The following is a 56,696-nucleotide window of genomic DNA, read 5'->3' as shown; positions in this document are numbered from 1 at the left end:
GAGCTGACGCCCGAGCAGGCGGAGGCCAACGTCGCCTATCTGCGCTCGATGCTGTCGCAGAAGGGCGCCTGGACCGAGCTCGCCAAAGCGGACGAGGGGAATACGAACTAGACCGGCGGTGCCGTAAATCCGACGGCGATTTTCTGATCGCGGTCCAGCATCTTCACGCCAAATCGGTTGCAGCGAAATCGTCTCCCTCGCAGGACCGATTCAGAAGCGCAACGGTTCTCTCGGGGGGCGATCGCTACTTCGGGAATGCGTCCGGCCTAAAACTTGTCCGCCACCTGAATTCCGGCAGGGCCGAGGATCACGGCGACGAGGACCGGCAGGAAGAAGAGGATCATGGGCACCGTCAGTTTCGGCGGCAGCGCGGCCGCCTTCTTTTCCGCCGCGGTCATGCGCTGGTCGCGGCTTTCCTGCGCCAGCACGCGCAGCGCCTGAGCGATCGGCGTGCCGTAGCGGTCGGCCTGGATCAGCGCCTGCATCACCGCCTTGACCTCCTCGAGGCCTGCGCGCAGGCCGAGATTTTCAAGCGCGATGCGCCGATCGGGCAGGAAGGAGAGTTCTGCCGTCGTCAGCACCAGTTCCTCGGCAAGCGCTGGAGACTGGGCGGCGATCTCGTCGGCGACGCGCCGCATGGCGAGTTCCATCGACACGCCCGATTCGACGCAGATCAGCAGGAGATCGAGCGCATCCGGCCAGGCGCGGCGGATCGAGTGCTGGCGCTTCGAGATCGCATTGGCGATGAAGATATTCGGCGCGTAGAACCCGAGATAGGCGAAGCCGAGCGTGAAACATGTCCTCAGCATGAACGGCTTCTCGGCAAAGTTGCCCAGCACGAAAATATATACGATGGCAACCGCCAGAAACAGGAACGGCAGGCAGAAGCGGGCGAAAAGGAAGGTGTTCAGCGCGTTCTGGGTACGGTAGCCGGCGGTCTTCAGGCGGTTGACGGTGTTTTCGTCCACCAGCGCCCGCCGGAGATTGAGCCGCTCGACGATCTGGCGGACCGAGCTATTGTGCTGCGCCCGGAGGCTTGCCTTGCCGGCGGCCGCTTCGGCGTTCAGCCGGGCGCGCTCGCGGGCGCGGATCTGCTCGCGCTCGGTGGCGACGGACTTCATCCGCTTGGCAAGGTCGCCCCGCTCAAAAAACGGCACGGCGAGCGAGTAGAACGTCGCAAGCACCGCCATCGACACGAGAACCGCGATGAGGATGTTCGGATCGGTGAGTGTCCTTATCCAGCCGTCCATCGCAGCCTCAGATGTCGAAATTGATCATATTGCGCATCACCCAGATGCCGATGCTCATCCAGACGGCCGAAACGCCCATGATGAGATGGCCGCGCGGATCGGTGAAAAGCACCATCATGTAATCCGGCGACGTCAGATAGACGAGCGTTGCCACGATGAAGGGGAGTGCGCCGATGATGCAGGCCGAGGCCTTGGCTTCCATCGACAGGGCCCCCACCTTCGCCTTCATCTTCTTGCGCTCGCGCAGCACCTTGGAGAGGTTGCCGAGCGCCTCGGACAGGTTGCCGCCGGCCTGCGCCTGGATGGCGATGACAATCGCGAAGAAGTTGACCTCGGGCAGCGGAATGCTCTGGATCATGCGGGCGCAGGCTTCCGGCACGTTGAGACCGACCTGCTGGGATTCGACGACGCGGCGGAACTCCGTCTTCACCGGCTCCTGGCCGTCGCTGGCAATCAGCCGCAAGGCGTCGTTCAGCGGCAGGCCGGACTTGATCGAGCGGACCATCACGTCGAGGGCGTTCGGAAACTCGTCGAGGAATTTCTTGCAGCGCCGCTTGATCATCGCCCCGATCAGCCAGCGCGGCAGACCCGCGGCCGTGATCAGAGCGACGCCGACGGCAATCCACAGGCCGGCTCCGGCGATGAGGACGACAACCAGGGCGAACAGGCCGAAGGCCGCGCTGAAGAAGTAGAACTGCGTCGGGGAGATCGACAGGTTGGCCTGCACCAGCCGCTTCTTCATCGACGGGGCGGCGTTGGCCGATTTCTCCTGCTGCTTCTTTTCGAGCTCCTTCAACGAATCCTGCAGGGATTTGCGCCGCTTCGACATCTCGTTGACGCGGTCGCGTGCCGCCTTGATCTTGGCGCGGTCGGTCTCGGCGGCACCGACGCGGCGAAGGCGCCCCTCCGCCTTCTTGTCGTTCTCGATGCGGGAATAGAGCACACCGTAGGCGAGCGCCGCCGCGGCAATCGCGACGAGGCCGGCCAGTGCCAGAACGGTGATGTCTATGCCGAACATCGAGTTATCGGTTCCTTCGCTCCAGCGCCGCCCTAGTTCTTTTCCATCGCATCGAGCGTGGCGGCGAGCCGCTTGTCCTCGTTGAAGTAGCGGGCACGATCCCAGAAATGCGGCCGGCCGATGCCGGTCGACACATGGCGGCCGATGATCCGGCCGTTGGCGTCCTCGCCGTCGATCTCGTAGCGCATCAGATCCTGGGTGACGATGACGTCGCCTTCCATGCCGGTCACCTCGGTGATGTGGGTGATGCGGCGCGACCCGTCGCGCAGGCGCGAGGCCTGGATGATGACGTCGACCGAGCCGGCGATGATTTCGCGAACGGTCTTGGCCGGCAGCGTATAGCCGCCCATTGCGATCATCGACTCCATGCGGCTTAGGCACTCGCGCGGCGTATTGGCGTGGATCGTGCCCATCGAGCCGTCATGGCCGGTGTTCATCGCCTGAAGCAGGTCGAACACCTCCGGGCCGCGCACCTCGCCAACGATGATGCGTTCGGGGCGCATGCGCAGGCAGTTCTTGATCAGGTCGCGCATGGTGATCTGGCCCTCGCCCTCGATGTTCGGCGGGCGGGTTTCTAGGCGAACCACATGCGGCTGCTGCAGTTGCAGTTCGGCGGAATCTTCGCAGGTGATGATCCGCTCGTCGGCGTCGATGTAACGCGTCAGGCAGTTCAAGAGCGTCGTCTTGCCGGAGCCGGTGCCGCCGGAAATGACGATGTTACAGCGGACGCGACCGATGATCTGCAGGAGCGTGGCACCCGCCGGCGTGATCGAGCCGAAGCGCACGAGCTGCTCCAGCGTCAGCTTGTCCTTCTTGAACTTGCGGATCGTCAGCGCCGTCCCGTCGATCGCCAGCGGCGGCGCGATGACGTTGACGCGCGAGCCGTCCGGCAGGCGCGCGTCGCAGATCGGGCTCGATTCGTCGACGCGGCGGCCCACCTGGCTGACGATCCGCTGGCAGATCGACAGGAGCTGGGCATTGTCGCGGAAGCGGACGTCCGACTCCTCGACCTTGCCGCCGACTTCGATGAAGGTCTGGCCGGCGCCGTTGACCATGATGTCGGCGATGTCGTCGCGGGCCAAAAGCGGCTCGAGCGGCCCGTAGCCGAGCACATCGTTGCAGATGTCGTCTAGCAGTTCCTCCTGCTCGGCGATCGACATCGCGAAATTCTTGATGGTGATGATGTCGTTGACGATGTCGCGGATTTCCTCGCGCGCGCTCTCGGTATCGAGCTTGGCGAGCTGCGACAGGTCGATCGTGTCGATCAGCGCTGAGAAGACCTGCGATTTCGTATCGTAATAGTCCTCGGCCCGCTGTGTGCGGCGGCGCGCCGGAGCGGCCGGCTGCACGCGGGGCACCGAAGCCGCCGGCTCGGCGAGAACCGGTGCGACAGGACGCTCCATCACCGCCGGCGGCGCCGACGGCATGGCCGGCGGCGCCACGGGCGATTGCGCGCCGGTCTTGCCAAATCCCTCATTTCCGCGTTTGCCAAACATCACTTCATTCCACTTGCTGCATCGGTCCTTCCGCCGCCGGGTGCCTATCGCCTGCCGAGCTTTGCCAGAACCTTGCCGAGGCCGCCCTTGCGCGCCTTCTTGATCGCCGTGCGTCCGGTCAGAAGATGGGCGAGCTGCGAGAAGGTCTCGGCGGCGGGGGACTTTCTGTCGATTTCCGCAATCATCCGGCCGCTATTGGCGGCATTTCCGAAGAGCACCGCATCGAAGGGGATGATGGCGGCGGCCTCGAGCTCCAGCGACTCGCAGAATTCGTTGGGGGCGATTTCCGGCCGCTTCGGCATGCCGACCTGGTTGAGGACGAGATGCGGCGCCCGGTCGTTCGGCCGAAGCTTCTTCAGCGCGTCGAGGAGATTCTTCGTGTTTCTGAGGCTTGCGAGGTCCGGGACGGCGGTGATCACCACCTCATCGGCCTCGCCGAGCACCGAGCGGGTCCAGTCCGACCAGCCATGCGGAACGTCGAGCACCGAAACGGGGGCGCTGCGCTGCAGAATCTCGAGGATCGGCTGGAAGGCGCCCGCCTCAAAATCATAGGCGCGGTCGAGCATCGAGGGGGCGGCCAGCAGCGACAGGTGCTCGGAACATTTGGTCAAGAGCCGATCGAGAAAAACCTCGTCCAGCCGGTCCGGCGCCGAGACGGCCTCGGCAATTCCCTGCGGCGGGTCCTGGTCGAAATCGATGTTCGCCGTGCCATAGGGCAGGTCGAGATCGGCAAGAATGGTTTCCGTCGAAAACAGGTTGGAAATGCCCCAGGCGCAATTGTGAGCGATCACCGACGAACCGCTGCCGCCCTTGGCGCCGATGAAGGCGAGGCTTCGCCCGAGCGGCTCGGCTTCCGGATCGACGAAGATCGCCGCGACCGCGGCCAGCAGATCCGCCATTGCCACCGGCGCGACCATATATTCGGAGATGCCGTTGCGGATCAGTTCGCGATACAGAGCAATGTCATTGTGACGGCCGATGATGACGACCTTGGTGCTCGGGTCGCAGACTTCGGCAAGCGGCGCCAGCTCCGTAAGGAGAGATCGCGGTTCCGTGTCGGTCTCGAGGATGATGAGATTGGGCGTCGACACACTCGCAAACATGTTTGCGGCGGCGGCGATGCTGCCCCCGGTGATGCGAAGGCTCACCTTCGCCATGCGGCGATCCTGTCCGCAGCGCTCCATGAGGCGCTGCATGGCCTCGCTTTCGCAGAAGGCATGGATGGAAATGCGCGGCAAAGGCCGGAGCTGATCGAGGTCGCCGGGGCGCGAGACGTCCGCCGCAAGCTCGGCGCAGCCGGTGTCGATGTTGTATTCAATCGCGCTCATCTTGGTTCCTCAAAACCCGCATCATTCCGCCGTCGCTCAGTCAGCCGCCGCATCACGCCAGGCGTCGATCACTTCGCCGCGCTGGGCGGCGTCGACCGGCGACATCTGGCGCGGACCGATCAGGTCTGTCGGGCTGGCTATCTGGGCGGCGAGGTTGGACTGCGAGGCGCAGCCGAAATTGTAATAGTTTCGGTTCTCCATCGTCAGCGTGAGGTCCTCCGGCCACTCGCCGCAGGGTGCGGTCTGCGCGGTGATCGCGACATAGCTCAAGCGGATGGGGGCGGCGTCGCCCGGCGCAAGCGCTTCGTAGCTGGTTTCGATCATCCTCTTCGGCGGCACGCCGCTTGCCGCCAGCACGCGCCGGATGTCCTTGCGGACGATCTGCGCGGCATGGCTGTTGGCGGAACCGCGCGGCAGCATGATCTGGATGACGCCGCTCGATGCGTTGCGATATTCGGTGGCAAAGCCGCGGATGACGTCGCGCGTGCCCGCCGTCAGCCGCCGGTCACCGGAGGCGACGGGAATATCGATCACCCGCTCTCCTTCGGCAATAACGATCGGATGACGGGTGCGGTAATCGTCCGGAATCGAGCCGGTCGCCAGCCTGTCCTTGCTGCCGCAGCCGGCAAGCAGGCCGGTAAGGATCGCCAATGCGGCGATCCGGGCGGAGATGCGGGTCGACATCGATGCGGGTCTTTCAAGTCTTTTGAGAGCAGTGTTTCGGTTGTGCATGACCCGACCTATTTGTAGATGAAGCCGACATTGCCGTGATAGCGACCGACTGGGGGTGCCGCCTCGGGACGTCCGTAGAGGCGGTTGACGCGCCCCACGAAGAAGCTTTCGAGATCGTTGGCGGGATTGAAATTGTCGTCTGGCCGCGACAGCGCGCTGCGGGCGACCGGGCGCACCAGATAGGGCGTCGCGATGATCACCAGTTCCGTCTCGTTGCGTTGAAAATCCTTGCTGCGGAAGAGCGTGCCGAGAATCGGGATTTTGGACGCACCGGGCAGGCCCGACATCGCCTGGCGGATATTGTCCTGCACAAGGCCGGCGATGACGATCGAGCCGCCGGAGGGGAGTTCGACGCTGGTGGAGGCCTCGCGCCTGCGAATGCCGAGGAATGTACTGCCGGGAATATCTCTGAAACTGTTTCCCGTTACAACCGACCCCTCATAGGTCGGCTCCGAAACTTCTGTTTCGATTGCTAGACTGATGCGACCGGCACCAAGAACGACAGGCTTAAAGTTCAGGCGAATGCCATACTCGGCATCCTCGACTTCCCGTTCGACGACCGGCACGGGCTGTCCGGTAGCCGGATCCTCTTCCGTCGTGATCTCCTGGGGGCCGGCAAGGCGGAATTCGCCGCCAACATAGAACTTGGCCTCCTGACCGGAAATCGCCGTCAAGCTCGGTTCCGCAAGCGTGCGCATGACGCCGGCCTGCTCCATCGCGTTGATATAGCTCTGGACCAGCGTGCCACCGACATTGTTCTGTATGATCGAGTTCACGCCGACGCCGATCGCGTTGCCTAGATTGGCTGGGTTGCGGAAGCTTAATCCACTTTCGCCGTCGGAGACGCGGCCGTTGAAGCCGAGCTGCTTCAGCACCTGGCGACTGACTTCGGCGACAGTGACCTTCAAGGTCACCTGATCCTCGCCCTCGACCGTCAGGAGATTGACGATCTGCGAGGTCTGACGTTCCTCTGCAAAAATATCGGCGTCGCCGTTGGTGCCCTGGGCGGTGATGTTGCGAGTCGTCGCTTCGCCGCCTTGCAGGAAGGCGCGGGCAAGATCGACGGCCTTGGTCGAGTCGAGCGGCGTGCGGACGGTACCGGTCAGGACGACGTTATCGGAAACGATCTCGACATGAATATCGGCGTCGGGGATGAAACGGCGCAGGTTGGCTTCGAGGCCGGCGACATCACGCTCGACAGCAACATCGAGGCTGACGATCTCCTCGCCATTCGGTCCGAAGACGAAGATATTGGTCTGACCGACCGTTTTGCCGAACAAATAGATGCGGCGCGACGTACGTGTGACCGCATCGGCGAGCGCCGGGTCGGCAACGAGAATATCGTGGGCGTCGGTCGGGAGATCGACAACCACGGCCTTGTTGAGACCGAGATTGACCTTTTTCTTCACGCCCGGGCCGCTCTCGACGATGCGGACCACCGACGAGGCGGCCGCCTCCGCGGTCGGAACCGCCGGCAGCATCATGCCGGAAAATGCCAGCGAGAATGAAAGACCGGCTGCGAGACAGGTCCGAAATGTGTTTCCGCTCCGCTTCACGTTGCGCCCCGTCCGATCTTACTGCTGGTTCTGCGTGGTGGTGGTTTCATCGCTCTTGACGATGGAGCCGGATTTGATGACCTGAATGCTCGGCTGGCCGTCGCCGCTCAAGAGATAGTCGGCCGCCCCGGTATCGGCTTCCTGCGCATCCGCGACGCTGCGCAGCGCCAGGGAGATGCGCTCGGCCATCTGCTGCGCGACCGTCATCACTTTCGACTGGTCTGGCGTGAGCTCAAGCGTCGCCGTCGTACCGATGACGGATTTCGAGCCGTCATCCTTCTCTTCGACCTGCTGGTCGATCGCCAGCACCCGGACATTGCTGAGCACGGTTTCGGTCAGATAGACGTCGCCGTCGGACTTGCGCACCATAATCACGTCGACGCGGTCATTGGGCAGGATGAACCCGCCGGCGCCGGTTGCAACGGTGATTTCCGTGGCGACGGCCCGCTTTCCGGCCGGCAGCAGCGACGACATGATGCGGTTGGATGGGTCGGCGATCTTTTCCTGGCGGACGGGCTCGCCGTCGAAGAGCGGCAGGCGGACGACCGCACCGGAAAGATCGTCGATTGCAGCCGGGCGGTTTTCCTCAGTGATCATCCCGTCGGCGACGCCGTCCTTCGGCCAGGCCATCCAGTGGATCGAATCGCCGCCGAGCCGCGAGCCCACCGGCAGGCTCTTGCTGGCGACGAGCACATTGATGCTCGGCGCCTGCTCGACGAGCGGCTCGGCCGCCCGCTGCGCCGGAGCACGGGTGACCTTCATCGCCAATAGCCCGGCCATTGCCGCGGACCCCACGGCCACCGCCAGGATGATGATGCGCACCGGTTTCATGATCGTCCAAGCCCCTGAAAATCCCCGGGGCCAGATTGATCAGGAAATGGTGTAATTATAGTTAACGGATCGCTTATGAACGCGGTTAACGAGACGTAACCCGCGTTTTGTGGCTATGCCGTTGTCACCCAAGCTGAGCGAACACGGCTTCCATCAGCGGCGACGAGGGATAGGCGGCAAAGCCGCCGAGCGCAATCGCGATGCCGTAGGGTATCTTTTTTGCCGTCAGTAGCAGCTGCGGTACCGGAATGCCGCTCGCCAGGATCGCGTTCTCCTGTCTCCGCAGGAGAAGTACCGCAATAGTTAGCAACCCGCCGAAAATCGAAACATACGCCAGAAAGGCGACGAGCGATGCATCGAGGCCGAACCAGATGGCGCCGGCAGTCAGGAGCTTGGCGTCGCCGCCGCCCATGATGTTGACCGCAAAAAGGCAGAAGCAGACGGCAAAGACGAGGACAGCCGCCGCCATATGGAACCCGATCTGACCCAGGTCGAGACCTGCGAACGGCGCGACGAGGAAAAATGCGCCAAGCAGGATTGCCGACACCCGGTTCGGGATCGTCATCGTCAACAGGTCCGAGAACGCTGCCAGCGCGAGACAGAACGGAAGAATGACCAGAATGCACGCAATTGTCATGCCGTCCCCCTAAGCTGCACGATAGAGACAACCTACGGTCGAAAAAGAGAGCCGTTTCGAAGGAAACGGCTCTCTACGTTCTTTGCTAAGCTGGAGCCCAATTACATGCCTTCTTGGGCGGTCTTCATCTCATCCTTAAGGCCCGTGAACAACAGGTCGAGCTGATCACCAAGCTGCGTTGCGCCGGTGATGAGTGCAACAGAGATCAGAGCTGCGATCAGGCCGTACTCGATGGCCGTTGCACCGGACTCGTCCTTCATCAGGCGGGCGAAAATGGTCTTCATGGAGGTTCTCCTACTTCACGTTGTTGTCAGCACGTCCGCCAACTGTTTGCCGTTGATCGGATACCCTGAAATTAGCGGGGCCGAATTGCCACGGGCTTAAGGAAACCGGTTAGTGTGAAGTAAAAGCGCAACCGCTGTTTCTTGGGTGGATGTTCCGGAAAGGGATCCGGTTGATTGCGCAATACTAATGTAACCTTTCATTCACCAAAACACGCCAGAATGCGAGTAGCCATTCGCCACCGGGACGCATCATGAACACGCACTTCGCGACCAAGCAGGTCGCCACCCTTGCCTTCCTCGCAACCGCGCTTTTCGGTTTCTTTGTTGCCGAGGCAACGCAGGCGGCGGAGCAGATGATGCGCGTCTATATGGACCACGCGCGCGTGCTGAAGCTCGATCGGCCGGTGAGCAAGGTGATCATCGGCAATTCGGACGTCGCCGACGCGACGGTGGCGGATTCGAAGACGATCGTCCTGACGGGCCGCAATTTCGGCACCACGAACCTCGTCATCCTCGACCAGGACGGCAATGCCATTGTCGACGAGCGCATCCTCGTGTCGATCGACGAAGGCAACACCGTGCGCGTCTACAAGCAGACCACCCGTACCGTCTTCTCCTGCTCGCCGAACTGCGAGCGCCACGCCGAGCGCAAGGCAACGACGTCGAGCAGCAACTGAGGCCTCTCCAAGACCACTAAAATTCTTCGGGTCTTGGAAAACGATTCTTCAACAGTCTCAGCTTATTCTATCGACAATTGCATGAGGCGGAGGTGCAGGCGAATTCGCATGCCCTTCCCGAATCTCGCTCACGACGTGACATGACGGAACGGCGCAATGTCGATAAAAGTGAAAGCATCCACGGCGAACCGGCGCGCACCGCGCCCCCTCTTTCGCCGCCTGCTCGGAGATAAAAGGGGCGGCACGGCGATCGAGTTCGCGATCCTCGCCTTGCCCTTTTTCATCGTCGTCTTCGCCTCGATAGAGACCTTCGTGGCCTTTGCCGGCGAGCAGCTGCTCGCCAATGCGACCGACACCTTGGCACGCAAGATCCGCACTGGCGAGATCACTCAGGAGATGGGCGAATCAGAGTTCCGCCAAGCCTTCTGCGACGAGATCGCCATCCTCCTGACCTGCTCCGCGACGGAGGTCGACGAGCCGGAAAAGCTCTACCTGGATGTTCGCCAAGTCGCCGATCCGTCGCAGTTTCCGGCGGCGGTGCCGCGGGTCGGGTCGGGCGATTCCTCCGATCTCGACACCAGCGGCTTCCAGTTCGCGCCGGGCGGCGGCAAGGAATACACGATGGTGCGCGCCTATTACCGCTGGCAGGTGATCACCGATCTCGTGCGGCCCTATGTCACCAACTTGCGGTCGGCGGGCAGCAGCATGCCGGACGACTATTTGATGGTCGCGACCGCAACATTCCGCAACGAAGACTATTGAGGACGCCATGGAACGCTCGCATGGAATGACCTCCGCCCGGCGTATCCTGTCGCGTCTGTCGCACGACCGTCGCGGCGTCGGCGGCGTCGAGTTCGCCCTCGTCGCGCCGCTGTTGATCATGGCCTATATCGGCGCTTTCGAGCTTTCGGTCGGACTGAACGTGGTGCGCAAGGTCGCCCGCGCCTCGAGCACCGTCGCCGATCTGGTCAGCCAGGGGTCGAGCGTCGATACGGACTTCCTGGATAGCATGAACAATGTCGCGGAGAGCGTCCTGGCCCCCTATGCCGGAACGGACTACACGCTGAAGATCACCGGCATACAGGTTAACGGCACCACGACCGGCACCGTTCTCTGGTCGCGCGACCAGGACGGCGGCACGCCTTATCCGGCGAATTCCACGACCACGGTTCCCTCCGATCTCGAGGCTGTAAACGCCTTCGTGGTGCGCACCGAACTCGTCGTCCCGCACGAACTGATGCTCTTTTCCCAAGATCTTTCGAGCAACGTGAGCACGATCGATCTCTCCAAGACCTCCTATTACCGCCAGCGCTCCGGCACGAAGATCGAATGCACCGACTGCTGAGTCACTCCTCCCGCTCAATTGCATTGAATTTGGCGCCGCGCTATTCCTGCGAAATTGCGCGGGATCGCTCCCGCGCTCGTCAATAGCACCGGACCGCGCCCGCGCTCCGGTCCAGCGGGTGTTCAATGGCGCGTGCCTTTCTCTTCGTGCTCGATTCCTTCGGCATCGGCGGTGCCCCGGACGCCGAGGCATTCGGCGATCTCGGTGCCGACACGCTCGGCCACATCGCCGAGTTCTGCGCGGCCGGCGCCGGAGACCGCGCCGGCTTGCGCGAGGGTCCCCTGCACCTCCCCAACATGTCGGCGCTCGGGCTGATCCATGCGGCGCGGCTGGCGACCGGACGGGTTCCTGCCGGTATGCCGCTGCCGGAGCGCGTCTACGGCGTCTACGGCGCCGCCAGCGAGGTTTCGCGCGGCAAGGACACGCCGTCGGGCCATTGGGAGATCGCCGGCACGCCGGTGAGGTTCGACTGGGGCTATTTTCCATCCGAGGGCGATGCGTTTCCGCCGGAACTCGTCGAGGCGATCTGCCGCGAAGGCGACGTTCCCGGCATTCTCGGCAATTGCCATGCCTCCGGCACCGATATCATCGCCCGCCACGGCGAGGAGCATATGCGAAGCGGAAAGCCGATCTGCTACACTTCGTCCGACTCGGTCTTCCAGATCGGGGCGCACGAGCGGAGCTTCGGGCTCGAGCGGCTCCTGGAGCTCTGCCAGGTCGTTCGCCGGCTCGTCGACGACTACAATATCGGCCGCGTCATCGCCCGTCCCTTCGTCGGCGACAGTCCCCGCAATTTCACCCGAACCGGCAATCGCCGCGACTATTCCGTCCTGCCGCCGGAGCCGACGATCCTTGACCGGCTCGAGGATGCCGGGCGCCAGGTGCACGCCATCGGCAAGATCGGCGACATCTTCGCGCATCAGGGCGTGACGAAGCTCACCAAGGCGAACGGCAACATGGCGCTCTTCGACGCGAGCCTCGCGGCGCTCGAAGAGGCGGAAGAGGGCGATCTCGTCTTCACCAATTTCGTCGACTTCGACATGCTTTACGGCCACCGACGCGATGTCCCTGGCTATGCGGCGGCGCTCGAAGCCTTCGATGCCCGGCTGCCCGATCTCGACCGGCGGCTCCGGCCCGGCGACATGGTGATCCTCACCGCCGACCACGGCTGCGACCCCACCTGGCGCGGCACCGACCATACGCGCGAGCGCGTGCCGGTGCTGATGTTCGGTCCGTCGCTCAGGAGCCGATCGTTCGGCGTTGCGAACAGTTTTGCCCATATCGGCGAGACCGTCGCCCGACATCTCGGCATCGCGCCGGGTCCATATGGGAGAAGCCTTCTTTGACCGCACATCTGAAAAAAGCCGAGCTGCATTGCCACATAGAAGGCGCCACGCCGCCGGAACTGGCGCTGCGGCAGGCGGGCAAATACGGCGTCGACACGAGCGCCATCATCCGCGAGGGAGCCTATGTCTGGGAGGATTTCACCAGCTTCGTGAAATGCTACGACGCGGTCGCCTCGCTGTTCCGCACCGAGGGCGACTATGCGTTGCTCGCGGAGACCTATCTCACCGAACTCGCCGAGGCGGGAACGATCTATAGCGAAATCATCGTTTCGCCGGACCACGGCAACACGATCGGGCTCGGAGCCGACGCCTATCTCGAGGGGCTTGCGGCCGGCATGGAGGCGGCCAGGGCGAAGAGGGGGATCGAGTCGCGCATGCTGATCACCGGCATCCGCCATCTCGGGCCGGAATCGGTCGTCCGGACCGCCGAGTATGCGGCCATGCGCCGCCACCCGCTGGTGACCGGCTTCAACCTGGCGGGCGAGGAGCGGCTGCACAGCGTCGCCGAGTTTTCCCGCGCCTTCGACGTGGTCCGCGACGCCGGTCTCGGCCTGACCATCCATGCCGGCGAACTTTCCGGCGCGTTCAGCGTCCGCGACGCGCTGGACCATGTGCGCCCCTCGCGCATCAGCCACGGCGTCCGGGCGATCGAGGACGCGGATCTCGTCAAGCGACTTGCCGAGGAGGGCGTGGTGCTCGAGGTCTGCCCGGGTTCCAACATTTCGCTGCAAGTGTTCCCGGATTTCTTCTCGCACCCGCTCAGGCCGCTTTACGAGGCGGGCGTCCGCGTCACGCTCAACTCCGACGATCCGCCCTTCTTCCACACCTCGCTTGCCCAGGAATATGAGATCGCCGCGCATGTGATGGGCTTTGGCGACAGCGAGATCGACCGGATGACGAGAACCGCGATCGAAGCCGCCTTCGTGGACGAGCCGACGAGAGAGAGGCTGCTCAAGGCACTGCATATGTAGCCGCGATATTCGCCGGAAGCACGCCAACACCCTTGCAGCGTCCGCTCATTCCATGGAAAAGAAGGCGGATATGCCAATTCTCGGGGAAGGTGAAGCCATGGACGGCGTGACAGTGATCGATCATCCGCTGGTGCAGCACAAGCTGACCATCATGCGCAAGAAGGAGACGTCGACCGCAGGATTCCGCCGGCTGCTGCGCGAGATCTCGACGCTGCTCTGCTACGAGGTGACGCGGGATCTGGAACTGACCATCGAGCGGATCGAAACGCCGCTCGAGGAGATGGACTCCCCCATTCTCGAGGGCAAGAAGCTCGTCTTCGCCTCGATCCTGCGCGCCGGCAACGGGCTGCTCGAGGGCATGCTCGAACTGGTGCCGTCCGCCCGCGTCTCGCATATCGGCGTCTATCGCGACCATGAAACGCTGCAGCCGGTCGAGTATTACTTCAAGGCGCCGGAGAACCTCTCGGAGCGACTGATCATCGTCGTCGACCCGATGCTTGCGACCGGCAATTCCTCGATTGCGGCAATCGACAAGCTGAAGCAGCGGGGCGCCAGGAATATCCGCTTCCTCTGCCTGCTTGCCGCACCCGAAGGCATCCGCAATTTCCAGGGGGCGCACCCGGACGTGCCGATCTTCACCGCCTCGATCGACAGCCACCTGAACGAAAAAGGCTATATCATGCCGGGCCTCGGCGACGCCGGCGACCGCATGTACGGCACCAAATAGCTTCGTCCTTTCTTAACCAGACGATGAAGAAACGAGAGGCCGCCGGATTTTCCGGCGGATTTTTTGCGTAACGTTAGCGATGCTCCGCTGAAATTGGCGAAAAGCGCCAGCCGATATCCGGAGCCGAGAATGCTGACACGTCTCATTGCCTTTGCCGGCGGACTTGCCGCCCTCGCCCTCGTCGTCCCTGACCTCGTCTCCAATTATCTCGATCGCCAGGAGTCCGCGTCGCCGCAGCAAACGGCTGCAAGCGCCACGCCGGCTGGCGCCAACTATTCGGGCGGCAAGGCCGTCGTACTCGAAGCGGACCGCTCCGGCCATTTCGTCGGCACGTTCCGGATCAACGGACGGCCCGAACAGGGGCTGGTCGACACCGGCGCAAGCACGATCGCCATCAATGCTTCCCTGGCCCGGCGGTTCGGCATCGCCGTCGGCAGCCTCTCCTTCGATGCGCGGGCGCAGACGGCGAACGGCATCGTCGAAGCGGCCTCGGTCAGCCTCGATCGCGTCGAGATCGGCGGCATTTCGCTCCGGAACGTCGAGGCCATGGTTCTTCCGGACAAGGCGCTTTCGGGCATGCTCGTCGGCATGTCCTTCCTCAACCGGCTATCGTCCTATCGTGTCGAGGACGGTGCGCTCCAGCTCGTCAAATAAGAGAGGATGACCGGGCTCGGTTGAGGCGGCTCGTCGGCGATCACATAGAGCCCGGCAACCCTGTCTCTCACCCCTTCCGCCCGCTGCCGGTCGGCGGCGTGTACGAAGGCGATCGGCTCGCCCCTCTCGACCTTTGTCCCGAGCGGTTTGAGGCCGGAAAGGCCGACCCGATGATCGATCCGGTCGTCCGGGCGCGTTCGCCCGCCGCCAAGCGCGATGACCGTCATCCCAAGCTCACGGGTCTCGCACGCCGAAAGGTAGCCGTCGCGGTTGGCGGGCACTGGAATTATTGCCGGCGCCCTTTCAAGGTAAGCGTCGGGACGATCGACGACATCGGCAGGTCCGCCGAGGCCGTGCACCATGCGGGCGAAGCGTTCCATTGCAGCGCCGCTCTGCAGGGCGCGGCGGGCCATGGCTTCAGCTTCGGCCTCGCCTGCCGAAATCCCCGCCGCGACCAGCATTTCGGCCGCGAAAGCCATCACCACCTGATCGAGACGGGTACCCGCCTTCTCGCCGCGCAGATAAGCAAGGCAGTTCCCGACTTCCAGCGCATTTCCGGCAGCATCCGCCAGCGGCTCGTTCATGTCGGTGATCAGCGCCGAGGTGTGCACCCCTGCCCCGTTCGCAACATCGACGAGCGAACGCGCCAAGATTTCGGTTTCGCCGGGATCCGTCAGGAAGGACCCGTTGCCGACCTTGACGTCGAGCACCAGCGATTGCAGGCCGGCGGCGAGCTTCTTGGAGAGGATCGACGCAGTGATCAGCGGCACCGAGTCGACCGTCGCCGTCACGTCCCGGATCGCATAGAGGCGCTTGTCGGCCGGCGCCAGATTGGCGGTCTGGCCGATGATGGCGCAACCGACCTCCTCGACGATCTGGCGAAACAGTTCGGGCGGCGGCTGGATGTCATAGCCCGGGATCGATTCGAGCTTGTCGAGCGTACCCCCGGTGTGGCCGAGCCCTCGCCCCGAAATCATCGGCACGGCGGCGCCGCAGGCGGCGACGATCGGCGCCAGCATCAACGAGACATTGTCGCCGACGCCGCCCGTCGAATGCTTGTCGACGATGGGGCGGCCGAACGCGCTCCAGTCGAGGGTCTCGCCGGAATCGCGCATTGCCAGCGTCAGCGCCACGCATTCGTCGCGGTTCATGCCCGAGAACCAGGTGGCCATGGCGAAGGCGGCAACCTGCCCCTCCGAGACGGAACCATCGGTGACGCCCTCGATGAAGCCGCGTATCTCCGCCGGTTCGAGCCGACCGCCATCCCTCTTCTTGCGGATCACTTCCTGAGGAAGAGGGGCCATATCAGTCTTCGCTCGCAATCATCTCTTTGAGGATCGACGCCAGCCGCTGGCCGCCGAAAGGCGCCATCTCCTTGGTCTCGTGGTGGCTGAGCTCGGCACCGGTCATGCCGGCGCCGTAGTTGGTGATGACCGACGCGGCCGCAACCTTCATGCCGAAGAACCGGGCGAGGATCACCTCCGGCACGGTGGACATGCCTACCGCATCGGCGCCGAGAACGCGGGCCATGCGGATTTCCGCCGGCGTTTCGAAGCTCGGGCCGGAGAACCACATATAGACGCCGCGGGCGAGCGGAATGCCGAGCCGCTCGGCGGCCTCTTCCATCTGAACGGCGAGCGCCGCGTCATAAGCGTTCGTCATGCCGACGAAGCGATCGTCGCTCTCGACGCCGATCAGCGGATTGGCGCCGGAAAAGGCGATATGATCGGCGATGCGCATCACCGAGCCGGGCGGCATATCTTCGCGCAGCGATCCGGCCGAGTTGGTGAGGATCAGATTCTCGACGCCGATCCGCTTCAGCGTTTCGATCGGGGCACGCATCGCATTGGCGTCGCCGCGCTCGTAATAGTGAACGCGGCCCGACAGGATGGCGACCGGAACGTCGCCGAGGCGGCCGATAACGAGCTCGCCCGCATGGCCGGAGACGCTGCTGAACGGGAAGCCCGGTATGTCCGCATAGGAAAAGCGGACCGGCGCGCTGACCGCCTCGACGAGCGAGCCGAGACCCGAGCCGAGGACGATGGCATGGCGCGGCGACAGATCGCCGAGTTTGTCACGCAGGAATTCAGCCGCGCCGGTCATCCGAGGATCTCGGTCTCAAAGCTGTGCGGCAGCAGGTCGGAAAGCGCCAAGCTCTTCTTGATCCCCGTCTCGTCGCAGAGATAGATGCGGGTGCTGGCGCCGGAGAATTCCGCCAGCCGCTGCCGGCAGCCGCCGCAGGGCGGGCAGAGCGCAAGCTTCTCGGCAATCACCGCAACTTCCATGATCTTGCGCTGGCCGGCCATCACCATGTGGCTGATCGCCGTCGTCTCGGCGCACCAGCCTTCCGGGAAGGACAGGTTCTCGATATTGGCGCCCGTATAGATCCTGCCATCCTCGGCGCGGATCGCCGCCCCCACCGGGAACTTGGAATAGGGTGCATGGGCCTTGGCCATGGCCTCGCGCGCGGCGACGAAGAGTTCATTCTTCGGCATAATCTGTCCTCATGTTGTTCATGTCATTATCCCAAAACCGCTACGCACTTTTGGGCGACATGCATTAACGCTCCTTCACATAGGGCACGCCGCCGGCCTTCGGCGGAATGGCCTTGCCGATAAAGCCGGCGAGCAGGATGACGGTGAGGATATAGGGCAGCGCCTGCATCAATTGCACCGGCACCTGGCCGACGAGCGGCAGGGGCGTGCCCTGCAGGCGGATGGCGAGCGCGTCGAGGAAGCCGAAGAGCAGGCAGGCGAACATGACGTTCTTCGGCCGCCACTTGGCGAAGATCAGCGCCGCGAGCGCGATATAGCCCTTGCCCGCCGTCATCCCCTTGACGAAGCCGGCCGTCATCGCCAGCGACAGGTAGGCGCCGGCAAAACCGCAGAGGATGCCGCAGCAGATGACCGCGCGGTATCTGAGCCAGATCACCGAGATGCCGGCCGTATCGACCGCGCCGGGATTCTCGCCGACAGCCCTCAGGCGAAGTCCGAAGCGAGTGCGGTAGAGGATCCACCAGCTTGCCGGAACCATGGCGAAGGCGAGATAGGTGAGCAGGAAATGTCCGGAGAGCAGGTCCGCATAGATCGGACCGAGGACCGGCACTTCGCGGATGGCGTCCGCGCCGGGCAGATTGATGGTCTGGAACCGGGCGCCCTCGGCAAGCGCCGGCGTGCGGCCGCCCTGGCGGAACCAGGCCTCGCCGAGGATCACCGTCGAGCCGGCAACAATGAAGTTGATCGCCACGCCCGAGACGATCTGATTGCCGCGCTGGGTGATCGAGGCATAGCCGTGGACCAGCGATAGAAGGATGGAGATGAGGATAGCGGCGAGGAGCCCCATCCAGACCGACTGGGTGACGGCGGCGACGGCACCGGCCGCGAAGGCGGCGCCGAGCATCTTGCCTTCAAGCCCAATGTCGAAAACGCCGGCTCGCTCGGTGAAGAGACCGGCGAGCGCGGCAAAGACCAGCGGCACCGAAACGCGGATCGTTGATTCGAGGAGCACCACGAGGACGTGGAAGAAATCCATGGCTTCAGGCTCCCTTGGTCTGGACGACCGCGGCGGCGCGCTGGCCGCGCATCGCGAAGGCGCGGGTGATCGCCGGGCGGAACATGTTTTCGAGCGCGCCGGCAAAGAGGATGACGAGGCCCTGGATGATGACGATCATGTCGCGCGAGATCGACGGCATCTCGAAGGCGATCTCGGCTCCGCCCTGATAGAGCACGCCGAAGAGGATCGCCGCGGGGATGATGCCGCCCGGATGCGACCGGCCCATCAGCGCAACCGCGATGCCGACGAAGCCGGCGCCCTGGACGAAATCGAGCTGCATGCGGAACTGCTCGCCCATGATCGGGTTCAGCGCCATCATCCCGGCAAGGCCGCCGGAGATCATCATGGTGATGACGGTGATGCGGCTTTCCCGAATGCCGGCATAGCGGGCCGCCGAGGGGCTATTGCCCATGGTGCGCATCTCGTAGCCGAGCTTGGTGCGCCAGATCAGCACCCAGACGCCGAAGGCGGCGGCGAGCGCCAGCAGGAAGGAGATGTTGAACGGCGCCGTTCCGACATTGAGGCCGAAGATCGACAGCAGCCAGTCGAGCTTCGGCAATTGGCCGCCCTCTGCGAAGGTCCGCGTCTGCGGCGCCATCGAGCCGAGCGGCTTCAGGACGCGCGTCAGGAGATAGACCATCAGGCTCGAGGCGATGAAGTTGAACATGATGGTGGTGATGACGATATGGCTCCCGCGCTTGGCCTGCAGCCAGCCCGGCAGGAAGGCCCAGAGAGCGCCGAAGAAGACCGAGCCGACGATAGCCAGCGGGAAGACCACGTACCAGGGCATCACTTGGTCGAGCCAGAGGCAGGCAAGCGCGACGCCGATGCCGCCGACATAGGCCTGTCCCTCGCCGCCGATATTGAAGAGCCCGGCATGGAAGGCGACGGCGACGGCAAGTCCGGTGAAGATGAAGGTGGTCGCGTAATAGAGCGTGAAGCCGATATATTCGCCGCGGCCGAAGGCGCCGTTGATCAGGTGGTAGGCGGCCTCGAACGGATTCTCGCCGACGAGCAGCACGACGAGACCGGCGACGAGGAAGGCGACGGCAAGGTTTATCAGCGGGATGAGGCCATATTCGACCCAGCCCGGGAGCTTCGCATAGGGTGTGCTCATTCTGCGGCCTCCTTGCGGCCCTCGACGCCGGCCATCAGCAGGCCGAGTTCGCCCTCCGTTGCCTCCGGGCTGCGCTCGCCGACGACGCGGCCGGCAAACATCACCAGGATACGGTCGGAAAGCGAGCGGATTTCGTCGAGCTCGACGGAGACGAGCAGCACGGCCTTGCCCTGGTCGCGCATCTCGATGATCCGCTTGTGGATGAATTCGATCGCGCCCACATCGACGCCGCGGGTCGGCTGGCCGATGATCAGCACATCGGGGCCACGCTCCATTTCTCGGGCAAGGACGATCTTCTGCTGATTGCCGCCGGAGAAATTGGCGGTCTTCAGCCGCGCATTCGGCGGACGGATGTCGTATTTGGCGATCTTCTCCTCGGCATCCTTGCGGATCGCGTCGATGTCGAGGAAGGCGCCCTTCAGGTAACGCGGGTCGTTGTGGTAGCCGAGAATGGCGTTCTCGCTCTCCTCGAACTTGAGGACCAGACCGACGTGATGCCGGTCTTCCGGGACATGCGCCAGCCCGCGGGCTCGGAGCTCGGCGGGATCCCTGTGGCCCGTCACATCGACGGACCTGCCGTTCAAAAGCACGGTTCCGGAGGTCGCCTTTCGGATGCCGGCGATCGCCTCGAGCAGTTCCGACTGGCCGTTGCCGGCAACACCGGCAATACCGACGATCTCGCCGGCGCGGACCTCGAAGGAGACGTCGTCGACCATGGTCACGCCGCGGCTGTCCTTGACGGTCAGCCCCTCAACCGCAAGCTTCACGTCGCCGGGGCTCGCCTCGCCCTTTTCGACGCGCAGCAGCACGCGGCGGCCGACCATGAGCTCGGCAAGCTCCTCGACCGAGGTCTCGCGCGTCGTGCGGGTCGCGACCATCTCGCCGCGGCGCATGACGGAGACCTCGTCGGTGATCGCCATGATTTCGCGCAGCTTGTGGGTGATCAGGATGATCGTCTTCCCTTGAGCCTTGAGCTGGCCGAGGATGCGGAAGAGATGGTCGGCCTCGGCCGGGGTCAGAACGCCGGTCGGCTCGTCGAGGATGAGGATGTCGGCCCTACGGTAGAGGGCTTTCAGGATCTCCACCCGCTGCTGCAGGCCGACCGGCAGTTCCTCTATCAGCGCATCTGGATTGACCTCGAGCGCATATTCCCGTTCGAGCCGCTTCAGTTCCTGGCGCGCCTTGGCGATGCCCTTGTTGAGGATCTGACTGTCCTCGGCGCCGAGCATGACGTTCTCGAGCACGGTGAAATTCTCCACCAGCATGAAATGCTGGTGGACCATGCCGATGCCGACGGAGATCGCCGTATTCGGATCGCGAATGGCGACCTCCTTGCCGTCGACGAATATCTCGCCGTTGTCGGCCTGGTAGAAGCCGTAGAGGATCGACATCAGCGTCGATTTCCCGGCGCCATTCTCACCGATGATGCCGTGGATCGTGCCCTTGCGAACCTTGAGATTGATGTCCTTGTTGGCATGGACCGGACCGAAGCTCTTGTCGATCCCGCGCAATTCGATGGCAATATTGTCCATATTGGCCTGCGATCCCCTTCTTGCCCGCTTCGGCCCTGCCCCAAGACCGTGCCGGCAATTTTTTACCATTTGGTATAAGTTTATCATCGATTTTCCGGCGCGAAAGCCTCAAATCGCGATCTCCTTATACTCTCATCGGATCGCCGGTGAGAGTCCAGCATGAATATGCACAGGCATGTGAGGGGTCAGGGGTCCTAGGCTCTTGCCGGCGAAAGGCAAAATTCCTCAGGGATCGATGGGCGTTCGCAGCAGTCTCAGCGCGTTGATCGTCACCAGGACGGTGGCGCCGGTATCGGCCAGGATCGCCGGCCAGAGGCCGGTGACGCCGGCAACGGTCGTCACGAGAAAGACGCCCTTGAGGCCGAGCGCTATCGCGATGTTCTGGTAGATATTGCGCATCGTCTGCCGCGACAGCGTCACCATCGCGGCAATATCCGTGACGCGCCCATGGAGGCTGGCGGCATCGGCCGTCTCGAGCGCCACGTCGGTGCCGCCGCCGACCGCGATGCCGACATTCGCAGCTGCCAGAGCCGGCGCGTCGTTGATGCCGTCGCCGACTTTGGCGACCACGTAACCCTCGCTCTTCAATTCGCCGATGATGCGCTGCTTGTCCTCCGGCAGGAGTTCGGCGCGCGCCTCGATCCCGAGCCGGCCGGCGATCGCCTCCGCCGTGCGCCGGTTGTCGCCCGTGAGCATGATCACACGAAGGCCGCGCTCCGCGAGCGCCTTCACGCCCGTCGCCGCATCGGTGCGCGGCTCGTCGCGCATGGCGAGCGCGCCGGCCGCGCGACCGTCGGCGATCAGCACCGAAACGGTCTTGCCCTGGCCGTGCAGCGCGGTCACCTGCGCCTTCTGCTCTGCCGTCAATGGCGCGCGGCGGTCAGCCTCCTGCGGCGCGCCGAGGAAAAGGTCCACGTCCGCCACCCAGCCGCTGACACCCTTGCCGCCGAGGGCCTTGACGTCGGTGGCGGTCGGCAATGCGCATCCATCGGCCTCGGCACGCGACAGGATCGCCTGCGCCAGCGGGTGGCTGGAGCCCTGTTCGAGGGCGGCCGCATGGCTGAGGACCTCCGCTTCGGCTCGATCGAAGCCAAGAATATCCGTCACCAACGGCCTACCTTCGGTGAGCGTGCCGGTCTTGTCGAAGGCGACGGCGGTGACCTTGCCGATGTTCTCGAGCACGGCGCCGCCCTTGATGAGCAGGCCACGGCGCGCGCCGGCCGAGAGGCTCGCGGCGATCGCCGCCGGGGTGGAGATGACCAGGGCGCAGGGGCAGCCGATCAGCAGAAGGGCGAGCCCCTTGTAGATCCACTCCTGCCAGAGGCCGCCGAAGAAGAGCGGCGGGACGATCGCGACCAGGGCGGCGACCAGGGCCACGGCCGGCGTATAGGTGCGGGAGAAGCGGTCGATAAACCGTTCCGTCGGCGCTTTCGTCTCCTGCGCCTCCTCGACGAGCCTGATGACGCGGGCGATGGTGTTGTCGGCGGCAGCGGCGGTGACGCGCAGCCGCAAGGCGCCATCGCCGTTGACCGTACCGGCAGAGACGGCGTCGCCGGGCCCCTTCAGGACAAGCGCGCTCTCGCCGGTCACCGGTGCTTCGTCGACGCCGCTCTCGCCGGTCAGGACCACGCCGTCGGCGGCGAACCGCTCACCGGGGCGGACAAGAATGATGGCGCCCTCCGGCAGGCTCTCCGCCGGAACCTCGATCATGCGGCCCCCCGCCTCCATGAGCGCCGTTTTCGGCACAAGCGCCGTCAGCGCTTCAATGCTCGCCCGCGCCTTACCGGCGGCGATCCCTTCGAGGAGTTCGCCGATCAGGAAGAGAAACACGACCATCGCCGCCTCTTCTCCGGCGCCGATGAAGACGGCGCCAACCGCCGCGATGGTCATCAGCATCTCGATGGAGAACGGCGTCCCGGCGAGAGCGGCCATGACTGCGCGTCTGGCGATCGGCAGCAGGCCGACAAGCATGGCAAGGGTGAATATCCACGGCTCGGTCACAGGAAAGAGCTTTCCAATGCCATAGGCCCCGGCGAGCGCGACGCCGCAGGCAACGGTCAGCCTGCCCTTTTTCGTTCTCCACCATGACTCCGCTCGGCGCACTTGATTCGCGGTGGCGCCAGTATTCGGAAGGTCGGCGGAGCGTGCGGACGAGACCTCGTGTGAGTGTCTGTGACCGTGATCCTCACCTGGCGCGGCATGCGCATGGCCGCAGCAAGCATGCTCGCCAGGAGGCGACGATCCTTGCGACACTTCCCCGGCCAGTGGCAAGAGCCCGTAACCAAGCCCGACCACCTTGCGCACGATTGCCGGGCCGATATTGTCGTGGTCGGCATGCCGGACCATCATCGTGGCCGCAGTCACCGAGACGCTGACCTCCTCGACACCGGCGACGCGCCTGACGGCGGTGTCGATCTTCGCGGCGCAGGACGCGCAATCCATGCCTTCTACGCGATATCTGCTTTCCCGAACCCGACCTCTCATGCGTTGCTCCTCTTAGCTTCAGAGCAGGCTAAAACCTCTAGCGACTAGAGTTACAAGCGAAAATGTCATGGTGCGGCGATTAACTGGCGGGTCTGTGAGCGCCACAGCTATGGCGCTGAGAGCTTCTGCTATTCGAGCGGTTTGGGAGTCGGCCGACACGAAGACCAGCGTTTCCGCGCAACTCCCAGAACCCCTAATTTCTAGTTGCAAAAGCAATGCAACTATGTATGTTCATCTTCGCTCTGGCACAACCTCTGACGCTCGGTGATCACACTCGTAACGTTTGCGGCCGCATTGCCGTGCCATGGCTTTTTTTCAGGCCTCGAGATCAAGAATCGCCCTGACCGGTACCGGTCAGGGCATCCCCGCATGGGGCGATCCTAATTCCGTCGTGCCGATCAGGTAAGAGTGTCGACTGCCCGGCTGCCGGGAAACTGCCACCAACCAACGCGATTTGCACCGATGAGCGCTTTCGAACGAGTGATCGGCCAGGAGCTGGCACCGTACCTCCGATCAGTCGGCTTTCTGAGACATGGCCAGACTTGGAATCGGCGTATGGACTGCGTCGTGCAGGTCATTTCCGTACAGCGGTCGATGAACAATACAGAGCTCGATTCCCGCTTCACCGTCAATATCGGCGTGACCCTCGACACCCGGCCGACAAAGGCCAGAGTTGCGGAACATGACTGCAGGGCACGCCAGCGCATCGGCTTTCAGCGCCCGGAGCGGCAGGATCATTGGTATCGCTATCAGCCGAAGGAGGCGGCGAGGGTCCAGCTCGCGGTCGCGGAAGCCCGCGCAGCCATAGAAGCTTACGCGCTGCCCTATCTCTCTCAAACTTCAGGTGAGTTTTCCATGGCTGTTGCTGCAGGCAACATCGGTGATGCAAGCACATGCGGGGGTCTGGAAAGCATTCGACGGTCTCAGGCGGCGGATCATTCGCCTTTTACCGTCAAAGAGGGCGTCTAGTCTGTAGCCCGAGGCGGTGCCGTCCGAGCTGCGGTCGCGACCGGTGTCTGACCACCGAGTCGCAACGGCAATCCCGCTGTCGAATACACGGGATCGCCTTTCGCTCACAGCGTTACTCGTGAATCGAGTAAGGCCCCAGCTTGCAGAGATCCCGCTTATCTACCGTCGATTCGAGATTCGAGTTCTCGTCGTACTCAAAACGCATGTCGTACTCGCACACGTCGCGGCCATCCGCGATCGTGAGCTCGATCGTTTCGCCCGGTCCAAAACCTGGCTGCCGAACACATCATCTTCCCATTCCTCGACCCCGACCGGCGACGTGTGGAAACGAACGAGCGTCGCGCCTGTGTCGTTTTTCAACGTGAAAGTCAGGTATTCGGCCGAAGCCGCCGATGAGAATGCGATGGGCCCCCATGGGTGACTGCAGCCAAAACAAATTGCTTCATGAAATAAGTCCCCTGCCCGAATTGAGCCCGCGTAAACTACGCACGACAGGCAGGGCTACAACTTCCTTTTGGCTTCCCGCTGCTGGCTCACCAAAAATGGTACTTCTCGCGACATAAGCCTGGGTAGTTCATGTTCCAGAGATGACTCCTTCCGGTATGCTTCCTGTGCTATCTTTTCCGCCTTGTGCTTCCTTGCGGAGGAAAGCAACATGGGGACTCTTAAAGGCTTCACGCGGAACTGCGCAGTCGCTGTCTTCTCCGGTTGCATGCTGCTGTCGCCTCCGGCACCGGCCGAAGAGGCTGCCGATGTCGCGACCGGGACGCGGCTCGCCGAGTTGCTCAGGGCGGCCCGAAGCGTCCTTTCGAACTATCAGTCGCTCATCAACGATCCGGCCGTCGCCGACAAGCATCTCGACGGCGAACGGTTCACGGCCGAAGCGATCGCGCTTTACGGCAAGCGCACCGGCAGTCCGTTGATCTCCGACGATCTGGCCGAGCGCGACCGCAAGCTGCTCCAGGCTCAGGTCGACGCCATGCGCGAGGTGATCGACGAGCATCAGGACGACATCAATCGTCCGGGCATTGCCTTCAAGGGCTTCGTTCCAGCCGTCTTCGCGCGCCTGATGAACGAGAAATTCGCCGTCAAGGTGGGAAACGAAGCGCTGGTCCGCGTCACGGCGCCGGAGGTGCTGGTGCGCAATCGCAAGTCGCTTCCCGATGCCTGGGAGGCGAAGGTCATCGAGGAGGTTTTCCCGGATCCGCAGCGACCGAAGGAGGCGAGCTATACGGAAGTGACGACCGTCAACGGTCGCCCTGCCTTTCGCATGCTGCTGCCAGAGTATTACACCGATTCCTGCCTTGTCTGCCACGGCGTCCCGAAGGGGGAAATCGACGTCACCGGCTATCCGAAGGAGGGCGGCAAGGCCGGCGACCTCGGCGGTGCGATCAGCATCGTCTTGTTCCAATGAGCGCGCTTCGCGAGCAGTTGCAGCCACTAAAGCCTGTCCCGGCGCCGAGGCTTGCCAGCCGGATCGCCAATCTGCCGATCTCGGCACGCGTCGCGACGCTGACCGCGGCCGGCATGATCAGCCTTGTACTATCGTCGGTTTTCCTGACGCAGGCGCTCCATCGCAGCGCCGCGCGCATGGCCGAAACCCAGGAACTCTTCGACCGGGCCGCATCGGCGGCGGCGGCGCATGTCGCCTTCGGCGACCTCCGGTACTGGCTGACCGATCTCTCCGTCAGCCTGCTGATGAATTCGCAGCGCAATGCCGAGCAGGCCCGCGAGCGCCTGCAGGTCCAGTTGGAGCGCCTTGCCAAGCACTCTCCGGCCGCCGTCAGGGAAATCCGCACGGAAATCGACGCCTATGTCGCGACGGCGCTACAGGCAACGGAAAGCTATACCCAGGACAACCGCATCCTGGGCAACACCCTGCTGGCGGAAGCACGCACCCATAGCGGCCATGTCGATCGGAACCTCAACAGGCTTGTCGAGCAGGTGAAGGCCGATGCTGAGGCTGCCCGCAACGAGGTCGTGGCGCAGACGCAAAAGACGGCCACGACCGCGGCCATCCTCGTCGGCGGGGTCGTCCTGATCGGATCGCTCCTGACGCTCCTCGTCCTGCGCTCGATCGTCGGGCCGCTCCGGCGCCTCAACCGGGTGATCGGCGACCTGACCGAGGGCCGCTACGATGTCGAGGTCCCCCAGGAGGGCGGCGACGAATTCGGGGCGATGGCGAAAACGCTTTCGCTGTTCCAGCAGAACGCCATCGAAAAGAAGAAGCTCGAGGACCAGGCGGAGCGGCAAAGGCGGACGGTCGCCGCGGCGCTCGAGGCGATTTCCGACGGGTTCGTGCTCTATGATCCGGACGACCGTATCCTCGTCGCCAACAGCAAATATTGCGAAATCTTCCCCAGCCACAAGCCGAACGAACTGCGCGGCAAGAGCTTCCGCGAAATCCTGGAGCAGAACCTGGCAAAAGGGAAAGTGGACCTCGAAGGCAAGGCGCCGGACGAGTGGATCGAGGAACGCCTGCGCCTCCACCGCGATCCCGCCGGCCTCGTCGACGAGAGGCGGTTCAATGACAAATGGGTGCGCATCACCAAGCGCAAGATCCCGGACGGTGGGACGGTCGCCGTCTATACCGACATTACCGAACTCAAGCAGAGGCAGGTCGAGCTCGAGCGTGCCAAGAGCAATGCCGAAGCGGCCAGCGAGGCCAAGAGCCGGTTCCTCGCCTCGATGAGCCACGAATTGCGCACGCCGCTGAATGCGATCATCGGTTATAGCGAGATGCTGATAGAGGAAGCGCGCGACCATGACGAGGACGAGCTGGTCCCGGACCTCGAGAAAATCGCTTCGGCCGGCCGGCATCTGCTGTCGCTCATCAACGATATTCTCGACCTGTCGAAGATCGAGGCGAACAAGATGGAGGTCTTCCTCGAAACCTTCGACGTCGCCCGGCTGCTCGGCGACGTGACCGCCACCGTCGCGCCGCTGATGGCGAAGAACCGCAACGAATTCATCCAGGAGTTCGACGGCGATCTCGGGGAGATGCATTCGGACCAGACCAAGCTGCGCCAGAATCTCTTCAACCTGCTCAGCAACGCGGCGAAGTTCACCAATAGCGGCCGGGTCACGCTGTCGGCCCGGCGCGAAGAGCGAGCCGACGGCGACTGGCTCGTCTTCAAGGTCTCCGACACCGGCATCGGCATGACGCCGGAACAGCAGAACCGGCTTTTCAACGCCTTCACGCAGGCCGATGCGTCCACCACCCGCAACTACGGCGGCACCGGCCTCGGCTTGAGCATCACCCGCAGTTTCAGCCGCATGATCGGCGGCGCCGTCGATGTCGAAAGCGAAGTGGGAAAGGGCTCGGTCTTCACGATGGAAGTGCCGGCGCGATGCCGGCGGGAGGCCGGCGTGGCGCCGGCAGCCGAGCCATCGCAGATCATCCAGCCGGGCCGCACCGCGCTCATCATCGACGACGACCCGGCCGCCCGCAACCTGATCGCAAAGGCGCTGGCGGAAGCGGGTCTCGCCTCGATGCAGGCGGCGAGCGGCGCGGAGGGGATAGCCGTCGCCCGCGAGCATCGGCCCGACGCCATTATTCTCGACATCATCATGCCGCACCAGGACGGCTGGTCGGTGCTGCGCACGCTGAAGAGCGACCCCGACCTCTGCACCGTCCCGGTGATCCTGGCGACCATTCTGGCGGATCGCGAGCTCGGTCTCTCGCTCGGCGCGGTCGAATATCTGACCAAGCCGATCGACACCGACAAGCTGATCCGGACCGTCGAGGCTTGCGGCGGTGGAAACCGCGACGTGCTCGTCATCGACGACGACCTGGCTTCCCGCGAATTCCTGCGGCGCATTCTGGTGAAGAGGGATTGGATGGTCCACGAGGCAGGTGACGGCGTGCGCGGCCTCGACATGATGAAACGGCTTCTGCCGCGCCTCGTCCTGCTCGATCTGCTGATGCCGGAAATGGACGGATTCCAGACGCTCAGCGAGATGCAGGGAATTCCGGAGCTGCAGAACATTCCGGTGGTCGTGGTCACGTCGAAGGACCTCTCCGCCAACGAGTTGCGGTGGCTGCGCGAGCGGGCGGTCGCCGTCGTCAACAAGGGGGCAAACAGCAGGTCGCAACTGGTGGAGGCTCTCGAGCGCCAGATCGCATCGCGTGAAACGGCCGGCCAGACCGTCGGCGACCGCTGAAGGCTAAATCGTGCCGTGCAAACCTGCAGCGGGCAGGAGGAGACCGGAAATGACGAGAATCCTTCTGGTGGAAGACAATGAAATGAACCGCGACATGCTTTCGCGGCGTTTGTCCCGCCGCGGCTTCGACGTGCTCATTGCCGAAAACGGCAAGGCCGGCGTCGAGCTCGCCGCTTCCGAAAGGCCCGATGTGATCCTGATGGATATGAGCCTGCCGGTCATGGACGGCTGGGAAGCGACCCGACAGATCAAGGCCAACCCGCTTACGTCCGGGATACCTGTCATCGCGCTGACGGCCCACGCCATGGCCAGCGACCGGGACATGGCGCTGGATGCCGGTTGCGACGACTATGACAGCAAGCCGGTCGACCTGACGCAGCTTGTCCGGAAGATCGAACAATTGCTCACCGCATCTCCCTGAGTGGCGTTGAAAATGAGCGTCGGGAACGAATTTCAGCGTCAGGCCCTTGCCACCCATGTGGCGCAGCGGATGGCCGGCCCGGCACAGGCGATCCTGGGGTTTCAGGAATTGCTGCTCGAACAGGCGCGCGATCTCGGCGCACTCGAGCTGCTCGCCGACCTGGAACGCATCGGTGCCGCAGCAAGACAACTGAACAGTTTTATCGAGAGCCTCGTCGACGCAAAGACGGGATGCCCGGGCGGAGACGCCGCCGAGGCGGAGGCACGGCTGCGGCACGATCTTCGTACACCGCTCAACGCCATCATCGGCTATTCCGAGATGATCCTCGAAGAGGCCGGAGAGCCGCAGCCGCACACGCTGAAGGATGACCTCGGCGTAATTCTGGCCGCGGCCTCCGAGCTGTTGAAGCAGGTCGACGCCATCGCCGGTCTTTCGCGCGGAGCCGCCATCGGGGCGCTTCAATCGCGGGATGAGACCGGGCTAGACACGGCCGAACTCGAACGGCTGCTGTTCCAGAGCAGGCAGGAGGCCTGGACCGATCAGGGCGGCAGGATCCTGGTGGTCGACGATGTCGCCAGCAATCGCGATCTTCTCAGCCGCCGCCTTCGCCACGAGGGCCATCGCGTCGTCGTGGCCGATTCCGGCCGCTCGGCGCTTGCAAGACTGGCGGAGGGGGAGTTCGACCTCATCCTGCTCGATATCCTGATGCCGGACATGAACGGCATCGAAGTCCTCGCAAGGCTGAAGGCGGAAGACCGATGGCGGCACGTGCCGGTCATCATGATATCGGGCCTCAGCGAAGTGGCGGCCGTGGCCCGTTGCATCGAGGCCGGCGCTGACGACTATCTGACGAAGCCGTTCAATCCCGTCCTGCTTCGGGCGCGGATCAACTCCACGCTCGAAAAGAAACGCTGGCTAGACCGCGAGCACCGCTATCTCGAGCAGATCGAAATGGAAAAGCGGCGCGCCGATTCCCTTGTTCACGCGATCCTGCCCGACCAGATCGTTGCCCGGCTGCAGGGCGGCGAGGAGATCATCGCCGATCGCTTCGAAGAGGTGTCCATTCTGTTCGCCGACATTGTCGGCTTTTCGCCCATCGCCGCAAGGCTGCCGCCGTCCGACCTCGTCAGGCGACTGGACGCGATGTTCAGCAAGTTCGATCTTCTGACCGAGCAGCATCGCGTCGAGAAGATCAAGACGATCGGCGACGCCTATATGGCCGCCTGCGGCATTCCGGAACCTTCCGCCGATCACGCCGACAGGATCGTCGCCCTCGGGAAATCGATGCTGGAAGCGCTGCAGGGCTCAGCCTCCGACACCGACCGCTTCCGGGTTCGAATCGGCGTCCACTCGGGGCCGGTGGTCGCCGGATTGATCGGCCGGCTTCGTTTCGTCTACGACGTCTGGGGGGAAACGGTGAACATTGCGAGCCGTCTCGAATCCCAAGGCGTGCCCGACAGCGTTCAGATCTCGGAGGCGACGAGGCGCGCCCTGCATGGCCGGTGGACGCTCGAGCCGCGACGCGCCCTCGATCTGAAGGGCATCGGCAAGATCGAGACCTACCTCGTGAGATAGGTCAATTGCTCCCCTTCCCAAAGTGCGGGGCTGAGCCCCGCACTTTGGGCACGTCTCCTCAATCTCAACCCGCTCTGGGCTCGACCGGCTCCCAAATGCTGACCTTGTGGGTCTCGGGCATGAGGTAAAGCGCAAGCAGGAAGCAGACGGCAGGCACGACGATCGGATAGATCAGCGCGTAGCCGACGCTGCCGGTGGCCGCGAAGGCCGCCGAGGTGACGAAGGGCACCAATCCGCCGCCCCAGCCGTTGCCGATGTGATACGGCACCGAGACCGAGGTGTACCGGATACGGCCGGGAAAGTATTCCGCCAGGAATGCCCCAACCGGGCCATAGACCATCCCGACATAGCAGACGAGAATGAAGATGATGAAGATCGCCGTCGGGTAGTTGATATTGTCCGGCTGGGTGACGGTGCCCAGCCACAGATACAGCGGGTAGTAGGTGATCGCGGCGAGCAGCATGCCTCCGAGGATCACCGGCTTGCGGCCGATGATGTCGGACAGCCATCCGAAGAAGATCAAGCTCGGCGTCGCCAGGAGCAGCGCTGCGCCGACGATATAGGCGGAGTTCAATGCATCCACCTTGGAAACCTGCTGCAGGAAGTAGAGCGCCCAGAACTGGCCGCTGTACCAGACCACCCCCTGCCCGATCAGCACGATGGTGGCGATCCCGACGAATTTGATGTTGGAACTGAGGAAGGCCTCCTTCCAGGGATTTCGGGTCATCTGCCCCTTGGCCTTTATCTCCGCGAAGATCGGCGTCTCCTGGAGCTGAAGCCGGATGTAGATCGCGATGCCGACCAGCAGGAACGACACCAGAAACGGAACGCGCCAGGCCCATGCTTCGAAGACCTCGTTGCCGAAATAGGTGCGGGTCGCGATGATGACGGCGAGCGACACCACGATACCGAGCGTCGGAGAGGTCTGAAGCCAGCCGGTGTAGTAGCCGCGGCGCTCGTCCGGCACATGCTCGGCGACATAGGTGATGGCGCCGCCATATTCGCCGCCGAGGCACAGGCCCTGGATCATCCGCAAGCCGAAGAGAAGAAATGCGGCGGTGAGGCCGATCGCCTCATAGGTGGGGATCAGGCCGATGGCGCCGGTGCCCAAGCCCATTCCGCTGAGCGTGATCAGGAAGGTGTATTTGCGACCGACCCGGTCGCCCATCCAGCCGAACAGGAACGCCCCCAGCGGACGAATCAGGAAGCCCGCCGTGAACAGCGCGATCGTACTCAGGAGCGCTGCGACCGGGTGCGACTGTTCGAAGAACTTGACCGAGAGAACTGCGGCCAAGCTGCCGAAGATGTAGAAATCGTACCATTCGATGATGTTTCCGACCGATGCGGCAACGATCACCCGCCGGAAGTCCTTCGGGACCTGGACAGCCATGTTTCTTCCTCCCGTTTCAACACATGGCCCCCATATTTTTCCGGTATTCTATCACGAAACCAGCGCAGCAAAAGAGTTTGCTCCGGCAGCGACAGTTTTCCGAAGTAATGCTTCGTCGTGGATACCCGACTTTGCTAAAGTTCAGCGGTTGTCGCTGACGAATCCCATGTGGAACGCCGGGAAGATTCGAACATTGCGCCGGGACACATTGCCGCCCACCGCGCCGCCGGCCTTTGCCTGAGCTGTTCTATTGCGGAGAAACATGCAGGCGTTGGCAGGACTGCTGCATCGCAGCCGGGTTGAAATCAGCGAAATCTCGACTAAGCTGTCTGCGGCACCGAGCAATTGCACAGATCCGACAGGCGTCGGAGATGGTGCATGTTGTCGATCGAATGGGATCAGCGGTGCGCTATGCCCTGACGCTCCTTATCGCAGTTCTTCTTGCGGCTTCCGGCTCCCGGGCCGTTACGCAGCAGCCTGCGCCCGTCGGCAAGACGGCTCCGGCCGAGCAGGTCCTGGAACTCAAGCTGGGCTATCTTCGGGCCTATGCGCCTGAACTCGCCCTTTCGGTGCTCGACGTGCCGCCGCGTGACGAAGGCGTCGCCGGAGCCAAGGTGGCGGTGGGCGACAACAACACGACCGGTACCTTCCTCGGACAGAAGTTCACGCTCGATCTGACCGAAATAAGGCCGGACGCCGATGCCGTGCCGGCCTTCAACGACATGGTGTCGAAGGGCGCGCGCTATATTCTCGCCGATCTCTCGGCCGCGCAGCTTCTGTCGATCGCCGAAATCGCCCGCGACAAGGGAGTGCTGATCTTCAACGTCGGCGCCACCGACGACCGTCTGCGCGAGGAGGAGTGCCGGGCGAACGTCTTCCACACCGCCCCGACCCGCACGATGCTGGCCGACGGGCTGGCGCAATATCTGGTCTGGAAGCAGTGGCGCCGATGGGTGCTGGTCCACGGCTCCCATGAGCCCGACCGACTGTTCGCCGATGCGCTGCGCCGCGCCGCCACGCGCTTCGGTGGCGAGATCATCGCCGAAAAGGAGTTCACTGACACCGGCACGGCGCGGCGAACGGATACCGGCGTGGTCCAGATCCAGCGGCAAATGCCCGTCTTCACGCAGGCGTTCCCCGACCACGACGTGCTGCTCGTCGCCGACGAAAGCGAGGTTTTCGGAACATACGTGCCGTTCCGGACCTGGATTCCGCGCCCGGTGGCCGGCACTGCCGGCCTGATCCCTTCTGCCTGGCACCCGGCCAGCGAGCAATGGGGCGGCACGCAGATCCAGAACCGTTTCGCCAAGGCGAATGGCCGGCGCATGCTGTCGAAGGACATGGCCGCCTGGACGGCGGCGAGGATCGTCGGCGAGGCCGCGACGCGCACGCAAAGCGCCGATCCCGAGACGCTCGCAGCCTATATACGCTCCGACGACTTCTCGCTCGCGGCCTTCAAGGGGCAGAAGCTGACCTTCCGTAAATGGAACTGGCAGCTGCGCCAGCCGATCTTCCTGGGCGACGGCCGTTCCGTGGTTTCGACCTCGCCCCAGGAAGGGTTCCTGCATAAGGTCTCCGAACTCGACACGCTCGGCGTCGACCAGCCGGAGACAAAATGTGCTCTGACGTTGCCTTAAACAGGGAGAGAGACAGGTGCTGCGAAGACTGACGTATCTTTCGGCCGGACTTGCCGTCGCCGCCAGCATGGCTTCGCCAGCCTTCGCCTACATGGTCTATGTCTCCAACGAGAAGGACAACACGGTGACTGTGGTCGACTCGGTCACGAAGGAAGTGGTGCGCACGATCAATGTCGGCCAGCGGCCGCGCGGCATCACCATTTCGCACGACGGCAAGTTCATCTATCTCTGCGCAAGCGACGACGACACGATCGAGATCATCGACACGGCCACCTACGAGATTGTCGGATCGCTACCCTCCGGCCCGGATCCCGAGCTGTTCGTCCTCTCACCCGACGGCAAGACGCTCTATGTCGCCAACGAGGACGACAATCTGGTCACCGTCATCGACCTCGAGGGCAAGAAAGTGGTGGCGGAGGTGCCGGTCGGCGTCGAACCCGAGGGAATGGGCATCAGCCCGGACGGCAAGACCATGGTCAACACCTCCGAGACGACCAACATGGCCCATTTCATCGACACGGCAACCAACGAAATCACCCACAATGTTCTCGTCGATTCGCGGCCGCGCTTCGCCGAGTTCAAGCCAGACAATTCAGAGGTCTGGGTCAGCGCCGAAATCGGCGGCACCGTCTCGATCATCGACAATGCGAGCCGTGAGGTAAAGCACAAGATCACCTTCGAGATTCCTGGCCTGCGCTCGGAATCGATCCAGCCGGTCGGCGTGCGCATCACCGCCGACGGCACGAAAGCCTATGTGGCGCTCGGCCCCGCCAACCGCGTGGCGGTGATCGATGCGAAGACCTATGAGGTCGAAAAATACGTGCTCGTCGGGCAACGGGTCTGGCAGCTCGCCTTCACCCCCGACCAGAAGACGATCATAAGCACCAACGGCGTCTCGAACGACATCACCTTCATTGACGTCGCGACCGACGAGGCAATTCAATCGGTGACCGTCGGGGCGCTGCCCTGGGGCGTGGTCGTGCATCCGAACTGACGGGACGGCAAAGCTCTTTGGCAGCGGAGGAGGAAATGCAGAGCTATCGGAATTTCGCGCTTGCCGTGTTTCTCGGCGTGGTCCTGTCGGTAACATCCGGTTCCGCGCAGGCAGCCGACGACGATGATAACGACGCGACGCAGCCGGCTGCGGCCGCCGAGCAGGTGACGCGGGCCAGCAAGGACGTCCCCGAGCTGATCCTTGGGTCGAAGAATGACCAGTTCACCGTCAATCAAAAGGATTTTGCGCTGATCGCCGGCCAAGGCTATCGCTGGAAGATATCGGCTGCAGGCGGTCTGGAGTATAAATTCCACACCGACCTCTTCCGTAATGTGTGGATGAACCAGATTGTCATCAACGATCTCGAAGTGCACATGAACGGCGCCCCGGCCTGGCTCGAATATGATGCGGACGGCACCATCCAGATCCAGTTCACCACCGTGCGCCCGGGTAGCTACAGCTGGTCGGTTCCCGATCTCGCCGAGAGAGGCATGAAAGGAACGATCACGATCAAATAAGGTTGGATGATCGGGCAAATGAGGTTGGATGATCGAGGAGGACGATGCCAACATGCAGCATGTGAGGGCAAACGACGGATTGAGCCTGCCCGCCGCGCTCGACGTCTCGGCGGTCGACCACAGCTACGGCCGGAAGCAGGTTCTGTCCGACATTTCCTTCTCGATTGCGGCAGGGCGCTTCACCGTCCTTCTCGGCCTGAACGGGGCCGGAAAGACGACGCTGTTCTCGCTGATCAGCCGTCTCTTCGACACGCGTCGGGGGTCGATCCGCATCTTCGGCCACGACGTCAGCCGCGAACCGGGCGAGGCTCTGCGGCGGCTCGGCATCGTCTTCCAGGCGCGCACCCTCGATCTCGACCTCAGCGTCTATCAGAATCTCTCCTACCACGCCTCGCTGCACGGCATCGGGCAGAGAGAGGCCCGCGCGCGCATCGAAGCGCTGCTGGCCCAGATCGGCATGAGCGACCGTTTGCACGACAAGGCGCGCAGTCTTTCCGGGGGGCAGATGCGGCGCATCGAAATCGCCCGGGCGCTCTTGCACTGGCCGCCGCTGCTGCTCCTCGACGAGGCAACGGTCGGGCTGGACATACAATCGCGAGCCGAGATTCTCGCGACCATTCGCAAGCTCGTGGCGACCGACGGCATCGGCGTCTTCTGGGCGACCCATCTCATCGACGAGGTCGAGGACGGCGATCACGTCGTCATACTCCACCAAGGCAGGGTGCTCGCGGACGGCAGGGTCGATGACGTCGTCCGCTCCTCAGGCGCAGGCAGCATTCGAGACGCCTTCGCGACGCTGACCGGGGTCGCTACGGCAGGCGGAGGCGCCCAATGAGCTTTCACTCTGCCGCAGACGGAATTCCGGCCGATCGCATACCGGGCTTCAGCGCCCGCCAGTATCTCGTCTGCCTCAGGGGCATCTTCATCCGCGAAGGACTTCGCTTTCTCAACCAGCGGGAGCGCTTCGTCTCGTCGCTGGTTCGTCCGCTCCTGTGGCTCTTCGTGTTCGCGGCGGGCTTCCGTCAGGTTCTCGGCGTCTCGATCATCCCGCCCTACAAGACCTACGTGCTCTACGAGGTCTATATCACCCCCGGATTATGCGGCATGATCCTGTTGTTCAGTGGCATGCAGTCTTCGCTTTCGATGGTCTATGACCGGGAAATGGGAAACATGCGGACCCTGCTGGTCAGCCCATTTCCACGCTGGTTCCTGCTGGTGTCCAAGCTGCTCGCAGGCGTCTCCGTTTCGATCCTGCAGGTCTATGCCTTTCTTGCCATCGCGTGGTTCTGGGGCGTCAGGCCGCCATGGACCGGCTATCTGCTGATCCTGCCCGCACTGTTCCTTTCCGGGATGATGCTCTGCTCGCTCGGAATGCTCCTGTCCTCGATGATCAAGCAACTGGAGAACTTCGCAGGGATCATGAACTTCGTGATCTTCCCGATGTATTTCGCCTCGCCGGCACTTTATCCGCTGTGGCGCATTCAGGAATCGAGCCCGCTTCTCCACAAGATCTGCGTCGCAAACCCGTTCACCTATGCGATCGAACTGATCCGCTTCGCCCTTTACGGACAGAGCGACTGGGGATCGCTGTCGATCGTGATTGCGTTCACCGTGCTGTTTCTTGGCGGCGCGATCCTCGCCTATGATCCGTCGAACGGCTTGCTCAGCCGCAGGCAGGATACGGGAGGAAATGCCTGATGCGGTGCTTGCTTCTGACGCGCATCCTGCCGGCCGCGATCGCTGCAGCGGTCGCAGGGCCCGTTTTGGCAGCGCAGGGCGGCGATCCGGACTGGCCGTGCATTCAGCGCAAGGTTCCGGAGCTCTCGCTCGGGCAGATATGGACCGGCGCCGCACTGCCGCAAACGGCCGCCGACTGGTCGAAGGATGCGGCCATCGCTCATTTGGTGACGGAGCTCTCGGCGCGCCGCGTGCCGCTGCCGGAGGCACAGCAAAAGATCCGGGAATATGCGGATAGCCTGCCGGAGGGCGAGAAGGAACGGCGCATGACCATGCTCGCGCAGGGCCTGTTCGAGCACATGAACCGGGAACGCTCGGATGTCATCGCCGGCATCGCCCGCTACGCCCACGCGCAGAGGGACATGGCGGCATTCCTGCGGCAGGAGGCGTCGGCGGTCGATGCCTTGCGAGCGAAGCCCGCTGCCGACCCGAAGGAGCTTGCACGGCGGAACGACCGGCTGGTGTTTCAGACGCGCGTTTTTCAGGAGCGCTCGCAATCGCTGGGCTTCGTCTGCGAGGTGCCGACCCTCATCGAGCAGCGCCTCTACGCTCTGGCCAAATCGATCGCGCAGACGCTCAGCGATCGATAAACCCCCCGAAGCTGTCGCTCACGGCGAAGCGGGGGCTTTCCGCGATAATTGACGCTGGTTTATCGCGCGCGTATCCTTCTCATGCGGGCTTTCCATCAGGCACCTTGTGAAAGCCGGTTATCGGACTGGTGCGCCAAGCGTCTCAGTCGGCGTTGCCTCTGCGCGCGTTCGTGCGGAAAGGTGCTTAGGTGAACCTCGTCGATCTCGTCCTGACCGTCTGCATGCTGGCCGACCCTACCCGTTGCCGCACCGAGCACCTGTATTTCCAGAGCCACGGATCGCTGGTCCAATGCATGATGCTGGCTCCGGCTGAGATCGCCAAGTGGTCCGTAAGCCATCCGACACTGAAGATCGTGCGATGGAAATGTGTTTTCCCGCCCGAGGAGCAGGAAATCTGACGTCCCTCTAGGAAATTGATGGAAGGTGACATCATGAACATATCGCGGCGTGCGCTTTGCGGAGTGGCTTTTCTGGCTGCCGTCAGTCCTCTGGGATTGCCTGCCTTTGCAGCGCCGTCGGCGCCGAAAGTGCGTGTGGGTGTGCTGAAATTCGGCACGGTGAATTGGGAACTCGATACCATCAAGCACAACAAGTTCGACGCGGCCAACGGCATCGAGGTGGAGGTCGTCTATTTCGCCGGCGAGGACGCGACCAATGTCGCCATGCTTGCGCGCGATCTCGACGTCATCGTTTCCGACTGGCTGTGGGTGTCGCGTCAACGTTCCGAGGGCGAAGACCTGACGCTTGCCCCCTACTCGACAGCCGTTGGCGCCATCATGGTCAAAAACGAGGCGCCAATCCGCCAAATCCCCGACCTCATCGGCAAGAAGATCGGCGTTGCCGGCGGATCGCTCGACAAGAGCTGGCTCCTGATCCAGGGACTTGCCGAGCGCGACCACAAGATCGACCTGGCCAAAGAGAGCGACGTCGTTTTCGGCGCCCCGCCGCTGCTGTCGGAGAAGGCGCTTTCCGGTGAGCTCGACGCGGTCCTGAATTTTTGGCATTTCTGCGCGCGGCTGGAGGCAAACGGCTTTCGCCGGCTGATCGGTGCCGACGATGCAGCGAAGGCGCTTGGGGCATCGGGGCCGGTCTCGGCACTCGGTTACGTGTTCCGCGACAAATGGGCGAACGAAAACCCGGATGCGGCGATGGGCTTTGTCAAGGCAAGCGCAGACGCCAAGAAGCTGCTGGCTCGGTCGGATGACGAATGGCAGCGCTTGGCGCCTATCGTGCGCGCCGAGGGCAGAGAGCTCGAGGTGCTGCGCGATCGCTATCGGGAAGGCATTCCGAACCGGCCTCTCGCCGAAGAGGAAAGCGATGCCGCTAAGCTCTATGAAGTTCTCGCGCAACTGGGCGGGGAGAAGCTCGTCGGCGAAGCGCGGCAGATGGCTCCCGGGACATTCTGGGCGGCATTGAAGACATGACGGCGAAATTCGGATCGGAAAACGGGCTGTCGGCGCGCCGGCCCGCGCGCAGGGCCCGTGGGTTGCCGGCGGCGACGGCCGTGGCATCGCTCGCCGCCCTGTGCCTGCTCTGGAGCCTCGCGGCCGGCATCTGGCCGAGCCGTGCTTTCCCGCCGCCGCTCGCAGTCTGGCAGGTGCTTCTCAAGGAGGCGGCCAGCGGCGACCTTGGTTATCACCTGGCAATGACCCTCTGGCGGGTCGCGGCCGCCTATGTCGTCGCCATGATCGTCGGATCGGTCATCGGCGTGCTGCTCGGCATGCACCGGCGGGCGGACGTCTTCTTCAATCCGTGGCTCGTGCTCTTCCTCAATCTCCCGGCCCTGGTCGTCATCGTACTCGCTTATATCTGGTTCGGCCTGACCGAGGCTGCCGCAATCGGCGCCGTCGCCATCAACAAAATACCCAACGTCGTCGTCACCATGCGTGAGGGCGCGCGGGCGCTCGAGCCCCGTTTCGCGGAAATGGCCACGGTCTACCGGCTCGGACCGCTCGACCATGTTCGCCATATACTGGTGCCGCAGTTGCAGCCCTATTTCGCCGCCGCCTCGCGCTTGGGCATTGCGCTGATCTGGAAGATCGTGCTCGTCGTCGAGCTGCTCGGCCGTTCGAGCGGCGTCGGCTTCCAGATCTATCTCTACTTCCAGATATTCGACGTTGCCGCCATCCTTGCCTACACGCTCGCTTTCGTGGCTATCATGCTGTCGATCGAACTCCTTCTGGTGCAGCCACTTGAACGACATGCAACCCGCTGGCGCCGCCGCTCCGCTTAAGGTCGACATTGCCGAGAAGACGTTCCGCTCGGCGGAGGGCGTTACGATCGTTGCGCTGCGCGGTCTTTCCTTCGCGGTGAGACAGGGCGAATTTGCCTGCCTGCTCGGCCCGTCGGGCTGCGGCAAGACAACGACCCTGCGCATTCTGCTGGGCCTCGATCGGCAATTTTCCGGCAGCTATCAACTGCCCGAAGGCGGTTCCGACCGCGTCGCTGCGGTCTTCCAGGAGCCGGTGCTTCTCCCCTGGCGGACGGTGGAGCAGAACGTCCGTCTTGCGCTCGCGCCGCGCCTCAGGGACAAGGACCTGGACTGGCTGTTCGACATTCTGGGGCTTTCGGCAATGCGGGCGCTCTATCCTTCGGAACTTTCGCTCGGCCTGGCGCGCCGCGCCGCGCTCGCCCGGGCTTTCGCCACCGAGCCCGCGGTACTTTTTCTGGACGAGCCGTTCGCCTCGCTCGACGAGCGAACCGCCGACAAGTTGCGCCAGCTTCTGATGAGGGTGTGGGCGGCGAGACCCACCACGGCCCTGATGGTCACCCACAATTTGCGCGAGGCGCTTCTGCTTGCCGATCGCATCGTGGTGCTGTCGCAGCGCCCAGCGCATGTGCTGGGTATCTTCGACGTGGGCGTGCCGCGTCACGCCCGTGAGGCGGCATCGCTGGACCAGCTTGTCTCGGAGTTTCACAAGAGGTTTCCGGACGCGGACTGATTGTCCCGAGCGGGCGACGGGTCAGAAGCAGCGGACCTCCGCCTCGGCCTGCGCTCGCCTGAGTTCCGCGTCGGCGGATTTTGCTGGCGCGCTTTGCCGGAACAGAACCCCTCTTTCGCCTGTCTGAAGTCCGAGGCTCCTGAAGGTCTCGGCCGTCTCATAGCGTTCGTAAGGCATGATCGACGCTATGACGTCGATCGAGCATGAACAGCGTTCGAGGGCGGCACGCGTTTCGCCATTAGCCTTCATGCAGCCATACACATAGTCGACGACGGCAACCGTCGGGTAGCCTCCGGCGGCCGATGCCGGTGCGGCGCCCGAGAGCGCAACGAGCAAGCCGATCACTTCCAAGTTACCAATCGTCACCATGAACCTCCGCCAGCTTCGTCACCTAGGACAGGTTCTTAAATTAACCTGCCGTGAGGATGTATTAGTGTAGTAAATTCTCGCATAGTATCCAATCTAGATTTGTCAAATATTAGTAACTTTCGTGCTGCGCGGCAGCATATTTTGTTTTGCGCTGCAGCATTAATTGTATAATGAACCTTGCTTTATTCTTTATGATCGCCTATTCTCCAGCGGTTTCCGGCTTCAAGCCTTGTCTGGGAGCGGCGAAGTCTCGCTTATCAAGAGGTTTGGCAATAACGGTGCCCTCTGCCGATCCGAATGAGCCGTGACACGCTGACGGAAGCGCATGTCCCACGACAAGCATGACATGCTTGGGCTGGCCTTTGTGGTCGCCTGCGGAATTGTGAAGACGAGCCTCGGGTGACTATCGACATCGGGAGGACTTCGCATGCGCATACTCGGAAAATTCGCATATCTGCCGATGGCGGCCGCTGGAGTTCTGACAGCGGCGCTTGCCGGAAATGCGTTGGCCAATGACGAACTGAAGGCCCTTGCGGCCGACCCGAAGAACTGGGCCATGCCCACGGGCGACTATGCCAATCAGCGTTATTCCAAGCTGAACCAGATCAACAAGGACAATGCTAAGGATCTGCAGGTCAAGTGGACCTTCTCCACCGGCGTATTGCGCGGCCATGAAGGCGGCCCGCTGGTGATCGGCGACGTCATGTACGTCCATACGCCGTTCCCGAACATTGTTTATGCACTTGATCTCAAGAACGACGGCAGGATCCTCTGGAAATACGAACCGAAGCAGGATCCGAGCGTCATCGCGATCATGTGCTGCGACACAGTCAACCGCGGTCCGGCCTATGGTGACGGAAAGATCATCCTCTACCAGGCCGACACCATGGTGACGGCTCTCGATGCCAAGACCGGCAAGGTCGCCTGGCAAGCCCAGAACGGCGAGAAGATCGACGGGAGCCTGTCCGAATCCGGCACGTCCGCGCCCATGGTGGTCAAGGACAAGGTCATCGTCGGCGTCTCGGGTGCCGAATATGGTGTCCGCGGCCACCTCACTGCCTACAATCTGAGCGACGGCAAGCGTGCCTGGCGGGCCTATTCGACCGGCCCTGATTCAGAAACGCTGATCGACCCGGAGAAGACGACCCATCTCGGCAAGCCGGTCGGCAAGGACTCCGGAATGAACACCTGGGAAGGCGAGCAGTGGAAGACCGGCGGCGGCACCACCTGGGGGTGGTACGCCTATGATCCGGAACTCAACCTCGTCTACTATGGTACGGGCAATCCTTCGACCTGGAATCCCAACCAGAGACCCGGCGACAACCGATGGTCAATGACGATTTTCGCGCGCGACGCCGATACGGGTATGGCCAAGTGGGCCTATCAAATGACGCCGCATGACGAATGGGACTATGACGGCGTCAACGAAATGATCCTTGTCGACGACATGGAGATCATGGGTCAACCGCGCGACGTGCTCGTGCATTTCGACCGCAACGGCTTCGGCTATACGCTCGATCGTGCGACGGGTGAGCTTCTGGTTGCCAAGAAATACGATCCCACGGTGAACTGGGCGACCGAGGTCGTGATGGACCCGAAGAGCGACCAGTATGGCCGTCCGCAGGTGGTGGACAAGTACTCCACCGAGCATAACGGCGAGGACTTCAACACCACAGGCGTTTGCCCGGCGGCGCTTGGAACGAAAGACCAGCAACCGGCAACCTATTCGCCGAAGACGAAGCTGTTCTATGTGCCGACCAACCATGTCTGCATGGACTACGAGCCCTACCGGGTGAGCTACACGGCCGGCCAAGCCTATGTGGGCGCGACCGTGAACATGTACCCGACGCCCAACAGTCACGGCGGCATGGGCAATTTCATCGCTTGGGACGCGGCCAAGGGCGAGATCGTCTGGTCGAAGCCGGAACAGTTCTCGGTGTGGTCGGGTGCGCTCGCAACGGAAGGCGACGTCATCTTCTACGGCACGCTGGAAGGCTACATCAAGGCCGTGGATATGCAGGGAAATGAACTCTACAAGTTCAAAACTCCCTCGGGCATCATCGGCAACATCAACACCTACGAGCATGGTGGCAAGCAATATATTGCGGTGCTGTCGGGTGTCGGTGGCTGGGCAGGCATCGGGCTTGCCGGCGGCCTTCTGGCGGCCGAAGGTGCAGCGGCGTGGCAACAGGCCGTAGCGGGCGAGAAAGCTCCGACCGAAGAAAGCGAAGCCATCGCCACGGCGGGTTTGGGTGCGGTGGGCGGCTATGCCGCACTGGCCGAGTACACCACACTCGGCGGGCAACTGACCGTATTCGGTCTCCCGGATTGATAGCCGGGCGAACCCTGCCTGAACGAGAGCCCGTATCAGCAGAGGCTGCCGGGCTCTCGGCTTCACCAACAGAATCTCACGCCTCAGCCATGGTCGATGGCGGTTGGAAGACGAGGTCACGCATGTCACCACGCTTCATCAGTTCGGCGTTTGCCGTGGTCCTCCTGCTGAGTGCAAGTGGCACTCTCCGCGCCGAGGACAGCAAGGAAAAGGCGGCCAGCGCCACGGAGGAAGACGGCAAGCATTTCGACGCCGACGGCAATCCCACCTTCAAGATCGAGAACGGCGTCGTCGATTGGTACACTTTCAACGGATATCGCCGCTATCACGCCGATTGTCATGTCTGCCACGGGCCCGATGGCGAAGGCTCCTCCTATGCGCCGGCTCTCGCCAAGACCATGATCAACCTCGATTACGGGACCTTCCTGTCGATCGTCGCCGAAGGACGCAAGAGTGTCGTCGGCGGCAAGGAGGTCGTCATGCCGGCCTTCGGCGAAAACAAGAATGTCTATTGCTATCTCGACGACATCTACATCTACCTGCGCGCCCGCGCCGTCGGCGCTGCGCCCCGAGGGCGTCCGCCCAAGAAGGCCGACAAGCCGGAGGCGGCTACCGCCTATGAAACGTCCTGCATGGGGGGATGAGATGGCACACGGCATCCAGCGGACCTGCAGGGCTTTCATTTCCCTGGTGGCGGCCGTGCTGATGCCATGGCAAGCGCATTCGCAGAGTGCCGGGCTCGGGGCTGCCGGCGAACTGGTCGACCCGGAGACGCTGCGGGTCTGCGCCGACCCCTCCAACATGCCCTTCTCCGACGAGAGCGGCGAAGGCTTCGAGAACAAGCTCGCCGAGATGGTCGCGGCCGCGACGGGACGAAGCTCGGTCGCCTACACGTGGTTTCCCTCGATCCCGGGTTTCGTCCGCAATACGCTCGGCGCCAATCGCTGCGACATCATCATGGGCTACGCGCAAGGGGACGAACTGGTCCAGAATACCAACGCCTATTACCGCTCGTCCTATGTGCTGATCTACAGGAAGGATGGCGATCTTGCCGGCGTCGAAACGCTGAGCGACCCGAGGCTTCTCGACAAGCGGATCGGCGTGGTCCACGCAACGCCACCCTCCGCAAAGATGGCGGCGGCAAAACTGATGCGCAAAGCGAAGGTCTATCCTCTCGTGGTCAACACGCGGAACGTGCCATCGATGGCCGAGGTGATGATCCGGGACATGGTGGCAGGCGTGATTGACGCGGCCGTGGTCTGGGGGCCGATGGCGGGCTATTATGCAGAAAAGTCGAAGGTCGCGATGGCGATCGTGCCCCTAACCGGGGAGAAGGGCGGCTCGCGCATGACCTATCGGATCACGATGGGGGTGCGGCCGTCCGATCAGCAATGGAAACGCACGCTTAACACCTTCATCCGGGACAATCAGGCGGACATCAACAAACTCCTGCTCTCCTATGGTGTGCCGCTGCTCGATGAACAGGACGAGAGGATCACGCAGTGACGGCCGGCGACGTCGCTCTTGTCTCTGAGATGATCACCGGTGGTCACCGGCCAAGATTGACTGCCGAGCGTCGGGAAGAGGGCTGCGTTTGGTCGGGTATACTGACGAAGCAGCCCAAGTCGATTATAATGTGCAAAGGGGGATGGAGACATGGACGTACGCGCCGCCGTCGCCACTGAGGCCGGCAAGCCGCTGGAAATCATGACGGTTCAGCTCGAGGGCCCGAAGGCCGGCGAGGTGCTCGTCGAGGTCAAGGCCACCGGCATCTGCCACACCGACGATTTCACCCTCTCGGGTGCCGACCCGGAAGGGCTGTTTCCGGCGATCCTCGGCCATGAGGGCGCCGGCATCGTCGTCGATGTCGGCCCCGGCGTCACCTCGGTCAAGAAGGGCGACCACGTCATTCCGCTCTATACGCCGGAATGCCGCGCCTGCCCCTCCTGCCTCAGCCGCAAGACCAATCTCTGCACCGCCATCCGCGCCACCCAGGGCCAAGGCGTCATGCCGGACGGCACATCGCGCTTCTCGATCGGCAAGGACAGGATCCACCACTATATGGGCTGCTCGACCTTCGCCAACTTCACCGTGCTGCCGGAGATCGCGCTCGCCAAGGTCAATCCGGACGCTCCGTTCGACAAGATCTGCTATATCGGCTGCGGCGTCACCACCGGCATCGGCGCGGTGGTCAACACGGCACGAGTGGAGATGGGCTCGACCGCGATCGTCTTCGGTCTCGGCGGCATCGGTTTGAACGTCATCCAGGGACTTCGGCTTGCCGGCGCCGACATGATCATCGGCGTCGATCTGAACAACGACAAGAAGGCCTGGGGCGAGAAGTTCGGCATGACCCACTTCGTCAACCCGACCGAGATCGACGGCGACATCGTCGCCCATCTGGTCAACATGACGAAGCGCGGCGCCGACCAGATCGGCGGCGCCGACTACACCTTCGACTGCACCGGCAATGTGAAGGTGATGCGCCAGGCGCTGGAGGCCTCGCATCGCGGCTGGGGCAAGTCGGTGGTGATCGGCGTCGCCGGCGCCGGCCAGGAGATTTCCACCCGGCCGTTCCAGCTGGTCACCGGCCGCCAATGGATGGGCACCGCCTTCGGCGGCGCCCGCGGCCGCACCGACGTGCCGAAGATCGTCGACTGGTACATGGAGGGCAAGATCGAGATCGACCCGATGATCACCCACACCATGCCGCTCGACGAGATCAACAGGGGCTTCGAGCTGATGCATTCGGGCAAGAGCATCCGGAGCGTGGTGATCTATTGAGCGTATCTGCGGGTCGCTGGGACCAACCGAAGCGCCACAGCACCCGAGAGGATTGGGCTTCGGCACAACAGGGAGGACACGCAATGGACAGTTCTATTCGAATTCATCCGGCGGTGGATGGCGGCATCAGGGCGGCCAGCCCGAATTTTACCGGAGGCACGCTTGTCTGCGACTGCACGGACAGGCCGGTCAAGGTGCGGATCGAGGGACAGATCGCCCACAACCACGCCTGCGGCTGCACTAAATGCTGGAAGCCTGGCGGCGCTTATTTCTCCATTGTCGCGGTTGTTCCGCATGACAAGGTGACGGTGCTCGAAAATGGCGACAAGCTGCAGGTGGTCGATCCCTCGGCGCTGATCCAGCGGCACGCCTGCCGCGAGTGCGGCGTTCATATGTATGGGCCGGTGGAGCGCGAGCATGCCTTCCAGGGGCTGGACTTCATTCATCCCGAGCGCTTCCAGGAGGCGGGCTGGGCCCCGCCCGGCTTTGCGGCCTTCGTGTCCTCCATCATCGAAGCGGGTGTCGACCCCAGTCGCATGGATGGCATTCGGGGCCGCCTGCGAGAGCTTGGACTGGAGCCCTATGATTGCCTGTCGCCAGCCCTGATGGACTATGTGGCCACCTGGGTCGCGAAAAAATCGGGCGCACTTTCCAGCTGATCGGCACAGGCCGAGTCGAGGCCGCCTTACAGCGCGCTGAGCAAAGCGCGCTGTAAGCGCGTTTGCACGGGCTTCGAGTCGCGCATGATAAGCCCGCAAAATCCGTGAGAATTTAAGCACGCGTTGAATTTAAAGGCAGTCGGCTATCCACAAGGAACTCTTCGCGCAGAGCTTTGTTTGGCCCCCAGAGGATAACGGACGCAGTGCGTCCCCAACAGCGAGGCGAAGAGAGCAAAATGTCGATACGTCTTGTAGCGGCTACCGCCGTCCCCCTTCTTCTGGCTGCGCCGGCATTCGCGGACTGCCGCCAGGAACTCGAGAAGCTCGACCAGGCTATCGTTTCCGCCGAAACGGGCGGTTCCGGCGGGGCGGTTACGCAGCACCAGGAAAAGGTTACCGCCGGCGAACAGAAGAAGGGCGTCGGAACGGAAATAACCGGATCGACCGGTACCCAGACCGAAGCGATATCGCCCCATCAGGAGCAGGTAACCGGAACCCGTACCGGTGAAAGCGCCGACAAGCCAAGTACCTTGGCGGCCGAGGCCCGCAAGATGGCGGACGCCGGCGACGAGGCGGGCTGTATGAAGAAGCTGACGGAAATCAAAGGCCTGATCGGCGAAAAGTGAAGGCTCGCAGGCAATGGCACGCTGACGGTTTTCCGGCCAGTGCTACTGCATGTCTCCATAAGTCGACCTCGATTTAAGGAGAAAGACACTAAGGAACCGCTCCCAACGGCGTTTTCCGAAGGGCATAGCGCGTCACCTCGGTCCCATTCCGCGTGCCTCCTTTGGAAGGAGCCTTCCAGCGCGCCTTGTTCTTGGTCATCTCCATACCGCCTCCCGAAACCGGGGCATATTGTGGGCGACGCGCATTAGACCGCCGTATAGGGAACCCCCTCCTCGTTGATATCCGATCCGTACTCCCGATCAATAGTTCGGTCGGGAGCCCTGCTGCTATGCTCAGCTACATACTCCCGCGGAGAGCCGTTTCCGCCGGGCGCCATGATCAAAAAGCGGCGCTGGGGAGCGCCAGAGGCGCTGCAACGGCGGCTCAAATTGAGGTGTGGAATATGAGCAAGCCAGCAGCGGTCCTCCTTGCCGTCGCGACAGCCGTTCCGGCAGCTGCGCATGATGCGACGCCGACGGCGGCGCAGCCGAACGGATGGACCTATCCGTTCTCATGCTGCAGCGGAATGGACTGCCGCGAAATCCGGGATCAGGCGGTTCTCGAAGGGCCGCGAGGGTATGTCATCAAGCTAACGGGCGAGCTCATCATGCCGCGGGACACTCGCATCAAGAACAGCCCGGACGGGCAGTTTCACCACTGCACCGTGGCCGGCGAGCCCACGGGGCGCACCATCTGCCTCTTCGTTCCTCCGCGTTCCTTCTAGGGATTGTAACCATGACACAGGAACCCAACAGCATCGAAATCGATCTGCTCCCATTGCAGCTGTTCTCCCAGCGCGTATCGGAAGGATGGACCGCCCTGCCGGGCCATCCGCTCTACATGCCGCCCGACTATGCGCCACGGCCGAATCCGCACTCGGAAGCGCATTTGATGACATTTTGCGTTACGCCGCGGGAGCCGGCCGCGCATCAGGGGGGCCGAGCTCTGCGCGCCCTGACATCCGCCTTCACACTTTACGTCACCGGAACCCGCTTCGGCCTTTCCTGGTACTCGCTGGAGCTTGTTCGCCTGGTTGAGGAAGAACTCAGCCCTCCTGTGCAGACCTTGACCATACATTAGGGTCAAGGCGCCCATCGGGCCTTACGCCATCTTTTACCTGGCCGCGACCGGCTCAAAGCTGACGATCGCGGCGCCCTTCTCCCACCACCTCAGAAGAGATTGATCCGCTCATGTGGTCCCCGCGGCCATCCGGGTGCTCGTTCCCGCACGACTTCCGGGCGCCGGGCTATGACCCGCAGATCGATGCCGACAAAAAAAGCCCCTCCGGGACGGGGAGGGGCACAAAGCGGGCCGATCTGAAAGCAAATGGCCCGACGGGAAGAAGTAGCCCTGAGGGTAACAGCAAGGGTCCGCGACGGCTATTGGCCAGGAGGAAAGATCGGGCACCGGCGCGGAGGGGATGACCTATACGTGAGGCCATCATGTCTTATACGAACTTATGAGCCTTGCGGATTTCCGGGCGCGAGCTTCAGCTTGTCCGCCATGCGGGCGAGCTCCGGCAAGGACTTCGCCCGCATCTTCTGCATCACCTGGCTGCGATGGACCTTCACCGTGATCTCGCTGACGCCCAGATCGCCGGCGATCTGCTTGTTGAGCCGTCCCGCCACCACCAAAGCCATCACCTCGCGCTCCCGGGGCGTCAGGCTCTCGTAACTTGCATGCAAGGTGGACAAGGCCTTTTCATTCTCAAGCCAGGCACGGTCGCGGGCGAGGCCGAGATGAACGGCGTCGAGAAGATCCTGATCGCGGAACGGCTTCGTCAGGAACTCGATTGCCCCTCCCTTCATCGCCTGCACGGACATTGGAATGTCGCCATGCCCGGTAATGAAGACGATCGGGAGCTGAATGTCTCGCCGCGACAGCTCCCGCTGACATTCAAGTCCGCTTTGCCCGGGCAGGCGGACATCGAGCACGAGGCAGCTCGGCCCGGCTGGTCGACCTGAATTGAGGAGGTCGCTCACCGAGGCGAGGAGTTGCACTTCAAACCCGACGGACCGCAGCAGGCTGCCGAGCGCCTCGCGAATTGCCGGATCGTCATCGATGACGATGACGGTTGCAGGCGCCTCGGTCATGTCGTCGCTCCCCAACAGGGAGCCCGCTCTTGTTGAAGCGATCTGTCGGCGCCCGCCGCTGCGGCCTCGCGCGGAGGCGAAGCGGCAGAGCGCGGGTGACGCGATGTCAACACTCCCCTCTCCTCAGCCATTTCCGAAACGAACTCGTCTCGTAGCTCAGCATGCGCCCGAATTATCTCGGTCACAAGGTCATTTACATGGCGACGGGGCTGGTGGGGCGTCGCGTTCGGGCCGCTGCCGAGCGGCATCGTCGGCACCCGCGAGCCGAAAAATTCACGCTCGTCGCGCGGACCCTTCCGATGAAGCTATACCATTGTATAGGGTGCTCTGCCTTTGTCGCCCCCGCTTGCTGCTGTAAGTTACGACCTGCTCCGTAACGCTCGATTTCAGCAAGACGCCATCGCGTATTTGGAGGCGGCAGTGCCAACCAAGAAGCCTCTCATTGCGATCGTCGATGACGACCAGTCGATGCGCGAGGCGACCACGGGCCTCATGAGATCGCTGGGGTTCGACGCGGAGGCCTTTTCATCCGCCGACGATTTCCTTGCCTTCCCCCGTCTTCGCGACACGGACTGCCTGGTTACGGACATCCACATGCCAGGCATGAGCGGGCTCGAGCTGCACCGCCGGCTCGTCGACTTGGGCGTGAGCATGCCGACCGTCCTGATCACTGCCTATCCGAACGAGAATCTTCGGGCGCGCGGGCTGAGCCCGGACATTGTCGGCTATCTGGAAAAGCCGTTTGGCGAGCAGGAACTGCTGACCTGCATCCGCTCAGGCCTGGAGCGGCATCCCAGGTGATTGAAGTCCGAACCGCTGCCGCTACAGCGATCCTTCTACGTCCCCGCAGCAGAAACGCTGTCGTCCGGATACGTGGGCAGGCAGAATTGAAAAACGGCTCCCCAGGGTTCCTTAGCTTCGGCCCATAGCCGGCCCCCATGCGCCTCGATGATCGAACGGCAGATTGCCAGTCCCATGCCCAGACCCTCGGCCTTCGTCGTAAAAAACGCCTCGAACACGCGCTCCGTATCCTTCGGTTCCAGTCCGACGCCGGTGTCCTGCACCGCCACCAACGCCATCCCGGATGCTTCGGATTTGGAGGTGATGAGCAACTCTCGTGGCCGGTCCGCGACTTTCTTCATAGACTCGATGCCGTTCATCACCAGGTTCAGAATTACCTGCTGCAGTTGGACCCGGTCGCCTGCGACAGGCGGCAGGTCCTCAGCCAGTTCGGTTCGCAGCGTCACGCGGTGGCCGCGGACCTCGCCGTGAACGAGTGCTATCGAATCTTCGATGAGACCGTTCAGATCCACCTGTGCCGTGACCGTCGCCGTCTTCTTCAGGAGGCCCCGCACCCGGCCGATCACCTCGCCGGCGCGGTGGCCGTCCCGCACGATGCGCCCGAGCGTCTGCCGCGCTTCCTCGAGGTTGGGGGGCTGGCTTGCAAGCCAGCGCAGGGCGGCGTTGGCATTGGTGACCACGGCGGCCAGCGGCTGGTTGACCTCGTGAGCGATCGAGGATGTCAGGGCGCCCATCGTCGTTACGCGGGTGACATGGGCAAGCTCCGCCTGCGCCTGCTGCAGCGCTTCCTCGGCTCGCTTTCGGTCTTCGATGTCGACGAGGAAACCGTACCATTTGACAATGTTTCCGTGCTCGTCCCTGAGCGGCACGGCACTTTCGAACCACCAGCGATACTCGCCGTCCGAGGCTCGGCGGATCCGCACCTCGGCCTCGAAGGGTCGCCCCGTTACCAGGGACGCACGCCATCTGGACATGTAGTGCTCGAGGTCGTCCGGGTGGAACCGGGCTTCGGGCTCCCAGTCTGCCGGCGGAACCCCGTCGAGAGACAAGCCGGTGAACTCCTGCCACCGCCGATTGATGAAATCGATGCGGCCATCGGGCAAGGCGGTCCACACCATTGCCGGAACTGTCTCAATCACCTCGCGAAGTTCCTCTTCGCTGCGCCGGGCGGCCTCTTCGGCGCGCTTGCGCTCGGTAACGTCTTCGCAGACGATCAGGATGACGGGCCGCTTCCTGATCACCATCGATCGGGCCGTCTCGCGAACCCAGAGCATCGAGCCGTCCTTGCGGATCTTACGCAGCTCCCAGCTCATCGCCTGGCCGAGATGTTCGAGGCAGGCGGCCGCATGCCGCATCACGGCGTCCCGGTCCGCCTCGTAAAAGACGTCCTGCACGGGACGGCCGATCAATTCGTCGACCGTGTAACCGAGCTGCTCCGCCCCAAAGGGGTTCACGGACACAATTGTGCCGGTCGCGTCCACCATGAAATACATCGTCGGATTGTTCTCGAATACGGCTCTCCACTGTTCCTCGCTGTCGCGCAGCGCCTCTTCCGCCCGCTTGCGTTCCGTGATGTCCTGGATCGTGCCGAACATGCTGAGCGCCCGGCCCGACATGTCCCTGGTCAGATCGCCTTGGCTGTGAACGATACGCTGCTCGCCGGTGGGCCGGATGATGCGGTACTCCAGGTCGTAACGCGACTCGCCGCGCACGGCTTCGGTGGCGGCCTTGCTCCAGCTCGACCGGTCCTCCGGATGTATCCGATCGACCGCTTCGGCGAGACTGACCGCGCCAGCGCGCGGCGCCAGCCCGAAGATGCGGTAGGTCTCCTCGGACCAGGTGAGACAATCCGTGCCGAGATCGCGTTCCCAATAGCCGACATGGGCAACGCGCTGCGCTTCTGCGAAATTGGCCTCACTTCGACGCAGCCCCTCCAGCGTCTCCTTGAGACGGGAGGTCATGAGGGTGAAGGCTTCGGTAAGCAGCCCGACTTCATCGTTTCGGCGAACCTTGGGAACGTCTCGCCATTCCCCGCTTGCTATCGCATGCGCCGCCTGCGTCAGCGCCGTCAGCGGCCGCAAGGTGCGTCCGACCACCGCAAGTCCGAGAACCACGAAGCTGGCGATGATGGCGGCGCCGACGCCGATGGAGAGAATGGCCGCGCGGAACACAGGCGTCAGGAAATCCGAAGCCGGCACGGCCGAGACGATCGTCCAGTTCAGCGCAGCGGGTTCGACCCCGTCGACCGCCGCATAGATCGTGCCGTGCTCAGGATCGCTGAAGGAAAACACGCTCGGCTCAGCCGAAGACGACCCGGCGACGGCTGGATATCGGCCAAGGTAGCCGGCGGTCGCGTGGATAATGGGATCGGTGGCCGCGGATGCCTGCAGACGCACATGCCCGCCATCAGCACCGATGGTGACGGGCGACACGCCTCCCGAAGCTCCTATCAAATGTCCGCTGGCGTCAACGATGAAGGCACGGCCATTGTCGCCGACATCGAGCGTCTGTAGGGACCTGGAAAGTTGCGTGAGGATGAGGTCGATCCCGCCCACCCCAACGAAGTTGCCGTCCTTGTCGACGACCGGAGTGGAAAGGGACGTCCCCAGAATCGGCTCGACCAGACCGAGATAGGGCTCCGTCCAATATCGCGCGCCCGTTTTCTTTGCCTCAACGTACCAGGTCCTTCCGCGTGCATCGAACGGGGCTTCCGACTTGCGCAAACGGCCGATCTTGCCGCCTTCCAATGCTTCGAACTCGCGCACGACGCCGGCACGAAAATCATCGGTCATCAGAAACACGACGTTCGAATCCGCCAGTCGTCCGACAGAAACGAGCCCGCCGGCCTCGTTGCCGAAAAACATCCAGTCGACATCGGGCTCCTCGGCCAACAAAGCATAAAGCTCCCGTGCGACCGCCTCGCGATCACGGAGCGCGACGTCGCGGCGGAGAAGATCATTGGCGAGGCGCGATACCGCCTTCTCGGCGGCGCGAACCCGATGGCCGACGTCGCGATTGACGGCTTGAGTCACCTCCCGGATCAGGCGCTCCGACATGATCGAGACGATAAAATTCCCCGTCCAAATCCATAAGCCGGCCAACACGAGACATAGAACGAGAACGACGCCTGCGACGGGGAGGATTAAGCGGTGCCGTAACATGATCCCCGAGTTCCCCCGGATTAATATTCTCCGTTGCTTATATTGCGCCCGTGGATGCGCTCCGGCAATGCACAGCCCCTCGATCCGGACAAGGGAGGCGGAGGACAGGTTCGGCGGGGCTTGTGCCGGCTTCAGCGGGGGTTGCGCGGGGAGGCGAACGCAAAAAGGCCCGCGCTTGGCGGGCCGTTTTGAGGACTATTTGGTTGCGGGGGCAGGATTTGAACCTGCGGCCTTCAGGTTATGAGCCTGACGAGCTACCGGGCTGCTCCACCCCGCGTCAAGTCGTCGAATTCCGAGTAGTGTTGGCCCGGTCTTGGGAGGGGCCGCGTGTGTGCGAGAAGATGTTTTTGACTTGCGCTTTGCAGACCTGGCAGCGACCTACTCTCCCGCGTCTTAAGACGAAGTACCATCGGCGCTGGGGCGTTTCACGGCCGTGTTCGGAATGGGAACGGGTGCAGCCACCCCGCCAGAACCACCAGGTCGGCAAAGCGCAAGTTTTGCTCCCGGAGGGAGCAATTGTGAGAAGCTGGTGAGGCTTTCGCCTCTTTTTTTGAACACGTCTTTTGTCTGCCGCCCCGGCCGAATGCCGCAAGCGCAGAGCGCGTCGCGCCTTGTGGCGCGCGCCGTCCGCAGCGAAGCGATCTTCCGATCGCGACAGCGTGAGGACAGAGATAGCATCATCAAACTTCGTTTGATGAGCATAGGCAACAAGAACGATCAAGCCGATCGAACGATTAGTACCGGTAAGCTTCATGCGTTGCCGCACTTCCACACCCGGCCTATCAACGTGGTCGTCTTCCACGGTTCTCGAGGGAATACTCGTTTTCAGGTGGGTTTCCCGCTTAGATGCCTTCAGCGGTTATCCCTTCCATATATAGCTACCCTGCTATGCCCTTGGCAGGACAACAGGTCCACCAGAGATATGTCCATCCCGGTCCTCTCGTACTAGGGACAGATCCTGTCAATATTCCTACACCCACGGCAGATAGGGACCGAACTGTCTCACGACGTTCTGAACCCAGCTCACGTACCGCTTTAATTGGCGAACAGCCAAACCCTTGGGACCTGCTCCAGCCCCAGGATGCGATGAGCCGACATCGAGGTGCCAAACAACCCCGTCGATATGGACTCTTGGGGGTCATCAGCCTGTTATCCCCGGCGTACCTTTTATCCGTTGAGCGATGGCCCTTCCACGCGGGACCACCGGATCACTATGACCGACTTTCGTCTCTGCTCGACTTGTCAGTCTCGCAGTCAGGCGGGCTTATGCCATTGCACTCGACGAGCGATTTCCGACCGCTCTGAGCCCACCATCGCGCGCCTCCGTTACTCTTTCGGAGGCGACCGCCCCAGTCAAACTACCCACCATACACTGTCCCGGATCCGGATGACGGACCGCGGTTAGACATCCATGACGATAAGGGTGGTATTTCAAGGATGGCTCCACAGGAACTGGCGTCCCTGCTTCAAAGCCTACCACCTATCCTACACATGCCGACACGAATGCCAGTGTAAAGCTATAGTAAAGGTGCACGGGGTCTTTCCGTCTGACCGCAGGAACCCCGCATCTTCACGGGGAATTCAATTTCACTGAGTCTGCGTTGGAGACAGCGGGGAAGTCGTTACGCCATTCGTGCAGGTCGGAACTTACCCGACAAGGAATTTCGCTACCTTAGGACCGTTATAGTTACGGCCGCCGTTTACTGGGGCTTCGATTCAGAGCTTGCACCCCTCCTCTTAACCTTCCAGCACCGGGCAGGCGTCAGACCCTATACGTCGTCTTGCGACTTCGCAGAGCCCTGTGTTTTTGATAAACAGTCGCTACCCCCTGGTCTGTGCCACCCCATCATGGTTGCCCATAATGGGGTCACGCTTCTTCCGAAGTTACGCGTGCAATTTGCCGAGTTCCTTCAACGCAGTTCTCTCAAGCGCCTTGGTATACTCTACCTGACCACCTGTGTCGGTTTCGGGTACGGTCTATACGGTGGAGCTATTTCCCGGGACCGCGTCCAAGCCTGGACAATCCAATAAGTCCAGACAAGTTAAGCGATCCGTCACTACCACCAGGCCCACGAATATTAACGTGGTTCCCATCGACTACGCGTGTCCGCCTCGTCTTAGGGGCCGGCTAACCCTGCTCAGATTAACTTTAAGCAGGAACCCTTGGTCTTTCGGCGAGAGGGTCTCTCACCCTCTTTATCGTTACTCATGTCAACATTCGCACTTCCGATACCTCCAGGACCCCTCACGGGTATCCCTTCACAGGCTTACGGAACGCTCCGCTACCACGTGCCTTGCGGCACATCCTCAGCTTCGGTGCATGGCTTCAGCCCCGTTACATTTTCGGCGCAAAGACCCTTATTTAGACCAGTGAGCTGTTACGCTTTCTTTAAATGATGGCTGCTTCTAAGCCAACATCCTGGTTGTTTTGGGATCCTCACATCCTTTCCCACTTAGCCATGACTTGGGGACCTTAGCTGGAGGTCAGGGTTGTTGCCCTTTTCACGACGGACGTTAGCACCCGCCGTGTGTCTGCCGACTAGTACTCCCCGGTATTCGGAGTTTGGTTAGGATCAGTAAGACGGTGAGTCCCCATAGCCCATCCAGTGCTCTACCCCCGGGGGTATTCGGTCGACGCTCTACCTAAATAGATTTCGCGGAGAACCAGCTATTTCCGAGTTTGATTGGCCTTTCACCCCTAGCCACAAGTCATCCCAATCTATTGCAACAGATGCGGGTTCGGTCCTCCAGTTGGTGTTACCCAACCTTCAACCTGCTCATGGCTAGATCACTCGGTTTCGGGTCTAATGCGACATACTAAGGCGCCCTATTCAGACTCGCTTTCGCTACGCCTACACCTACCGGCTTAAGCTTGCATGTCACACTAAGTCGTTGACCCATTATACAAAAGGTACGCCGTCACCCTTGCGGGCTCCGACTGTTTGTAGGCATCCGGTTTCAGGTTCTATTTCACTCCCCTTGTCGGGGTGCTTTTCACCTTTCCCTCACGGTACTTGTTCGCTATCGGTCATGCACGAGTACTTAGGCTTGGAGAGTGGTCTCCCCATGTTCAGACAGGATTTCACGTGTCCCGCCTTACTCAAGGACAATGAGTGTTCTACGTGTACGGGGCTATCACCCGCTACGGCCGACCTTTCCAAATCGTTCCACTTTATTCCTCATTGCCACTGGCCTGGTCCGCGTTCGCTCGCCACTACTTGCGGAGTCTCGGTTGATGTCCTTTCCTGCAGGTACTTAGATGTTTCAGTTCCCTGCGTTCGCTTCTTATCCCTATTGAATTCAGGATAAGATACCTTTCAACAATGCTTGGAAACCTAAGCCGTGCTTTCGCACGGC

Annotated in this window: 52 protein-coding genes, 1 tRNA gene, 2 rRNA genes and 1 pseudogene (2 of these 56 only partly in view); 32 read left to right on the top strand and 24 right to left on the bottom strand. The window is 62.7% G+C overall.

All coding sequences use genetic code 11. The features are described 5' to 3' along the window. A protein-coding gene (locus tag NXT3_RS00645; RefSeq protein ID WP_037422673.1) for a tetratricopeptide repeat protein crosses the window boundary here: on the top strand, positions 1-111 show its 3' end. The gene continues 714 nt to the left of window position 1, outside the view; the window shows 111 of its 825 coding nt (coding positions 715-825); the start codon falls outside the window, past its left edge; it ends in the stop codon at positions 109-111. 155 nt (positions 112-266) lie between these two features. Here NXT3_RS00645 and NXT3_RS00640 read toward each other — a convergent pair whose 3' ends face one another. The 9 genes from NXT3_RS00640 to NXT3_RS00600 form a co-directional block, all read right to left on the bottom strand. After that, positions 267-1,250 carry a type II secretion system F family protein gene (locus NXT3_RS00640; RefSeq protein ID WP_097527788.1) on the bottom strand — a complete coding sequence of 328 codons (984 nt, stop codon included), beginning with the start codon at positions 1,248-1,250 and terminating at the stop codon, positions 267-269. Positions 1,251-1,257: 7 nt separating this feature from the next. Beyond that, positions 1,258-2,268, bottom strand: coding sequence for a type II secretion system F family protein (locus tag NXT3_RS00635; RefSeq protein WP_104838636.1), 1,011 nt, complete (start codon positions 2,266-2,268; stop codon positions 1,258-1,260). 32 nt (positions 2,269-2,300) lie between these two features. After that, positions 2,301-3,764, bottom strand: coding sequence for a TadA family conjugal transfer-associated ATPase (locus tag NXT3_RS00630; RefSeq protein WP_199773313.1), 1,464 nt, complete (start codon positions 3,762-3,764; stop codon positions 2,301-2,303). A 44-nt stretch (positions 3,765-3,808) separates the two neighbouring features. Beyond that, positions 3,809-5,092: a CpaE/TadZ family protein gene (locus tag NXT3_RS00625; RefSeq protein ID WP_104838635.1), complete on the bottom strand. Its 1,284-nt coding sequence runs from the start codon at positions 5,090-5,092 to the stop codon at positions 3,809-3,811. Between the two features lie 36 nt (positions 5,093-5,128). Then, positions 5,129-5,776, bottom strand: coding sequence for a CpaD family pilus assembly protein (locus tag NXT3_RS00620; RefSeq protein WP_199773312.1), 648 nt, complete (start codon positions 5,774-5,776; stop codon positions 5,129-5,131). Between the two features lie 56 nt (positions 5,777-5,832). Beyond that, positions 5,833-7,305: a type II and III secretion system protein family protein gene (locus tag NXT3_RS00615; protein WP_234828106.1), complete on the bottom strand. Its 1,473-nt coding sequence runs from the start codon at positions 7,303-7,305 to the stop codon at positions 5,833-5,835. Between the two features lie 93 nt (positions 7,306-7,398). Then, a complete protein-coding gene (gene cpaB / locus NXT3_RS00610) occupies positions 7,399-8,211 on the bottom strand; it encodes a Flp pilus assembly protein CpaB (protein WP_104838633.1) in 813 nt (270 codons plus the stop codon). A 124-nt stretch (positions 8,212-8,335) separates the two neighbouring features. Further along, entirely contained in the window at positions 8,336-8,848 is a 513-nt protein-coding gene (locus NXT3_RS00605) for an A24 family peptidase (RefSeq protein WP_104838632.1), read from the bottom strand. Positions 8,849-8,949: 101 nt separating this feature from the next. Next, a complete protein-coding gene (locus tag NXT3_RS00600; RefSeq protein WP_037422698.1) occupies positions 8,950-9,132 on the bottom strand; it encodes a Flp family type IVb pilin in 183 nt (60 codons plus the stop codon). Positions 9,133-9,383: 251 nt separating this feature from the next. On the opposite strand from NXT3_RS00600, the gene NXT3_RS00595 reads away from it, so the two are divergent. The 7 genes from NXT3_RS00595 (at position 9,384) to NXT3_RS00565 (ending at position 14,852) form a co-directional block, all read left to right on the top strand. Further along, positions 9,384-9,809: a pilus assembly protein N-terminal domain-containing protein gene (locus NXT3_RS00595; protein ID WP_037422701.1), complete on the top strand. Its 426-nt coding sequence runs from the start codon at positions 9,384-9,386 to the stop codon at positions 9,807-9,809. Between the two features lie 156 nt (positions 9,810-9,965). Further along, the gene (locus NXT3_RS00590; protein WP_104838631.1) at positions 9,966-10,571 is read left to right on the top strand and encodes a TadE/TadG family type IV pilus assembly protein; all 606 of its coding nucleotides are present in this window, start codon (positions 9,966-9,968) and stop codon (positions 10,569-10,571) included. 7 nt (positions 10,572-10,578) lie between these two features. After that, complete coding sequence (locus tag NXT3_RS00585) at positions 10,579-11,154, top strand: TadE/TadG family type IV pilus assembly protein (RefSeq protein ID WP_423827990.1); 576 nt, start codon at positions 10,579-10,581, stop codon at positions 11,152-11,154. A gap of 125 nt (positions 11,155-11,279) precedes the next feature. Further along, a complete protein-coding gene (locus NXT3_RS00580; RefSeq protein WP_097527778.1) occupies positions 11,280-12,500 on the top strand; it encodes a phosphopentomutase in 1,221 nt (406 codons plus the stop codon). Further along, the gene (locus tag NXT3_RS00575; RefSeq protein ID WP_037422713.1) at positions 12,497-13,471 is read left to right on the top strand and encodes an adenosine deaminase; all 975 of its coding nucleotides are present in this window, start codon (positions 12,497-12,499) and stop codon (positions 13,469-13,471) included. The genes NXT3_RS00580 and NXT3_RS00575 overlap by 4 nt, the downstream gene beginning before the upstream one ends. Before the next feature lie 97 nt (positions 13,472-13,568). Continuing rightward, positions 13,569-14,198, top strand: a complete 630-nt coding sequence (upp, locus tag NXT3_RS00570) for a uracil phosphoribosyltransferase (protein WP_104839902.1) — start codon at positions 13,569-13,571, stop codon at positions 14,196-14,198. Between the two features lie 129 nt (positions 14,199-14,327). After that, positions 14,328-14,852 (top strand): retropepsin-like aspartic protease family protein, encoded by a 525-nt coding sequence (locus tag NXT3_RS00565; RefSeq protein WP_097527777.1) that lies wholly within the window; start codon positions 14,328-14,330, stop codon positions 14,850-14,852. On the opposite strand, the gene deoA is transcribed toward NXT3_RS00565, so the two are convergent. The 7 genes from deoA to NXT3_RS00530 all read right to left on the bottom strand — a co-directional run bounded on the left by deoA (position 14,813) and on the right by NXT3_RS00530 (position 23,537). Beyond that, positions 14,813-16,156 (bottom strand): thymidine phosphorylase, encoded by a 1,344-nt coding sequence (gene deoA / locus NXT3_RS00560; protein ID WP_104838630.1) that lies wholly within the window; start codon positions 16,154-16,156, stop codon positions 14,813-14,815. The genes NXT3_RS00565 and deoA overlap by 40 nt on opposite strands. A 1-nt stretch (position 16,157) precedes the next feature. Next, the gene (locus NXT3_RS00555; protein ID WP_104838629.1) at positions 16,158-16,955 is read right to left on the bottom strand and encodes a purine-nucleoside phosphorylase; all 798 of its coding nucleotides are present in this window, start codon (positions 16,953-16,955) and stop codon (positions 16,158-16,160) included. Then, on the bottom strand, positions 16,952-17,347 hold the full coding sequence (locus NXT3_RS00550) for a cytidine deaminase (RefSeq protein WP_018235360.1): 396 nt from the start codon (positions 17,345-17,347) through the stop codon (positions 16,952-16,954). Before NXT3_RS00550 ends, NXT3_RS00555 begins: the two co-directional genes overlap by 4 nt. Before the next feature lie 64 nt (positions 17,348-17,411). Further along, entirely contained in the window at positions 17,412-18,383 is a 972-nt protein-coding gene (locus tag NXT3_RS00545) for an ABC transporter permease (protein WP_104838628.1), read from the bottom strand. Positions 18,384-18,387: 4 nt separating this feature from the next. Beyond that, on the bottom strand, positions 18,388-19,521 hold the full coding sequence (locus NXT3_RS00540; protein WP_104838627.1) for an ABC transporter permease: 1,134 nt from the start codon (positions 19,519-19,521) through the stop codon (positions 18,388-18,390). Continuing rightward, on the bottom strand, positions 19,518-21,053 hold the full coding sequence (locus NXT3_RS00535) for an ABC transporter ATP-binding protein (protein WP_097527773.1): 1,536 nt from the start codon (positions 21,051-21,053) through the stop codon (positions 19,518-19,520). The genes NXT3_RS00540 and NXT3_RS00535 overlap by 4 nt, the downstream gene beginning before the upstream one ends. Before the next feature lie 225 nt (positions 21,054-21,278). Then, a complete protein-coding gene (locus NXT3_RS00530; RefSeq protein ID WP_097527772.1) occupies positions 21,279-23,537 on the bottom strand; it encodes a heavy metal translocating P-type ATPase in 2,259 nt (752 codons plus the stop codon). Between the two features lie 555 nt (positions 23,538-24,092). Here NXT3_RS00530 and NXT3_RS00525 point away from each other — a divergent pair. Next, positions 24,093-24,506: a DUF4304 domain-containing protein gene (locus NXT3_RS00525; RefSeq protein ID WP_234828071.1), complete on the top strand. Its 414-nt coding sequence runs from the start codon at positions 24,093-24,095 to the stop codon at positions 24,504-24,506. Between the two features lie 112 nt (positions 24,507-24,618). Here the strand turns inward: NXT3_RS00525 and NXT3_RS32240 are convergent. Further along, positions 24,619-24,944: pseudogene (locus tag NXT3_RS32240) on the bottom strand (hypothetical protein). 217 nt (positions 24,945-25,161) lie between these two features. Between NXT3_RS32240 and NXT3_RS00515 the strand changes: the two are divergent. Genes NXT3_RS00515 through NXT3_RS00500 form a run of 4 tightly spaced genes read left to right on the top strand, consistent with a single transcriptional unit; the run spans position 25,162 to position 30,666 of the window. Then, positions 25,162-25,920: a Tll0287-like domain-containing protein gene (locus NXT3_RS00515; RefSeq protein ID WP_097527771.1), complete on the top strand. Its 759-nt coding sequence runs from the start codon at positions 25,162-25,164 to the stop codon at positions 25,918-25,920. Then, positions 25,917-28,670 carry a response regulator gene (locus tag NXT3_RS00510; protein WP_104838626.1) on the top strand — a complete coding sequence of 918 codons (2,754 nt, stop codon included), beginning with the start codon at positions 25,917-25,919 and terminating at the stop codon, positions 28,668-28,670. Before NXT3_RS00515 ends, NXT3_RS00510 begins: the two co-directional genes overlap by 4 nt. A 49-nt stretch (positions 28,671-28,719) precedes the next feature. Beyond that, positions 28,720-29,091, top strand: a complete 372-nt coding sequence (locus NXT3_RS00505; RefSeq protein WP_037422759.1) for a response regulator — start codon at positions 28,720-28,722, stop codon at positions 29,089-29,091. 12 nt (positions 29,092-29,103) lie between these two features. After that, positions 29,104-30,666, top strand: coding sequence for an adenylate/guanylate cyclase domain-containing protein (locus NXT3_RS00500; RefSeq protein WP_104839901.1), 1,563 nt, complete (start codon positions 29,104-29,106; stop codon positions 30,664-30,666). 64 nt (positions 30,667-30,730) lie between these two features. Here the strand turns inward: NXT3_RS00500 and NXT3_RS00495 are convergent, their stop codons facing one another. Further along, positions 30,731-32,056 (bottom strand): MFS transporter, encoded by a 1,326-nt coding sequence (locus tag NXT3_RS00495; protein ID WP_037422761.1) that lies wholly within the window; start codon positions 32,054-32,056, stop codon positions 30,731-30,733. Between the two features lie 371 nt (positions 32,057-32,427). Here NXT3_RS00495 and NXT3_RS00490 point away from each other — a divergent pair, with 371 nt between their 5' ends. The 10 genes from NXT3_RS00490 to NXT3_RS00445 all read left to right on the top strand — a co-directional run bounded on the left by NXT3_RS00490 (position 32,428) and on the right by NXT3_RS00445 (position 40,474). Next, positions 32,428-33,693, top strand: coding sequence for a lanthanide ABC transporter ABC transporter substrate-binding protein PedA1 (locus tag NXT3_RS00490; RefSeq protein ID WP_234828070.1), 1,266 nt, complete (start codon positions 32,428-32,430; stop codon positions 33,691-33,693). Between the two features lie 67 nt (positions 33,694-33,760). Continuing rightward, positions 33,761-34,687 carry a YVTN family beta-propeller repeat protein gene (locus NXT3_RS00485; RefSeq protein ID WP_104839900.1) on the top strand — a complete coding sequence of 309 codons (927 nt, stop codon included), beginning with the start codon at positions 33,761-33,763 and terminating at the stop codon, positions 34,685-34,687. A gap of 35 nt (positions 34,688-34,722) precedes the next feature. Continuing rightward, on the top strand, positions 34,723-35,205 hold the full coding sequence (locus NXT3_RS00480) for a cupredoxin domain-containing protein (protein WP_104838624.1): 483 nt from the start codon (positions 34,723-34,725) through the stop codon (positions 35,203-35,205). A 52-nt stretch (positions 35,206-35,257) separates the two neighbouring features. Beyond that, positions 35,258-36,040 (top strand): lanthanide ABC transporter ATP-binding protein PedB/LutE, encoded by a 783-nt coding sequence (locus tag NXT3_RS00475; protein WP_104839899.1) that lies wholly within the window; start codon positions 35,258-35,260, stop codon positions 36,038-36,040. Further along, positions 36,037-36,903 carry a lanthanide ABC transporter permease protein PedC gene (locus NXT3_RS00470; RefSeq protein WP_104838623.1) on the top strand — a complete coding sequence of 289 codons (867 nt, stop codon included), beginning with the start codon at positions 36,037-36,039 and terminating at the stop codon, positions 36,901-36,903. Before NXT3_RS00475 ends, NXT3_RS00470 begins: the two co-directional genes overlap by 4 nt. Continuing rightward, positions 36,903-37,532, top strand: coding sequence for a hypothetical protein (locus NXT3_RS00465; protein ID WP_104838622.1), 630 nt, complete (start codon positions 36,903-36,905; stop codon positions 37,530-37,532). Before NXT3_RS00470 ends, NXT3_RS00465 begins: the two co-directional genes overlap by 1 nt. A 188-nt stretch (positions 37,533-37,720) precedes the next feature. Beyond that, the gene (locus NXT3_RS00460; protein WP_097527764.1) at positions 37,721-37,930 is read left to right on the top strand and encodes a hypothetical protein; all 210 of its coding nucleotides are present in this window, start codon (positions 37,721-37,723) and stop codon (positions 37,928-37,930) included. A 33-nt stretch (positions 37,931-37,963) separates the two neighbouring features. After that, on the top strand, positions 37,964-38,956 hold the full coding sequence (locus NXT3_RS00455; RefSeq protein WP_097527796.1) for an ABC transporter substrate-binding protein: 993 nt from the start codon (positions 37,964-37,966) through the stop codon (positions 38,954-38,956). Beyond that, positions 38,953-39,765 carry an ABC transporter permease gene (locus NXT3_RS00450; protein WP_234828069.1) on the top strand — a complete coding sequence of 271 codons (813 nt, stop codon included), beginning with the start codon at positions 38,953-38,955 and terminating at the stop codon, positions 39,763-39,765. The genes NXT3_RS00455 and NXT3_RS00450 overlap by 4 nt, the downstream gene beginning before the upstream one ends. Then, positions 39,734-40,474 (top strand): ABC transporter ATP-binding protein, encoded by a 741-nt coding sequence (locus NXT3_RS00445; protein WP_104838621.1) that lies wholly within the window; start codon positions 39,734-39,736, stop codon positions 40,472-40,474. Before NXT3_RS00450 ends, NXT3_RS00445 begins: the two co-directional genes overlap by 32 nt. Before the next feature lie 21 nt (positions 40,475-40,495). Here the strand turns inward: NXT3_RS00445 and NXT3_RS00440 are convergent, their stop codons facing one another. After that, positions 40,496-40,843 (bottom strand): hypothetical protein, encoded by a 348-nt coding sequence (locus NXT3_RS00440; RefSeq protein ID WP_179864847.1) that lies wholly within the window; start codon positions 40,841-40,843, stop codon positions 40,496-40,498. A gap of 460 nt (positions 40,844-41,303) precedes the next feature. Here NXT3_RS00440 and NXT3_RS00435 point away from each other — a divergent pair, with 460 nt between their 5' ends. The 8 genes from NXT3_RS00435 to NXT3_RS00400 all read left to right on the top strand — a co-directional run bounded on the left by NXT3_RS00435 (position 41,304) and on the right by NXT3_RS00400 (position 48,364). Next, entirely contained in the window at positions 41,304-43,175 is a 1,872-nt protein-coding gene (locus tag NXT3_RS00435; protein ID WP_097527794.1) for a methanol/ethanol family PQQ-dependent dehydrogenase, read from the top strand. 122 nt (positions 43,176-43,297) lie between these two features. Beyond that, complete coding sequence (locus NXT3_RS00430; RefSeq protein WP_097527762.1) at positions 43,298-43,819, top strand: c-type cytochrome, methanol metabolism-related; 522 nt, start codon at positions 43,298-43,300, stop codon at positions 43,817-43,819. Position 43,820: 1 nt separating this feature from the next. Then, on the top strand, positions 43,821-44,681 hold the full coding sequence (locus NXT3_RS00425; protein WP_104838620.1) for a substrate-binding domain-containing protein: 861 nt from the start codon (positions 43,821-43,823) through the stop codon (positions 44,679-44,681). A gap of 150 nt (positions 44,682-44,831) precedes the next feature. Further along, positions 44,832-45,959 carry an S-(hydroxymethyl)glutathione dehydrogenase/class III alcohol dehydrogenase gene (locus NXT3_RS00420; RefSeq protein ID WP_104838619.1) on the top strand — a complete coding sequence of 376 codons (1,128 nt, stop codon included), beginning with the start codon at positions 44,832-44,834 and terminating at the stop codon, positions 45,957-45,959. 83 nt (positions 45,960-46,042) lie between these two features. Beyond that, the gene (gene gfa, locus NXT3_RS00415) at positions 46,043-46,618 is read left to right on the top strand and encodes an S-(hydroxymethyl)glutathione synthase (RefSeq protein ID WP_097528109.1); all 576 of its coding nucleotides are present in this window, start codon (positions 46,043-46,045) and stop codon (positions 46,616-46,618) included. Positions 46,619-46,854: 236 nt separating this feature from the next. Next, the gene (locus tag NXT3_RS00410; protein ID WP_104838618.1) at positions 46,855-47,244 is read left to right on the top strand and encodes a hypothetical protein; all 390 of its coding nucleotides are present in this window, start codon (positions 46,855-46,857) and stop codon (positions 47,242-47,244) included. A 443-nt stretch (positions 47,245-47,687) separates the two neighbouring features. Beyond that, a complete protein-coding gene (locus tag NXT3_RS00405; RefSeq protein ID WP_083854376.1) occupies positions 47,688-48,008 on the top strand; it encodes a hypothetical protein in 321 nt (106 codons plus the stop codon). 11 nt (positions 48,009-48,019) lie between these two features. Beyond that, positions 48,020-48,364, top strand: coding sequence for a hypothetical protein (locus tag NXT3_RS00400; protein WP_104838617.1), 345 nt, complete (start codon positions 48,020-48,022; stop codon positions 48,362-48,364). Between the two features lie 377 nt (positions 48,365-48,741). Here the strand turns inward: NXT3_RS00400 and NXT3_RS00395 are convergent, their stop codons facing one another. After that, positions 48,742-49,377 carry a response regulator transcription factor gene (locus NXT3_RS00395; protein ID WP_037427507.1) on the bottom strand — a complete coding sequence of 212 codons (636 nt, stop codon included), beginning with the start codon at positions 49,375-49,377 and terminating at the stop codon, positions 48,742-48,744. 420 nt (positions 49,378-49,797) lie between these two features. Between NXT3_RS00395 and NXT3_RS00390 the strand changes: the two genes are divergently transcribed. Then, on the top strand, positions 49,798-50,178 hold the full coding sequence (locus tag NXT3_RS00390; RefSeq protein ID WP_097528110.1) for a response regulator transcription factor: 381 nt from the start codon (positions 49,798-49,800) through the stop codon (positions 50,176-50,178). A 35-nt stretch (positions 50,179-50,213) separates the two neighbouring features. Here the strand turns inward: NXT3_RS00390 and NXT3_RS00385 are convergent, their stop codons facing one another. From NXT3_RS00385 to NXT3_RS00370, 4 genes are all read right to left on the bottom strand, one after another. Continuing rightward, a complete protein-coding gene (locus tag NXT3_RS00385; protein WP_234828068.1) occupies positions 50,214-53,234 on the bottom strand; it encodes a PAS domain S-box protein in 3,021 nt (1,006 codons plus the stop codon). A 305-nt stretch (positions 53,235-53,539) separates the two neighbouring features. After that, positions 53,540-53,616 (bottom strand) — tRNA-Met (locus NXT3_RS00380). Positions 53,617-53,704: 88 nt separating this feature from the next. Further along, positions 53,705-53,819: ribosomal RNA gene (gene rrf / locus NXT3_RS00375) — 5S ribosomal RNA — on the bottom strand. 233 nt (positions 53,820-54,052) lie between these two features. Next, positions 54,053-56,696: ribosomal RNA gene (locus NXT3_RS00370) — 23S ribosomal RNA — on the bottom strand (it continues 154 nt past the right edge of the window).

It is taken from the genome of Sinorhizobium fredii, assembly GCF_002944405.1.
GTDB classification, from domain to species: domain Bacteria; phylum Pseudomonadota; class Alphaproteobacteria; order Rhizobiales; family Rhizobiaceae; genus Sinorhizobium; species Sinorhizobium fredii_C.
This window is presented reverse-complemented; position numbering and strand designations above follow the sequence as displayed.

Excerpts from the sequence above, each read along its gene's own strand:
- NXT3_RS00385 (WP_234828068.1), bottom strand. The coding sequence starts at position 53,234 with ATGTCGGAGCGCCTGATCCGGGAGGTGACTCAAGCCGTCAATCGCGAC.
- NXT3_RS00475 (WP_104839899.1), top strand. The coding sequence starts at position 35,258 with ATGCAGCATGTGAGGGCAAACGACGGATTGAGCCTGCCCGCCGCGCTC.
- NXT3_RS00615 (WP_234828106.1), bottom strand. The coding sequence starts at position 7,305 with ATGCTGCCGGCGGTTCCGACCGCGGAGGCGGCCGCCTCGTCGGTGGTC.
- NXT3_RS00400 (WP_104838617.1), top strand. The coding sequence starts at position 48,020 with ATGACACAGGAACCCAACAGCATCGAAATCGATCTGCTCCCATTGCAG.
- deoA (WP_104838630.1), bottom strand. The coding sequence starts at position 16,156 with ATGGCCCCTCTTCCTCAGGAAGTGATCCGCAAGAAGAGGGATGGCGGT.
- NXT3_RS00590 (WP_104838631.1), top strand. The coding sequence starts at position 9,966 with ATGTCGATAAAAGTGAAAGCATCCACGGCGAACCGGCGCGCACCGCGC.
- NXT3_RS00625 (WP_104838635.1), bottom strand. The coding sequence starts at position 5,092 with ATGAGCGCGATTGAATACAACATCGACACCGGCTGCGCCGAGCTTGCG.
- NXT3_RS00580 (WP_097527778.1), top strand. The coding sequence starts at position 11,280 with ATGGCGCGTGCCTTTCTCTTCGTGCTCGATTCCTTCGGCATCGGCGGT.
- NXT3_RS00405 (WP_083854376.1), top strand. The coding sequence starts at position 47,688 with ATGAGCAAGCCAGCAGCGGTCCTCCTTGCCGTCGCGACAGCCGTTCCG.
- NXT3_RS00565 (WP_097527777.1), top strand. The coding sequence starts at position 14,328 with ATGCTGACACGTCTCATTGCCTTTGCCGGCGGACTTGCCGCCCTCGCC.
- NXT3_RS00480 (WP_104838624.1), top strand. The coding sequence starts at position 34,723 with ATGCAGAGCTATCGGAATTTCGCGCTTGCCGTGTTTCTCGGCGTGGTC.
- NXT3_RS00495 (WP_037422761.1), bottom strand. The coding sequence starts at position 32,056 with ATGGCTGTCCAGGTCCCGAAGGACTTCCGGCGGGTGATCGTTGCCGCA.
- NXT3_RS00410 (WP_104838618.1), top strand. The coding sequence starts at position 46,855 with ATGTCGATACGTCTTGTAGCGGCTACCGCCGTCCCCCTTCTTCTGGCT.
- NXT3_RS00620 (WP_199773312.1), bottom strand. The coding sequence starts at position 5,776 with ATGTCGACCCGCATCTCCGCCCGGATCGCCGCATTGGCGATCCTTACC.
- NXT3_RS00540 (WP_104838627.1), bottom strand. The coding sequence starts at position 19,521 with ATGAGCACACCCTATGCGAAGCTCCCGGGCTGGGTCGAATATGGCCTC.
- NXT3_RS00605 (WP_104838632.1), bottom strand. The coding sequence starts at position 8,848 with ATGACAATTGCGTGCATTCTGGTCATTCTTCCGTTCTGTCTCGCGCTG.
- NXT3_RS00595 (WP_037422701.1), top strand. The coding sequence starts at position 9,384 with ATGAACACGCACTTCGCGACCAAGCAGGTCGCCACCCTTGCCTTCCTC.
- NXT3_RS00515 (WP_097527771.1), top strand. The coding sequence starts at position 25,162 with ATGGGGACTCTTAAAGGCTTCACGCGGAACTGCGCAGTCGCTGTCTTC.
- NXT3_RS00555 (WP_104838629.1), bottom strand. The coding sequence starts at position 16,955 with ATGACCGGCGCGGCTGAATTCCTGCGTGACAAACTCGGCGATCTGTCG.
- NXT3_RS00635 (WP_104838636.1), bottom strand. The coding sequence starts at position 2,268 with ATGTTCGGCATAGACATCACCGTTCTGGCACTGGCCGGCCTCGTCGCG.
- NXT3_RS00470 (WP_104838623.1), top strand. The coding sequence starts at position 36,037 with ATGAGCTTTCACTCTGCCGCAGACGGAATTCCGGCCGATCGCATACCG.
- NXT3_RS00450 (WP_234828069.1), top strand. The coding sequence starts at position 38,953 with ATGACGGCGAAATTCGGATCGGAAAACGGGCTGTCGGCGCGCCGGCCC.
- upp (WP_104839902.1), top strand. The coding sequence starts at position 13,569 with ATGGACGGCGTGACAGTGATCGATCATCCGCTGGTGCAGCACAAGCTG.
- NXT3_RS00420 (WP_104838619.1), top strand. The coding sequence starts at position 44,832 with ATGGACGTACGCGCCGCCGTCGCCACTGAGGCCGGCAAGCCGCTGGAA.
- NXT3_RS00510 (WP_104838626.1), top strand. The coding sequence starts at position 25,917 with ATGAGCGCGCTTCGCGAGCAGTTGCAGCCACTAAAGCCTGTCCCGGCG.
- NXT3_RS00535 (WP_097527773.1), bottom strand. The coding sequence starts at position 21,053 with ATGGACAATATTGCCATCGAATTGCGCGGGATCGACAAGAGCTTCGGT.
- NXT3_RS00435 (WP_097527794.1), top strand. The coding sequence starts at position 41,304 with ATGGCGGCCGCTGGAGTTCTGACAGCGGCGCTTGCCGGAAATGCGTTG.
- NXT3_RS00585 (WP_423827990.1), top strand. The coding sequence starts at position 10,579 with ATGGAACGCTCGCATGGAATGACCTCCGCCCGGCGTATCCTGTCGCGT.
- NXT3_RS00485 (WP_104839900.1), top strand. The coding sequence starts at position 33,761 with ATGGCTTCGCCAGCCTTCGCCTACATGGTCTATGTCTCCAACGAGAAG.
- gfa (WP_097528109.1), top strand. The coding sequence starts at position 46,043 with ATGGACAGTTCTATTCGAATTCATCCGGCGGTGGATGGCGGCATCAGG.
- NXT3_RS00430 (WP_097527762.1), top strand. The coding sequence starts at position 43,298 with ATGTCACCACGCTTCATCAGTTCGGCGTTTGCCGTGGTCCTCCTGCTG.
- NXT3_RS00530 (WP_097527772.1), bottom strand. The coding sequence starts at position 23,537 with ATGAGAGGTCGGGTTCGGGAAAGCAGATATCGCGTAGAAGGCATGGAT.
- cpaB (WP_104838633.1), bottom strand. The coding sequence starts at position 8,211 with ATGAAACCGGTGCGCATCATCATCCTGGCGGTGGCCGTGGGGTCCGCG.
- NXT3_RS00455 (WP_097527796.1), top strand. The coding sequence starts at position 37,964 with ATGAACATATCGCGGCGTGCGCTTTGCGGAGTGGCTTTTCTGGCTGCC.
- NXT3_RS00545 (WP_104838628.1), bottom strand. The coding sequence starts at position 18,383 with ATGGATTTCTTCCACGTCCTCGTGGTGCTCCTCGAATCAACGATCCGC.
- NXT3_RS00440 (WP_179864847.1), bottom strand. The coding sequence starts at position 40,843 with ATGGTGACGATTGGTAACTTGGAAGTGATCGGCTTGCTCGTTGCGCTC.
- NXT3_RS00630 (WP_199773313.1), bottom strand. The coding sequence starts at position 3,764 with ATGTTTGGCAAACGCGGAAATGAGGGATTTGGCAAGACCGGCGCGCAA.
- NXT3_RS00550 (WP_018235360.1), bottom strand. The coding sequence starts at position 17,347 with ATGCCGAAGAATGAACTCTTCGTCGCCGCGCGCGAGGCCATGGCCAAG.
- NXT3_RS00465 (WP_104838622.1), top strand. The coding sequence starts at position 36,903 with ATGCGGTGCTTGCTTCTGACGCGCATCCTGCCGGCCGCGATCGCTGCA.
- NXT3_RS00425 (WP_104838620.1), top strand. The coding sequence starts at position 43,821 with ATGGCACACGGCATCCAGCGGACCTGCAGGGCTTTCATTTCCCTGGTG.
- NXT3_RS00505 (WP_037422759.1), top strand. The coding sequence starts at position 28,720 with ATGACGAGAATCCTTCTGGTGGAAGACAATGAAATGAACCGCGACATG.
- NXT3_RS00445 (WP_104838621.1), top strand. The coding sequence starts at position 39,734 with ATGCAACCCGCTGGCGCCGCCGCTCCGCTTAAGGTCGACATTGCCGAG.
- NXT3_RS00525 (WP_234828071.1), top strand. The coding sequence starts at position 24,093 with ATGGACTGCGTCGTGCAGGTCATTTCCGTACAGCGGTCGATGAACAAT.
- NXT3_RS00500 (WP_104839901.1), top strand. The coding sequence starts at position 29,104 with ATGAGCGTCGGGAACGAATTTCAGCGTCAGGCCCTTGCCACCCATGTG.
- NXT3_RS00640 (WP_097527788.1), bottom strand. The coding sequence starts at position 1,250 with ATGGACGGCTGGATAAGGACACTCACCGATCCGAACATCCTCATCGCG.
- NXT3_RS00490 (WP_234828070.1), top strand. The coding sequence starts at position 32,428 with ATGGTGCATGTTGTCGATCGAATGGGATCAGCGGTGCGCTATGCCCTG.
- NXT3_RS00395 (WP_037427507.1), bottom strand. The coding sequence starts at position 49,377 with ATGACCGAGGCGCCTGCAACCGTCATCGTCATCGATGACGATCCGGCA.
- NXT3_RS00600 (WP_037422698.1), bottom strand. The coding sequence starts at position 9,132 with ATGAAGACCATTTTCGCCCGCCTGATGAAGGACGAGTCCGGTGCAACG.